This window comes from Microbulbifer maximicatervae (SeqCode) (assembly GCF_052468295.1).
This window is the reverse complement of sequence record NZ_CP174340.1, coordinates 173,014-230,684: the sequence shown is the minus strand read 5'-3', so window position 1 is coordinate 230,684 and position 57,671 is coordinate 173,014. Positions and strand designations below refer to the sequence as shown.

Annotated in this window: 52 protein-coding genes and 1 pseudogene (2 of these 53 only partly in view); 45 read left to right on the top strand and 8 right to left on the bottom strand. The window is 46.2% G+C overall.

Annotation, left to right across the window (positions count from 1 at the left end):
• Positions 1-916, bottom strand: the 5' portion of a protein-coding gene (lptG, locus tag ACJJIQ_RS01280; RefSeq protein ID WP_444926902.1) for an LPS export ABC transporter permease LptG. The gene continues 146 nt to the left of window position 1, outside the view; the window shows 916 of its 1,062 coding nt (coding positions 1-916); it begins with the start codon at positions 914-916; the stop codon falls past the left edge of the window.
• Entirely contained in the window at positions 909-2,042 is a 1,134-nt protein-coding gene (lptF, locus tag ACJJIQ_RS01275) for an LPS export ABC transporter permease LptF (protein ID WP_444906183.1), read from the bottom strand. The genes lptG and lptF overlap by 8 nt, the downstream gene beginning before the upstream one ends.
• A 189-nt stretch (positions 2,043-2,231) precedes the next feature.
• Here lptF and ACJJIQ_RS01270 point away from each other — a divergent pair, with 189 nt between their 5' ends.
• From ACJJIQ_RS01270 to ACJJIQ_RS01235, 8 genes are all read left to right on the top strand, one after another.
• Positions 2,232-3,698: a leucyl aminopeptidase gene (locus tag ACJJIQ_RS01270; RefSeq protein ID WP_444894984.1), complete on the top strand. Its 1,467-nt coding sequence runs from the start codon at positions 2,232-2,234 to the stop codon at positions 3,696-3,698.
• Between the two features lie 129 nt (positions 3,699-3,827).
• Complete coding sequence (locus ACJJIQ_RS01265) at positions 3,828-4,250, top strand: DNA polymerase III subunit chi (RefSeq protein WP_445363455.1); 423 nt, start codon at positions 3,828-3,830, stop codon at positions 4,248-4,250.
• A 24-nt stretch (positions 4,251-4,274) separates the two neighbouring features.
• Complete coding sequence (locus ACJJIQ_RS01260; protein WP_445363454.1) at positions 4,275-5,153, top strand: hypothetical protein; 879 nt, start codon at positions 4,275-4,277, stop codon at positions 5,151-5,153.
• A 173-nt stretch (positions 5,154-5,326) separates the two neighbouring features.
• Positions 5,327-8,101, top strand: a complete 2,775-nt coding sequence (locus ACJJIQ_RS01255) for a valine--tRNA ligase (RefSeq protein ID WP_445363453.1) — start codon at positions 5,327-5,329, stop codon at positions 8,099-8,101.
• A 540-nt stretch (positions 8,102-8,641) separates the two neighbouring features.
• Positions 8,642-9,265, top strand: a complete 624-nt coding sequence (locus ACJJIQ_RS01250; protein ID WP_445363452.1) for a suppressor of fused domain protein — start codon at positions 8,642-8,644, stop codon at positions 9,263-9,265.
• 96 nt (positions 9,266-9,361) lie between these two features.
• On the top strand, positions 9,362-9,766 hold the full coding sequence (locus ACJJIQ_RS01245; protein WP_445363451.1) for an ABZJ_00895 family protein: 405 nt from the start codon (positions 9,362-9,364) through the stop codon (positions 9,764-9,766).
• 484 nt (positions 9,767-10,250) lie between these two features.
• Positions 10,251-10,469, top strand: a complete 219-nt coding sequence (locus ACJJIQ_RS01240; RefSeq protein WP_444912246.1) for a DUF6500 family protein — start codon at positions 10,251-10,253, stop codon at positions 10,467-10,469.
• A 117-nt stretch (positions 10,470-10,586) separates the two neighbouring features.
• Complete coding sequence (locus tag ACJJIQ_RS01235; RefSeq protein ID WP_444912245.1) at positions 10,587-10,841, top strand: hypothetical protein; 255 nt, start codon at positions 10,587-10,589, stop codon at positions 10,839-10,841.
• Positions 10,842-10,983: 142 nt separating this feature from the next.
• On the opposite strand, the gene csrA is transcribed toward ACJJIQ_RS01235, so the two are convergent.
• Positions 10,984-11,172: a carbon storage regulator CsrA gene (csrA, locus tag ACJJIQ_RS01230; protein WP_444912244.1), complete on the bottom strand. Its 189-nt coding sequence runs from the start codon at positions 11,170-11,172 to the stop codon at positions 10,984-10,986.
• A gap of 803 nt (positions 11,173-11,975) precedes the next feature.
• Here csrA and ACJJIQ_RS01225 point away from each other — a divergent pair.
• The 18 genes from ACJJIQ_RS01225 (at position 11,976) to ACJJIQ_RS01135 (ending at position 31,520) form a co-directional block, all read left to right on the top strand.
• A complete protein-coding gene (locus tag ACJJIQ_RS01225; RefSeq protein ID WP_445363450.1) occupies positions 11,976-12,257 on the top strand; it encodes a hypothetical protein in 282 nt (93 codons plus the stop codon).
• A 766-nt stretch (positions 12,258-13,023) separates the two neighbouring features.
• On the top strand, positions 13,024-14,841 hold the full coding sequence (locus ACJJIQ_RS01220) for an ATP-dependent nuclease (protein ID WP_445363449.1): 1,818 nt from the start codon (positions 13,024-13,026) through the stop codon (positions 14,839-14,841).
• A gap of 81 nt (positions 14,842-14,922) precedes the next feature.
• On the top strand, positions 14,923-15,708 hold the full coding sequence (locus ACJJIQ_RS01215) for a DUF3644 domain-containing protein (RefSeq protein ID WP_445363448.1): 786 nt from the start codon (positions 14,923-14,925) through the stop codon (positions 15,706-15,708).
• A gap of 69 nt (positions 15,709-15,777) precedes the next feature.
• A complete protein-coding gene (locus ACJJIQ_RS01210; RefSeq protein ID WP_445363447.1) occupies positions 15,778-15,900 on the top strand; it encodes a hypothetical protein in 123 nt (40 codons plus the stop codon).
• Between the two features lie 618 nt (positions 15,901-16,518).
• Positions 16,519-17,331, top strand: coding sequence for a DUF2971 domain-containing protein (locus tag ACJJIQ_RS01205; protein WP_445363446.1), 813 nt, complete (start codon positions 16,519-16,521; stop codon positions 17,329-17,331).
• Between the two features lie 810 nt (positions 17,332-18,141).
• A complete protein-coding gene (locus ACJJIQ_RS01200) occupies positions 18,142-18,540 on the top strand; it encodes a hypothetical protein (protein WP_353376851.1) in 399 nt (132 codons plus the stop codon).
• 107 nt (positions 18,541-18,647) lie between these two features.
• Positions 18,648-19,094, top strand: coding sequence for an SF0329 family protein (locus ACJJIQ_RS01195; protein ID WP_445363445.1), 447 nt, complete (start codon positions 18,648-18,650; stop codon positions 19,092-19,094).
• A gap of 802 nt (positions 19,095-19,896) precedes the next feature.
• A complete protein-coding gene (locus tag ACJJIQ_RS01190; RefSeq protein WP_445363444.1) occupies positions 19,897-20,523 on the top strand; it encodes a hypothetical protein in 627 nt (208 codons plus the stop codon).
• Positions 20,524-21,269: 746 nt separating this feature from the next.
• Entirely contained in the window at positions 21,270-21,914 is a 645-nt protein-coding gene (locus ACJJIQ_RS01185) for a hypothetical protein (protein ID WP_252084862.1), read from the top strand.
• Positions 21,915-22,570: 656 nt separating this feature from the next.
• Entirely contained in the window at positions 22,571-23,053 is a 483-nt protein-coding gene (locus tag ACJJIQ_RS01180) for a YcxB family protein (RefSeq protein WP_444895001.1), read from the top strand.
• Between the two features lie 107 nt (positions 23,054-23,160).
• Complete coding sequence (locus ACJJIQ_RS01175) at positions 23,161-23,673, top strand: SEL1-like repeat protein (RefSeq protein WP_445363443.1); 513 nt, start codon at positions 23,161-23,163, stop codon at positions 23,671-23,673.
• A gap of 573 nt (positions 23,674-24,246) precedes the next feature.
• Entirely contained in the window at positions 24,247-24,759 is a 513-nt protein-coding gene (locus ACJJIQ_RS01170; RefSeq protein ID WP_445363442.1) for a CbrC family protein, read from the top strand.
• Between the two features lie 97 nt (positions 24,760-24,856).
• Complete coding sequence (locus ACJJIQ_RS01165; RefSeq protein WP_445363441.1) at positions 24,857-25,270, top strand: hypothetical protein; 414 nt, start codon at positions 24,857-24,859, stop codon at positions 25,268-25,270.
• Positions 25,271-25,822: 552 nt separating this feature from the next.
• Positions 25,823-26,548 carry an SMI1/KNR4 family protein gene (locus ACJJIQ_RS01160; RefSeq protein ID WP_445363440.1) on the top strand — a complete coding sequence of 242 codons (726 nt, stop codon included), beginning with the start codon at positions 25,823-25,825 and terminating at the stop codon, positions 26,546-26,548.
• A 181-nt stretch (positions 26,549-26,729) separates the two neighbouring features.
• A complete protein-coding gene (locus tag ACJJIQ_RS01155; protein WP_445363439.1) occupies positions 26,730-27,128 on the top strand; it encodes a hypothetical protein in 399 nt (132 codons plus the stop codon).
• A gap of 804 nt (positions 27,129-27,932) precedes the next feature.
• Positions 27,933-28,868 (top strand): hypothetical protein, encoded by a 936-nt coding sequence (locus tag ACJJIQ_RS01150; RefSeq protein WP_445363438.1) that lies wholly within the window; start codon positions 27,933-27,935, stop codon positions 28,866-28,868.
• A 787-nt stretch (positions 28,869-29,655) separates the two neighbouring features.
• On the top strand, positions 29,656-30,282 hold the full coding sequence (locus ACJJIQ_RS01145; protein ID WP_445363437.1) for a class I SAM-dependent methyltransferase: 627 nt from the start codon (positions 29,656-29,658) through the stop codon (positions 30,280-30,282).
• A gap of 1,004 nt (positions 30,283-31,286) precedes the next feature.
• Entirely contained in the window at positions 31,287-31,520 is a 234-nt protein-coding gene (locus ACJJIQ_RS01135; RefSeq protein WP_413664607.1) for a DUF5062 family protein, read from the top strand.
• A 44-nt stretch (positions 31,521-31,564) separates the two neighbouring features.
• Here the strand turns inward: ACJJIQ_RS01135 and ACJJIQ_RS01130 are convergent, their stop codons facing one another.
• Positions 31,565-32,314, bottom strand: coding sequence for an SDR family oxidoreductase (locus tag ACJJIQ_RS01130; RefSeq protein WP_445363436.1), 750 nt, complete (start codon positions 32,312-32,314; stop codon positions 31,565-31,567).
• 91 nt (positions 32,315-32,405) lie between these two features.
• Between ACJJIQ_RS01130 and gcvA the strand changes: the two genes are divergently transcribed.
• Positions 32,406-33,335, top strand: coding sequence for a transcriptional regulator GcvA (gene gcvA, locus ACJJIQ_RS01125; RefSeq protein WP_445363435.1), 930 nt, complete (start codon positions 32,406-32,408; stop codon positions 33,333-33,335).
• Between the two features lie 774 nt (positions 33,336-34,109).
• On the opposite strand, the gene ACJJIQ_RS01120 is transcribed toward gcvA, so the two are convergent.
• Entirely contained in the window at positions 34,110-35,519 is a 1,410-nt protein-coding gene (locus tag ACJJIQ_RS01120) for a YdgA family protein (RefSeq protein ID WP_445363434.1), read from the bottom strand.
• Positions 35,520-35,936: 417 nt separating this feature from the next.
• On the opposite strand from ACJJIQ_RS01120, the gene ACJJIQ_RS01115 reads away from it, so the two are divergent.
• Positions 35,937-36,200: a hypothetical protein gene (locus tag ACJJIQ_RS01115; protein WP_445363433.1), complete on the top strand. Its 264-nt coding sequence runs from the start codon at positions 35,937-35,939 to the stop codon at positions 36,198-36,200.
• A gap of 405 nt (positions 36,201-36,605) precedes the next feature.
• Here the strand turns inward: ACJJIQ_RS01115 and ACJJIQ_RS01110 are convergent, their stop codons facing one another.
• A complete protein-coding gene (locus ACJJIQ_RS01110; RefSeq protein ID WP_445363432.1) occupies positions 36,606-37,025 on the bottom strand; it encodes a DoxX family protein in 420 nt (139 codons plus the stop codon).
• Between the two features lie 113 nt (positions 37,026-37,138).
• On the opposite strand from ACJJIQ_RS01110, the gene ACJJIQ_RS01105 reads away from it, so the two are divergent.
• Positions 37,139-38,008, top strand: a complete 870-nt coding sequence (locus ACJJIQ_RS01105; RefSeq protein ID WP_445363431.1) for a LysR family transcriptional regulator — start codon at positions 37,139-37,141, stop codon at positions 38,006-38,008.
• A gap of 311 nt (positions 38,009-38,319) precedes the next feature.
• On the opposite strand, the gene ACJJIQ_RS01100 is transcribed toward ACJJIQ_RS01105, so the two are convergent.
• Positions 38,320-39,261, bottom strand: coding sequence for an IS1595 family transposase (locus ACJJIQ_RS01100; protein ID WP_445362153.1), 942 nt, complete (start codon positions 39,259-39,261; stop codon positions 38,320-38,322).
• A 521-nt stretch (positions 39,262-39,782) separates the two neighbouring features.
• Between ACJJIQ_RS01100 and ACJJIQ_RS01095 the strand changes: the two genes are divergently transcribed.
• Together ACJJIQ_RS01095 and ACJJIQ_RS01090 are read left to right on the top strand one after the other, a co-directional pair.
• On the top strand, positions 39,783-39,977 hold the full coding sequence (locus ACJJIQ_RS01095; RefSeq protein WP_445363430.1) for a hypothetical protein: 195 nt from the start codon (positions 39,783-39,785) through the stop codon (positions 39,975-39,977).
• The gene (locus ACJJIQ_RS01090) at positions 39,974-40,447 is read left to right on the top strand and encodes a hypothetical protein (RefSeq protein WP_445363429.1); all 474 of its coding nucleotides are present in this window, start codon (positions 39,974-39,976) and stop codon (positions 40,445-40,447) included. The genes ACJJIQ_RS01095 and ACJJIQ_RS01090 overlap by 4 nt, the downstream gene beginning before the upstream one ends.
• 310 nt (positions 40,448-40,757) lie before the next feature.
• Here the strand turns inward: ACJJIQ_RS01090 and ACJJIQ_RS01085 are convergent.
• Positions 40,758-41,726 (bottom strand): annotated as a pseudogene (locus ACJJIQ_RS01085) (IS30 family transposase).
• 109 nt (positions 41,727-41,835) lie between these two features.
• Here ACJJIQ_RS01085 and ACJJIQ_RS01080 point away from each other — a divergent pair.
• The 14 genes from ACJJIQ_RS01080 to ACJJIQ_RS01015 all read left to right on the top strand — a co-directional run.
• Positions 41,836-42,105, top strand: a complete 270-nt coding sequence (locus ACJJIQ_RS01080) for a hypothetical protein (protein ID WP_445363428.1) — start codon at positions 41,836-41,838, stop codon at positions 42,103-42,105.
• Positions 42,106-43,006: 901 nt separating this feature from the next.
• Positions 43,007-43,420 (top strand): NADH-quinone oxidoreductase subunit A, encoded by a 414-nt coding sequence (ndhC, locus tag ACJJIQ_RS01075; protein WP_444906223.1) that lies wholly within the window; start codon positions 43,007-43,009, stop codon positions 43,418-43,420.
• A gap of 18 nt (positions 43,421-43,438) precedes the next feature.
• Entirely contained in the window at positions 43,439-44,086 is a 648-nt protein-coding gene (locus tag ACJJIQ_RS01070; RefSeq protein ID WP_282934025.1) for an NADH-quinone oxidoreductase subunit B, read from the top strand.
• A 36-nt stretch (positions 44,087-44,122) separates the two neighbouring features.
• Complete coding sequence (gene nuoC / locus ACJJIQ_RS01065; RefSeq protein WP_445363427.1) at positions 44,123-45,928, top strand: NADH-quinone oxidoreductase subunit C/D; 1,806 nt, start codon at positions 44,123-44,125, stop codon at positions 45,926-45,928.
• A gap of 145 nt (positions 45,929-46,073) precedes the next feature.
• Positions 46,074-46,640 (top strand): NADH-quinone oxidoreductase subunit NuoE, encoded by a 567-nt coding sequence (gene nuoE / locus ACJJIQ_RS01060; protein WP_444935065.1) that lies wholly within the window; start codon positions 46,074-46,076, stop codon positions 46,638-46,640.
• On the top strand, positions 46,618-47,892 hold the full coding sequence (gene nuoF, locus ACJJIQ_RS01055; protein ID WP_444939847.1) for an NADH-quinone oxidoreductase subunit NuoF: 1,275 nt from the start codon (positions 46,618-46,620) through the stop codon (positions 47,890-47,892). Before nuoE ends, nuoF begins: the two co-directional genes overlap by 23 nt.
• Positions 47,893-47,947: 55 nt before the next feature.
• Positions 47,948-50,791 carry an NADH-quinone oxidoreductase subunit NuoG gene (gene nuoG, locus ACJJIQ_RS01050; RefSeq protein ID WP_445363426.1) on the top strand — a complete coding sequence of 948 codons (2,844 nt, stop codon included), beginning with the start codon at positions 47,948-47,950 and terminating at the stop codon, positions 50,789-50,791.
• A 2-nt stretch (positions 50,792-50,793) separates the two neighbouring features.
• A complete protein-coding gene (gene nuoH / locus ACJJIQ_RS01045; RefSeq protein ID WP_282934030.1) occupies positions 50,794-51,750 on the top strand; it encodes an NADH-quinone oxidoreductase subunit NuoH in 957 nt (318 codons plus the stop codon).
• A gap of 31 nt (positions 51,751-51,781) precedes the next feature.
• Positions 51,782-52,300: an NADH-quinone oxidoreductase subunit NuoI gene (nuoI, locus tag ACJJIQ_RS01040; RefSeq protein WP_445363425.1), complete on the top strand. Its 519-nt coding sequence runs from the start codon at positions 51,782-51,784 to the stop codon at positions 52,298-52,300.
• A 37-nt stretch (positions 52,301-52,337) separates the two neighbouring features.
• The gene (gene nuoJ / locus ACJJIQ_RS01035; protein WP_413664586.1) at positions 52,338-52,847 is read left to right on the top strand and encodes an NADH-quinone oxidoreductase subunit J; all 510 of its coding nucleotides are present in this window, start codon (positions 52,338-52,340) and stop codon (positions 52,845-52,847) included.
• A 4-nt stretch (positions 52,848-52,851) separates the two neighbouring features.
• Positions 52,852-53,169 (top strand): NADH-quinone oxidoreductase subunit NuoK, encoded by a 318-nt coding sequence (nuoK, locus tag ACJJIQ_RS01030; protein WP_444892930.1) that lies wholly within the window; start codon positions 52,852-52,854, stop codon positions 53,167-53,169.
• Position 53,170: 1 nt separating this feature from the next.
• Positions 53,171-55,009, top strand: coding sequence for an NADH-quinone oxidoreductase subunit L (gene nuoL / locus ACJJIQ_RS01025; protein ID WP_444956884.1), 1,839 nt, complete (start codon positions 53,171-53,173; stop codon positions 55,007-55,009).
• A complete protein-coding gene (nuoM, locus tag ACJJIQ_RS01020) occupies positions 55,006-56,604 on the top strand; it encodes an NADH-quinone oxidoreductase subunit M (RefSeq protein ID WP_445363424.1) in 1,599 nt (532 codons plus the stop codon). Before nuoL ends, nuoM begins: the two co-directional genes overlap by 4 nt.
• Positions 56,601-57,671, top strand: the 5' portion of a protein-coding gene (locus ACJJIQ_RS01015) for an NADH-quinone oxidoreductase subunit N (RefSeq protein WP_445363423.1). The gene runs 474 nt beyond the window's last position; only the first 1,071 of its 1,545 coding nucleotides appear in the window; its start codon is at positions 56,601-56,603; its stop codon lies off the right edge, out of view. Before nuoM ends, ACJJIQ_RS01015 begins: the two co-directional genes overlap by 4 nt.

Sequence of the window (57,671 nt, the reverse complement as noted above, 5' to 3'; positions counted from 1 at the left end):
ATCCGGTAAACACACGCAGCCCGGTGGTTACTTCCCGCAGAGGGCCAAAAATAAAGGAAATCGCCACCATCACCAGACTGGCGATAGTGAGAGGCTGCAATACCTTTTTCCAGAACTGCAACCAGTAGCGACTGGAGTCCTCACCCTTGCGATCGAGGAAATTGCCGTAAGCCCACAAGCTGCGGGGTGACAGATCCGCTGGCAAAGGCACCACCAAGGCGAATAACTCTGGCGAAATCTCCGCCTTCCACTCGGTCGTAGGCAGCGCCTCACTCTCGGTATGCTCATCGGTGAAGATGGTCGTGCGGCTATTCTCCAACTCCCAGCGCTTGCCATCAAAATGGCCGCGCTCAGCAAACTCCACCTGCTCCAGCTCTCGATCGGCACCGAAGTGATAGCGGGTAACACCGTAAAGTTCGCCATCTGGCAGTGCCGCGTTGAAGTGAACAAACTCGCCGCTGTCTTTCAGCCACAGGCCACTTTCCAGACCGCTCGCCTCCAGCTCACCCAATGCCCGGGCTTTGTCACTCTCGGCAATTACATTGGTCTTGGGAATAACAAATTCCGCCAGGCCCAAGCCCAGTAAAATCAGCAGCATAATGGGCTTCATCACCGCCCAGGTAATCCGACCGATTGAGACTCCGGCAGACCGCATAACGGTCAGCTCACTGGTCCCTGCCAATGAACCCAATCCCACCAGACATCCCACCAGGGCGGAAAAGCCCAGCTGTTCATAAATACGCGCCGGCAATGTCCAACCCACATACTTCAGGGCATCGATAAAGCCGTAATCCTTCTTCAGCTCCCCCAACTGGTCCACTAATGCAAAGACCACAGTGAGGCCAAGAATAATCATCAGCGCGCCACCCACAGCAACAATAACGGTGCGGGCGATATATAAATCGAGCTTACTCACCTGGCGACTCCTTCACATCCTCGGGCAAACGCTTGGGCGGCGCCTTGCGCCAATTTCTTCCCGCTAACAGCAGCAAGCCGAGCAGTAAGAACGGCGGATGAACCAGCCAGATCATTGCCGGATTGGAAATCTTGCCGTCCTCAATCGCCCCCCTGACACCCTGCAGGATTACCAGGTAGGTGATATACAGCAGAATGGCCGGGATCATCTTCGCAAAACGCCCCTGGCGAGGGTTGGTACGGGATAATGGCACTGCGAGTACTGCAACCACCAATACCAATATCGGAAGGCTGAAGCGCCAGTAGAGGTAGGCCCGCTGCTGCGGATCATCTCCTTTAAGGAGATCCAGGGTTGAAGCCGATTCCATCTGGTCCTGCAAGCGGCTGCGCTCGCGAGGCACCTCCAGAATCACGGCGTAACTGTCAAATTTCATCTGGCGGTATTCCCGCTCACCGGGAACACCCTCATAGCGATAACCGTCGCGCAGCACCAAATAGCGCAGGCCCGTCTCAGGATCTATCTCCTGTACACCTTCACGAGCCCGGGTTACAACCTGCAGATCCGCCTCAGTTTCCTCTTCCGCACCACCCAACTCAGCCAGGAATACCCCCAACATGGTGGACTTATCTTCGCTCAGCGCATCGGCGTAATAAACCGCGCGGCCGCCCTGGGAGGACACAAATCTTTTTGGTACCAGGTGATCAAATTCGTTGCGCGCCTTTTCTGCATTTAACAGGCTGGTGGAGCGCTCCATACCCGCCGGAGAGAAATACAGGCTCATGGACGCCACCACCAGCGCCAGCATCAGTGCTGGAATCATGGTATAGCCCAGCAAACGCCAATCGCTAAAGCCACAGGCGTGCAGAACCGTCATTTCACTTTCTATATAAAGGCGGCCATAGGAGAGGAGAATCCCCACAAACAGGCCCAGCGGTAATACCAGTTCCAGGAATCCCGGCAAACGGAATCCCATCAGGGAGAACAGGATATTCGCCGAAATATCACCGGCGGCAGCTTCCGCCAGGTATTTCACGAATCGGCCGCTCATCACAATTAACAGCAAAATTGCGCTAACCGCTAGCGTGGCAAACAGCAGCTCGCGGCAGAGATAGCGAAAAATAATCACAGGGCGAACAAATTCCTTGGTGACAGCGGTGTGATGGTGTCTGAATCAAAAACGAGCAAGTTTCCCTCTAGGTACAGCAATCCACAGGCAGGCGGGTTAAACTTGTGCGACGCATTATCACTAAAAATTCTTGCTATGTCTCGGCCTAGAGACATGCAATCTATTGTCAGATTTTAAGGAAAGCGAAAAATGCAGTTCTCCGCCAAGGTTGCAGATATCAGTAAACAACGCAGTGCCTGCTCTATTATTTCAGCAGATGCCAAAAATAACCTCAGCGAAAGTGGAAAAAGCCTGGATAAATTGACCGGGGGAATGATTGCAAAAATCCTCAAGCGCGGGGACTTGGGGGCCAAATCCGGCAGCACCCAGCTGATCAATCTTATCGACGTTCCCAGCGAGCGCGTTCTGGTCGTGCGCACCGGTAAAGGCACCATCAGCCAAGCGGAATTCCGCAAGCTGGCAGCCAGCAGTGCCAATGGGGTAAAAAACTTTAAAGAGGCCGCGAGCTACCTCTGCGAAGTAGAAGTTGAAGGTGCCGATAATCGCTGGAAAGCACAGCAAATCGCCATGGCCGCCGGTCTGGCAAGTTATCGCTACACCCTGTCCCGCACCGATGCAAAGCCCCTACCCCTAGCGAAATTCACCATCCACGCCCCAGAGAAAAAGCAGCTGAAAGCTATTCAAGGCGGCATGGAAGTGGGTGCCGCTCAAGCTCTGGGCAGTAATGTCGCCCGTGATTTGGGAGATCTCCCAGGCAATATCTGCACCCCCAACTACCTGGTTGCCCAGGCGAAGGCGCTGGCTAAAAAACACGCAAAGCTCACCACCAGCGTGCTGGACGAAAAGAAAATGAAAGCCCTGGGCATGGGTGCATTCCTCAGCGTATCCAAGGGCAGCGACGAGCCCCCCGCGCTGATTGCCATGAACTACAAAGGTGGCAAAGCCAGCGAAAAACCAGTGGTATTGGTCGGTAAAGGCATCACCTTCGATAGCGGCGGCATCAGCATCAAGCCGGGCCAGGCTATGGACGAAATGAAATACGACATGGGCGGTGCCGCCAGTGTCTTCGGCGTAATGAACGCCCTGGTTGAACTGCAGCCTTCTATCAACGTAGTAGGCCTGGTTGCCGCTGCTGAAAATATGCCTAGCGGCCGCGCCAGCAAGCCCGGTGATGTTGTGACTTCCATGTCCGGCAAAACCATCGAAATCCTCAACACCGATGCCGAAGGCCGCCTGGTTCTGTGCGATACGATCACCTACGCAGCCAAGTTCAAGCCCAGCGCAGTGATTGATATCGCCACCCTCACCGGTGCCTGTGTTATTGCCCTGGGCCATCACGCCACCGGTCTCTACGCCAATAACGAAGAACTGGCCAAGAGCCTTCTCCAGGCTGGCGAAACTACTGGCGACCGCGCATGGCAAATGCCGCTGTGGGACGAGTACCAGTCCTCCCTGGATTCCAATTTTGCCGATATCCAAAATATCGGTGGGCGCGAAGCCGGTTCAGTAACCGCTGCCTGCTTCCTGGCGCGTTTTGCCAAAGACTACAAGTGGGCACATATGGATATTGCCGGTAGTGCCTGGAAGTCCGGCGCACAGAAAGGTGCAACCGGCCGTCCGGTTCCCCTACTGGTTGAATATCTACTGGGCAAATAAGTAGCCAAAGCGCACAATAGCCGCCGGCACCATCGGTGCCCGGCGCGCCGGGCGGTCCATTGATTAATGGGCCGCTTTTGTTTTTGGCAGCGTATCAATATGGCCGGGATTATTTGACCAGTATCTGTAATGACTCGCATTGATTTCTATATTCTCTCTTCCGACAAACCGGAACACGCCGATATTTTTGCCTGCCGCCTGGCTGAGAAAGCCTTCCGCGCGGGTATGCGTGTATTAATCGCGGTGGACGACCCGCAACGGGCGGAGCAGATGGATCAACTGCTGTGGACATTTCGCGAGGACAGTTTCCTGCCCCACGCCCCACAAACTGAAAACCAGCAGGCGCAAATAGAAATTAACAGCGGAGAAGACCCCGCAGATCACCACGGCTTACTGATCAATCTCTGCTCCAAAGTACCCAAGTGGTTTAGCCGCTTTGAACGCTTAGCCGAAGTTGTGATCCAACAACCGGAACCATTAAAACGGTCCCGATTGCGATTTGGTCACTTCCGCGATCGCGGATATCCGTTACAATCCCATAAGATCAATTAGAGCCTCTAACTACGTCCGAGAGTCATGTCCGGCAAAAAAAACAAACACAAGCACCGCGGACAGCAGCGCAAGCAGCCCAGTGAATTTCTGGATGAACTTAATTCACTGCACAACTTGCTTGTCACCGACGAGAACAATGAAGAAATCCCCGTGCTCAGCCAGGTGGCCAAGCAGGGTAATCCTGTAACCCCTGAGCCCCCCACACTTCCCACTATTGCCGACATACCAAAACCCAGTGGGACACCGGCTACCAGTGAGTTCGAAGATATCGACACCTCACTGGAAGATATCGACTTGCCGATTTTATTTTCACCGGTTGAAGAAGAGATGCTGGCCCAGCAATCCCTGTCGCTGGCAGAGTCTGACCTGGCTCTATTGCGCCCGCTTCAAGAGCTGGCTGTAGAGGATGAGGAACCGCAAGCTTCCGCAGAAACCGGGCAAATCGAAGAAGAGCCCGTTGAAGATAAACCGCTTGAAACACCGTTAGAGCAGAATTCCCGGGAAACCAAAACTGAAGATTTCCCAGAGGCCGAACCGGAGAGACAGCCCAAACCCCGAACGGAAAATCCGTTCCTGCCAAATCATATTCGCTCCCGCCTCACCGGTGGACGGCCCCTGCCAGTTGAAGAAAATACCCAAGTAACCGAAGCAACAGTGCCCCCGGAAACAGAAGCCCCAGCAACAGTGGCCCCGGCCCCGGAAGTAAAGGAAGAAGCTGAACTTCCAAGCACTGAGGCCCAAGCCGCCGAAGAAGATCCGGCCGCAGACCCTGAGCCCTCCGCCAAAGAGCGCCAGCGCCAGGAATTGATCGAGCAACTCGTCGCCCAGCAGCTACCCAAACTGGAGCGCCGCCTGCGCGCCCAAATAGAACACGTGGTCGACGAGCTCGGCGTTTGGGATTAAGAGACGGCCTAAGGGAGCCTCTGAATAACTCCCTAAGCTCAAATACCGCCTTTTGCCCACCAGACCCCGGCGGTATAATTGCCGCCTTTTCCGCGCAGCCCGAGCAAGCACCAGACTATCCTGAGCCAAAACGCTGTGCACGCAGTCAGTTAAACACAAGGTTTCCCGCCCGCATGGACAAAACATACCAGCCCAACGCCATCGAACAGCAGTGGTACAAAACCTGGGAGGAGAACGGCTACTTCAAGCCTTCCGGGGATACTGAGGCCAAGCCCTACAGCATTATGATCCCGCCGCCGAACGTCACCGGCAGCCTGCATATGGGCCACGGTTTCCAGGAGTCCATCATGGACGCCCTGATTCGCTACCACCGCATGCAGGGAGACAACACCCTCTGGCAAGTGGGCACCGACCATGCCGGTATCGCCACCCAGATGGTGGTAGAGCGCCTGCTGGGCGCCGAAGGCGTATCCCGCCACGACCTGGGCCGCGACAAGTTTATTGAGAAGGTCTGGGAGTGGAAGGAAGAGTCCGGCGGCACCATTACCCGCCAGCTGCGCCGCCTGGGTGCCAGCCCCGACTGGTCCCGCGAACGCTTCACCATGGACGACGGCTTCTACAAAGCGGTGCAGGAAGTCTTTATCAAACTGTATGAAGACGGCCTGATTTATCGCGGCAAGCGCCTGGTGAACTGGGACCCGAAATTCCACACCGCGATCTCAGACCTGGAAGTATTAAACGAAGAGAAGCAGGGCCACTTGTGGCACTTCCGCTACCCGCTCTCCGACGGCTCCGGCCACTTGGTAGTTGCCACTACCCGCCCGGAAACCATGCTCGGCGATACCGCCGTAGCTGTACACCCGGAAGACGAGCGCTACCAGCACCTGATCGGCAAGACCATCAAGTTGCCCCTGGCGGATCGCGAAATCCCGATTATTGCCGACGAATACGTCGACCGTGAATTCGGCACCGGCTGTGTAAAAATCACCCCGGCCCACGACTTCAACGACTACGAAATGGGCCAGCGCCACAACCTCGAGATGATCAACATCCTCGATGCCGACGCCCACCTGAACGACGCAGTGCCGGAAAAATACCGAGGCATGGAGCGCTTTGCCGCGCGCACCCAGATTGTCGATGACCTGGACGCCCTCGGCCTGCTGGAAAAAGTAGAGCCCCACACCCTCAAGGTCCCTCACGGAGACCGCTCCGGTGCCGTGATCGAGCCCTGGCTCACCGATCAGTGGTACGTAAAAACCCAGCCCCTGGCCGATGAAGCCATCGCCGCCGTTGAAGATGGCCGCGTTGAGTTCGTACCGAAGAACTACGAAAACATGTATTTCTCCTGGATGCGCGATATCCAGGACTGGTGTATTTCCCGCCAGCTGTGGTGGGGCCACCGCATCCCCGCCTGGTACGACAACGAAGGCAATGTCTACGTTGGCCGCAGCGAAGAGGAAGTGCGCGAGAAGCACAACCTGGGCGCCGATATCAGCCTGCGCCAGGACGACGACGTACTCGATACCTGGTTCTCCTCCGGCCTGTGGACCTTCGGCACCCTGGGCTGGCCGGAAGATACCGAAGAACTGAAAGCCTTCCACCCCAGCTCCGTACTGGTCACCGGCTTCGATATAATTTTCTTCTGGGTCGCGCGCATGATGATGCTGACCCTCTACTTCAAGAAAGAAGTACCGTTTAACACCGTGTACGTGCACGGCCTGGTGCGCGACAACCACGGCCAGAAGATGTCCAAGTCCAAGGGCAACGTGATCGATCCTATCGACCTGATCGACGGTATCGACCTAGAGACCCTGGTAGAGAAACGCACCACCGGCTTGATGCAGCCGCACCTGCGCGAGAAGATCGAAAAGCAAACCCGCAAGGACTTCCCCGAAGGTTTCTCTGCATTTGGTACCGATGCCCTGCGCTACACCTACTACTCACTGGCTTCCACCGGCCGCGACATCAAGTTTGATGTGGGCCGTATCGAAGGCTTCCGCAATTTCTGTAACAAGATCTGGAATGCCTCCCGCTATGTACTGCAAAACTGCGAAGAGCACGATTGTGGACAAGACGGCAGCACGGATTTTGAACTGACTATCGCCGACCGCTGGATTATTTCCCAGCTGCAGCGCACCGAAATCACCGTACGCGAAGCCATGGACACCTACCGCTTCGACCTCGCCTCCCAGGCCCTGTACGACTTTATCTGGAGCGAGTACTGCAGCTGGTACCTGGAACTGTCCAAACCGGTACTGTGGGACGACAACGCGTCCGACGCAGTGAAGAAAGGCACCCGCCGCACCCTGATCCGCGTACTGGAAACCATTTTGCGTCTGGCCCACCCGCTGATGCCGTTTATCACTGAAGAAATCTGGCAGCGTGTAAAAACCCTCGCCGGTTCCAACGGTGACACCATTATGCTGCAGCAATACCCTGAGGCCGATAACAGCAAGATCGACGAGGAAGCGGAAGCGGCTGTTGCCTGGTTGAAGCAGGTTATTGAAGGCGTGCGTAATATTCGCGGTGAAATGAACATTTCCCCGGCGAAGAAAATCCCACTGATCCTGCGCGGCGGTTCCAACCGTGACAAAGAACTGCTGGAGCAAGCCCGCAGCCTGCTGATCAAACTGGCCAGCCTCGAAGAAATCACCTGGCTGGAAAGTGGAGAAGCTGCACCCGCCTCCGCCACGGCCCTGGTAGGCGATATGGAGTTGCTGGTACCCATGGCCGGCCTAATCGACGTTAAAGCCGAGAGTGCCCGTCTACAAAAAGAGATTGATAAACTTTCCAAGGAACTCGCACGAGTTGAAGGCAAACTCAACAATCCCAAGTTTGTAGACAAAGCCCCCGAAGCCGTTGTTGCCAAGGAGAAGGACAAGCTCGCGGAAATGAAAGGTGCTCACGAGCGTCTGCAACAGCAGCTTGAAGAAATCAGCAACCTGTAAGGGTTCTGGTAATCCGCTCCGATAAAAAACGGATCTGACTTAAAAAAGGGGGCTCTGCCCCCTTTTCTTTTTTTTGATATAAATCAAGCAACCCCTTCTTGAACTAGTGCCTTTTGATTTTCTATCAACTTCAGAATCCGAGTATTTGCCCAATGTACCTGCATCGCTTGTGGATTTGCCAGATCTAATATCAGCTTTACCTAAGTGGTATACGACCTAAAGCGCACGAAAACGCTTCAAGCACCACCCTATTTTTCAACCCTCCTAAGTACCTGATTAGAAATCAACATGATTTTCAATTGGTTTGGCTGTTATTTTTTACAAAGATCATGAATGATTGAAAGCTCTAGGAAACTAGAGAAAGTCTATTCAGTGGGCAAAGTGATCATTTTTGTATTTGGGACAAGAGTTCAAGCTTATGTGTGATTTATTGATTCCTCAAGGTTTTACGCATTTTTTCGCTAGATTGATTCCAGGATCATAATCATGATAATAGTGGTCAGATTGATTACTATATAAATATTATGTGAAGGAAAAAGTATGAGCTTCCTTGAAGACTCCTGGAAAGAACGAGAAGAAACAATATACAGGGGAATATTTGGTGATCTAGGACCCGGAATTTATACTTTATCAAACGAAACCTTTGATCGCATGAATGCTAAGGCTGTTGATCCTCGTTGGTTAACGCATGGAGTTTTCAAGAGTCAGCCATCCGAAACAAGGAATACCTGGGCTTATGTTACATCTGGTATGTCCAACCCTTGGGAGACTGAGGAGCCAGAAGAGTTTTCTGGATTGGGCGTAGAGTTTATCATGGAAACAGACGAAGAGGCGGATTGGGCAATTGGAGTTTTACAAACCTTAATGGCTTATAATTTACTTCTCATTTCTGGTCAGATGGGCAATTTTCCGCCCCTTTATTATGGGCACCGTGTTCCCCTTGCACTTTCTACTTCCATAAAAACGATGATGTTTACTCACCCTGTGAATTTCCCAGAAAACTTTGCCATTAAATCTGGAGCAGTCAATCTTATTCAGGTTGTAGGTATCACACCATCAGAATTAGAGGCTGCAAAAGAAACATCATCTGATGAGATAAGACAAAAAATAATTAGTAAGGCAGGTGGTTTGGTCACAAATAAGGAACGAGAAAGTGTGGCATAAATCATATAACGAGCTCAGCCATAAACGCCCATCCAGCTAGACTCGTCGCCGCGCTCCTCGCTTATGCTGAGGGCATTAACTACACAAGGAGAAGTAATGAGCATTCGAGGAGTATTAACCCGGTTCACTTTAACTTATATAACACTGATTTTCATCGTAGGGTTTACACTTAACTACTTTGGCATTGACAGTAATAGCGGCGTAAATATCGGAATATTATTAGGCACGATATTTTGGGTATGTTCTTCTTTTGCTAATAAGAATCGTCGCTATTTCAATAAAGGTGAAAAAACCAGGGTAGTGATTGGTCTCATCACAATTAACATACTTATTCAAGCTATTTTCGGAGCTATCGCACTTTCCGAATCTGGTCATGAAGTAAGCGGTTCAGTTCTTTTGTTCTCAGTTGCGATTATCGGAGCTATTCATGCAGTCGCTATCTATTTCTTCGTAGGGTTTGCGAAAAAAACACTAATTAAGCAAGGCATCATAGAGAGTTAAGAAGGCCAGCCCGAGGGATGCCAAAACCTCCGTTTTGGTTTTGGCGCCCCCTGCTGGCAGAACTATGGTTAAAATGGGAATCGAGAAAATTGGAAACTTTGATCCCAATTATACTTTTTGTCTTATTTATCTATGCAATTTTATTATTGATTATTGGGTTCGTTAAATATGGACTATTTCTGATTCAAGAAAGAAGCACTGGGCAAATAGAAAAAATAGTAAAAACATATAGATTTACTTTCACCACAAAACTTAGCAATCATTTAAACTTCATCAACACCTTTATGTTGGCTATACTTATATCGTTTATAGTAGCTGGGCTTATATATGTGCTTAAACTTTTCAACTAAGCACTAGCAAACCATATTAAACGTGTCGTGGTTCATCGGTAAAGCCGATAGGATCTTTGTTCCGCTGCTTACAACTACACTATAGAGCCACAAATGTAGACGGCATGGTGCTGTAAAATTAAGGAAAAAGTTTTTTGAGAGCAGATCTTAGGAAAAAGATTATTGACGTTTGTGACCAAAAAATAGAAAAGAAAGGTAGTAATGTAGGAGTATCTTTCTATGCATTTTTCAAAAACAAGAATGATCAGCCAGAAATTCTAATGGAGGCCGCGAAGTGGTGGATAGAAACGCACCAACTTGATCATTTTGAAAAGGCCGAAAAAATCAAATCAATGATCAAGGCTGGTGTTTAACATGGTAACTTCCGGTCAAATTATCCAGCATCATAATAATATGCTCAAAGACGCACTACGGGCTGGACTCTGGTGCTTTCACACCTCCACGCTCTACCGTAGGCGCTATAAGTCCATATGAGTAAAGAAAAATTAAAGCATAGTTGTAAGCAAAATCAGTACGAAGATGCTGAAATTCTCTATCAAAAAATTAATCAAGTGGAATGGGGTTGGGTTCTTTCGCAGTGGCAATCTGCGACTGAATTTGATATTGAGGATGGTTATAAAGGGAAAGTTGGCTCACAGATGTGCTCTCATCACCTCCTTATAAGATACTGCCCATTTTGTGGTGAAGATCTTAAAAATAGAAGAGAAGTGCATAGTAGCTTATAACAAGCTAATAAACTTCGCGCGTGAAAGACACACGCCGAATAGCTTACGATACGCTCCAGCTGCCAGTTATTAGAACGTTAACCCTATCGCCTAGCGGATTGAACACGCCAACGCGCGCCCTTGCTTAGGGCGCTCCGTAATCTCAACCAACTTCATCCCCCAGCACCCTCTCCTGTTGGACACGTCTATAGATTTCCTCACGGTGAACAGGTAGAGATTTTGGGGCACGTATGCCTATCTTTACCTGATTGCCCTTAACTTCCAATACCGTAATTGAAACGCTCGCTCCAATCCGTAAGTTTTCACCCGTCCGGCGCTTTAAGATCAACATAATTGCTTCCTATGAATACTCAAACCATGCGTAGACCTCCCTTAATGGAAGGATTTGAAAGTAACTTTTAAGGAAGTATCAGGTGGAGCGCGAGAACGGTAGGCATAGAGGTAGAAAAGGCAGACGCAACGCTTCCAGAGCCAGGGGACATGCCCCAAACTACTGAATGGACTCCACTTTATTGAAGACGAGCGGGTTTCTAGCGTATGATCCATATAGCCATTTTGATAGTCTAGTTATCAATTTGGTTAGCTGGCCCCGGGTGTTCCACCACCTTGGGTCAGCGCCTTTTACTTACTCTTACGTCACGCTACCGTTCTCCTTTGAGGGAATGGTTCTTTTAGAAAATTCTTGGGTTTCTTGAAGCTCTTTGGGCATCGCCCTTTAGAAGGCTGCTCAATGACGACCCAAATACCGATAAATATCCACCGATTTTACGCAGCTTTGACACTAAAACAAACTCCAATAAAATCCAATAAGATTATTTTTGTGCCTATATTTTTAGTTGCTCATGCTTTGGAAATTTCGGCTGTGCATAAGAATGGCTGTGAAAATTAATATCCCCATCCGCTCCCACACTGGAATTCAGAAAAAATAGATCATCAATAGTGCTGAAATGTCTTCCACATATCTACAGAAAAGATCTATCGATAGACCAAAGTAGCTTGCAGACTGTTAGGGTATTACTGCGGGGTTTAGGAACCTCTAAACAACCCAGTGATGCTTCTACTTACAGAGCGGTCACAATCAGAACGCAGCTTCGCAGGAATGCCTAGACCTTAGAAGAGGTCGCAACACCGTGTATGAATCACTCTGAAAGCCCTGCGGGCCGAGCCTTGAAGGCCACAGCTGCTGTGTTGCAGCGCTTACAAAGTGCTACAGCCATTCGCGGCGAACCGCATCTAACATCCTTAGCCTTCAAGATCCGCAGAGATATTACAGAGTTATTCAGAAGCACCCTAGATACCTTCCCCCCCCCAACTAGCACCAACCTGCAAAAGTTGGTGAATGCTTGCTTAGGGATTTACGATCATATTGACCATGATATTGGGGAACAAGAAGATACACAAAAAAATAATATTTAAATCAGTGGGTTACAGTCTAGTGCTAAAATTGGGATAATAGTCAAATGATCGTTTTTCCCGTTTGCACGAACCTATCAGGACACTTGAAGTCCACGGGTTTAAATAGAAATTTAAACTTTGGCGTAGAAATTGATTCTGAGATAATAATCATGATAATAGTAGCCAGAATAATCACTATATAAATGTTAAATCCTATCAGATTCAAGAATATTCAAATGAGGTTAATTACTTTTTACTTTGCAGTATCCTTGTGTCAGCGTGTGCAACGAAGAGCACTCCGCCCCATTCATTTGAGAAGAAATTAGAGCAGAGGAAAGAGTAGCAAGTAAAAAAATATGGCCCCCGTGTCGGTGATGGAAAAATTACGAATTTAGAAGTCCTCCGTATCATAGGGAATGAATCAATCTACGAAGTCTTATTTGATTATGAAATTAAAGGGTTCGTAGAGAAACCTGGATTCTATAGCTGTAATATCGCTAAAAACATATCTAGCGAAGGAGTAGTTTTCAAGCGTGAAAGGGTCGAGTGTTATATTAACTCAGCATCCGGGAGCATTCAGATTTATTGGAAACCATCAAAGGAATTAGTTACAAGAAAGGGAAGAAGTGATTACTCTAAATCCCCCTTACACGATGTATGTATCAATATTACACAAATCAAAGGTAGATGGTGTTGGTTTGCTTTTAACTAAGTCGCCCTCTAAACAGGTATACTGATTTAACAAGTCGCCGCACAGGGCTCGGCGTTATACATAAAAGGGATAAAAATGAAGCTTAGAAAAGCAGCCTACGAAAATTATAGAGGCATACAAAATCGCGTTGAGGTTGATTACGGGAACACAAGCATTTTTGTAGGCCGTAACGATGCTGGAAAATCAACTTTGCTAAGGGGGCTGGACCTTTTTCTTAATAATACTGAAGCACTTCCAGATATTGCTAACGCATTTTCCGATTCAGATATTTGTAGCATTGAACTAGCGTTTGATGAGGCGTTACCATCGATTACAATAGATGAAGCAATACCCACGACTTTCGAAGCAGAATTACTGCTCGATGAGAATGGCCAGCTCCGCATTAAGAAGGAATGGGACACAAAAAAGTCCCAAATTAAACCTGTTACCTATATTCGAAGAAAATCATTTGGTGACGAAGATTTCCTTCTGGAAACAGAGAGACAACTGATTACTCGATGTCAGGCTAATGGGATAGAAACACAAAAAGCTAACGGTGATGAGTTCAACAACCCAGAGAAGAGAGAAAAGCTTCGTGAGCGATTTGTAGCAAGTGGAAAAGAAACAACTTTTGTCTGGGAAAAACTCCCGACGTCGGGAAGTAATAGGGCAAAACAGATTCATGATCAGGTTAAAGCCGTCCTCCCTAGCTTCGAGTACTTTCGAGCTGATACAGCTTTGTCTGAAGCTGACGCATCAATACAGAAACACTTTAGAGGTATTGCCTCTAAAGCAATGATCGAGGCAGGAATTGGCGATGTTGAAAAAAAGGTTAGAGCAGTACTTGATGGTGTGTTAGAGGAAATCTCCACCAAAATGAATCAAGTTTTACCAGATTCAGATCAAGTAGGATCGTCAGTGATTTTTGACTGGTCGAAGGGGGTGAGCACAGGGTTTAAAAGTGTTAACGATCAGGCCGCTCTACCTCTAACTTTTCGAGGAGACGGGTTTAGAAGAATTACTATGATGTCCTATTTTGAATATCTTGCTGAAGAAAGGGCCGAAATAGACCAGAAAATGATTTTTGGTTTTGAAGAACCAGAAACTTTTCTTCATCCAAAAGCCCAAGAACAGCTTCACGATAAAATCCTGGGTTTAGAACAATCTGGATATCAAGTGGTTGTTACGACTCATTCCCCTACAGTAGTTGGAGCGTCAGATACGAGCACAATTTCGCACATCATTAGTGAACCTGGTAATTATAATGTTGAGCAAAATACCAATAATATTCAGGCAATTGCTGACGATCTTGGAATTACACCTGACAACCAATTTATTAAGCTGTTTGAGCGCGCGAAGGTTCTTGTTCTTGTAGAAGGGCCAGATGATGTAGGTGCTTTCAACTATATGGCGCAGTTATATAAAGATGAAGGTCGAATCCCAGCAACCTTTGAGGATCAAGATATAGTTCTTGTTCCTATTGGCGGATGTGACTCCGTTATGCACTGGGTAAATCTGAATATCCTCCGTGATCTTGATAAACCTTATTATGCTATTCAAGATTCTGATAGAGGCGATCAAAACGAATCGTCGCCAACAAGAGATAAGTTGCTCGAATTGGGGTTTTCTGAGCCTGACGACTTCTGGGTGTTACGGAAAAGAGCTCTTGAGAACTATATAAACAAGCGAACTTTAGAGAGATTAATTCCCGGCATCGAAATTGAGTATGATGACTTCACAAAAATGAAACCACTATGCGGACAACATTCCTCAGCAGTATCCTTAGGTGGAAAGAAAGTGGTTGATAAACATTTTCAAAATCAGTCCTTTACCGAAATAGAGGAATCTTTTAGAGATGAGGATGGAAATGATGAGTTTATTAATATATATGAACAAGTTTGTCGCAAGCTTTAAGCAACGCAAAACAAGGCAAGGCAAAATCGCCCACGCGCTAACACACGCCTTTGCTTGCGGCGTTAAATCTCAAGGTGATACATGGAACGCATTACGCTAAAAGAAAACTGTGAGAGTTTTATAAAAGAAGCTGTAAGTATGTATTGTCGGCAACCTTCCACTGTACATAGGAAGGCTGTATCACTAATGCTATTAGTTCAAGCAGTGGAACTCTTGCTGAAGCAAAAGCTAGCTAATCATTCGTCTTTGCTATTGTATGAAAACGTCGATACGCCAAAGCGCACAGTATCAATGAAGTCTTGCTTACAGAGACTTGCTCACTTAGGCCAACCTCCTGCACAAGGAAAGGATCAAAAGGCTTTAGAACGTGCCGTAGAGCTTCGAAATAGAATAGTGCACCATGAATTTGAGACCAATGAAATGGCACTTAAAGCAGATTTTGTTCGGTTGTGTGGACTTTTACACGAGCTACGACTTCAGGTTTATAGAGAACCGTTGTTTGAATTGATATCCCGTTCTGAAATGGAGGTTTTACGTAATGAGCAAAACCTTCTTATTGAAGTAAAAAATAGATGTAAAGAAGAAATTGATAGCCTGAAAAAAAACTCAGGATATGGAGAACCCCATTGGTGTGGCTGGTGTGCAAACGATTCAGTAAAATTAAGCGATGACTGTGCTGAAGACTATGAGGCAGATGGTAAATGCTTGATCTGTGGGGAGTCTGAGACATATACAGTATGTGAGCGTTGTGAGAAATGGTTGCCTCAAGCGGAGCTTGAAGAATACGGAACTAACAACAAGATGTGTTTAGAGTGCCTGGAATATGTGACCGACGACTATTGGTATGAATCGTCAGTTGGCAAGTGACAGGATTTAAATCGGGTAGCCGGTAGTTTCTAGCTACCGGCCCCCACACCACCCATCCAGGAATCCTCAATGAGCAGCTCCCTACCCGTAATGGATCTCTACCCAACGACAATGTCGAGCAGCTCTTCATTTGAGTTGAGTGTCATGGCAGTGCACTACCTCAACTTTAACCGACTGGAAACATATCGGTAGGCTAGCCCTGCCTTTTAACTCATGGAGTTTGGATTCAGGCCTTCACCATGTCCAAGGTATTAATCTTGGCATTTAGCTACTGTGCCGTTGGCTGACTTCTGTTTAATCACCTTGGTTTTCTGACCGAAGCGCTGCTATGCCCCACCACTTTTGTCTACCCCACGATGGTAGCTACTTATGAGTCAGCGGCCACGCTGACAGCTTCACAGCAGCAAGCTAAACAGATCTCCCCAGATAAGAACGTGAACTTTCACTACAGAACTGCATCACTGACTCTACCCATTAGAGCACCCGGCTTCGGTGCCCCTGGCCACCTCACCTCCAGGCTAAGCCTTATAAGGAGTTTCTGCTCGTCAGCTCGTAGTGTTGCTAACGGCTTCCTCCCCACAAGACCTCTCGGTATTGCAGTTGCCATTCGCTAGTAGTTAGCATTTAATGGAATCCATTAAATGGTGATCTTCCTATAGGGAACTTTCACCCCATTAATCCACACCCATGCTGGGTGTACCAAGTTACTGCATCCAACCACCTTCACTCCGCATGCTTTGTGCTGTACGCTACGCTAGCACAAAGAAGATCCATTTTGGCAACAGATGAACAAAGCGTTGAGTGAGCGAGATGAGTGAAAAAATTCCAGAGCGAATATATAAATTTGAAGATTTTAATATTCAATCTATTAAAAATCTGAAATCTCATACGATCTATTTTGGTTCACCCAAGAATTTTAATGACCCTTATGATTGCGCAATCCGTGCAGAAATAGTGGAACCTACGGAAGAGCAAGTTACAATATTGAAAAATTATTATTTACAACATAAAGAAACTTCTGAGCAGGCAAAAGCTGAACTAACAAGAATGAATAGCGCAAGTTTTAAGGCGCTTATTGAACGCAGTGCTAGATCTGTATCTAACATGCACGCGGAAAAATTTATCAATGAGAATGGGGTTTCATGTTTTTCAGAGACAAATGACGACTTGTTGATGTGGTCTCACTATGGAGGAAAACATAAAGGCTTTTGTCTAGAGTTTTCTACTGGAAGTAAGCCTTTCAACAAGCTTCGTAAGGTAAAATATAAAGAATCTATGCCAAAAATTGATCCCATATCAATATTAATTAATAGCGACTATGATCAGTTTTTAGATCTTTATTGTACAAAATCGAAGAGCTGGGAATATGAGAAAGAGTGGAGGGCATTGCATCATGTCGCTGGCACCGCTTTTACTTATCCATCGGAATCATTGCGTGGAATATACTTTGGACCTGATATAGACAATGTATCCTTAGAAATATTATGCCTCATTATACAAGGGCAAAATCCAGATGTTTTATTTTATAAGGGCAAAAGAAATGATGAGAAATTTAAAATTGAATTTCAGCAATTTACATATACTAGTCATATCGAAGCGAAGCGCCAAGGGCTTATCACCTAAATCGGGTAGCCGATAGTATCTAACTACCGGCCCCCATACCACCCATCGTGCGGATCCGCAATGGCCGGTTCCCTATCCGTAATAAATATCTATCCAACGATAGTGTCGAGCAGCTCTTCACTTAAGTTAAGTGTCATGGCATTGCGCTACCTCAACTTTATCCAACTGGAAACATATCGGCAGGCTAGCCCTATCTTTTAACTCGTGGATTTTGGGTTCAGGCCTTCATCCTGTCCAAGGTATTAATCTTGGCATTTGGTTACTATGCCGCCGGCTGACTTCTGTTGAATCACCTCAGCCATTACTGACCGAAGCGCTGCTGTGTTTCAGGACTTTCATCTATCCCCGCGATGGTCGCTAGCGGGCTGGGCCTAATTATGCGTCAAGGGCCACGCTGACAGCTTCACAGCAGCAAGCTAAACAGATCTCCCCAGATAAGAACGTGAACCTTCACTACCTAACTACACCATTTACTCTACTCGTTAGACCACATGGCTTCGGTGTCCTTTACCACCTCGCCTCCAGGCTAAGCCTAATAGGATATTTCTGTCCGTCAGCTCATATTTGCTAGCGGCCTCCTCCCCAAAAGATCTCTCGGTATGGCAGTTGCCATTCGATAGTAGTTAGCATTTAATGGAAGCCATTAAGCGGTGATCTTCCTACAGGAAACTTTCACCCCATTAGCCCACGCCCATACTGGGCGTACTAAGGCGAAGCACGATAGCCAGCAAAGCTGGCTGGACCTACATTCCGCAGCTTCGCTGCTTCATTTCGGTCCATGCTGGCAGCGTTATAACTCATGAGGGCTCTGTGACCTACATAAAGTACTTGTTTGTAATCTTGTTTCCTTGGTTAGCTTTTTTCGTAGGAGACATGATTTATGGTTCTTCGCATGTGATGTTTCATCATCCCTGCGAACAATCAGAATATGGGTGCTGGCCTATGGATTCTACAAGTTTTGCTATAAAAGGGGCGTTGTTTGGTATCTTTATAGGCTTGGCAAATTTGTCGTCCTCTCAGCTTAAAATATCATTGGTGTCGGCATTAGTGTTGTTGGCTTTGATTACTGTCAGGCTGGGTGCTGTTCAAATGGAGGGTATTCTGTCTGTAGTATTGGGTGGGTATTATTGGTTTAGTTTATTTGTCCCATTATTATTTAGCGCAGTGTTTTTTTACCTAGGCTCAAAGTATGTGTCAGGTAAGTTATAGCAATACCAGGTACGATCGCCAGCAAAGCTGGCTGGACCTACATTCCGAAGCTTCGCTGCTCCATTTCGGTTCATGTTGGCGACGTTAGTACTATTGAGATATAAGTAATGGGAAGACCTTGGAGTAAACTGCAGAAGGAATTTTATTTGCTGCGAGCAGATGGACTTGATCTGCAATTGCATTGCCGAGCCTATAGAATGGATTCACAAATGGGATCTACCGATATTCCTAGATATTGGATTACATTAGGCAAGGAGATAATCTGGGACTACCCAAGAGATTTTATTGGGAAGAATCATCCTAAACGAGTAAATACTAAATGGTATCCTTATGGCAGTGATGTTCCAGATATTTCCAATCTAATACGAGAGTATATTGACACTCCAAAAGATGAGCTGATGTCAAAGAGTTTTCAAAATGACCATTGGGGGTTGATTAACATATTTCGAGCTTCAGATAAGCGTATAGGTTTAAGACGCCTACCTGAGCTAAAGAGGAAAACAAAAAATAGGGCAGCATTGAAAGTAATTGAGGCGCGGCTAGAAAAGCACTGAATCTGGTAGCTTCTAACTACCGGACCCCAGACCACCCATTATGCGGACCCTCAATGAGCAGCTCCCTATCCGTAATGAATATCTACCCAACGATAGTGTCGAAAAGCTCTTCATTTGAGTTGAGTATCATAGCAGTGCACTACCTCAACTTTAACCGACTGGAAACATATCGGCAGGCTAGCCTTGCCTTTTAACTCATGGAGTTTGGGTTCAGGACTTCACCATGTCCAAGGTATTAATCTTGGCATTTGGTTACTATGCCGCCGGCTGACTTCTGTTGAATCACCTCAGCCATTACTGACCGAGGCGCTGCTGTGCCCCACCACTTTGTCTATCCTCGGTATGGTGGCTAGCGAGTTGGGCCTACTTATGAGTTAGAGCCCACACTGACAGCTTCACAGCAGCAAGCTAAACGGATCTCCCCAGATAAGAGCGTGATCTTTCACTACACAACTGCATCATTGACTCTACCCGCTAGATCACCCGTCTTCGGTGTCCTTGGCCACCTCGCCTCCACGCTAAGCCTTATAGGATGTTTCTTTTCGTCAACTCGTAATCTTACTAGCGGCTTCCTCACCACAAGTCCTCACGGTGTTGCAGTTGCCATTCGCTAGTAGTTAGCATTTAATGGCGCCCATTAAATGGTGATCCTCCTACAGGGGACTTTCACCCCATTAGTTCACACCCATACTGGGCGTACCAAGGGCCAGCACAATCGCCAGATGCGAAAAGCTCATTCGGCTGGACTCGCTTCACTGCGTTCTGCTCGCCTGTGTAGTCGGCGTTATAAGCCTAGGACATCATGAACACTAGATATTTAGATGAAGGGTTTCCTCTTTTACATTGGGCAACAGAAATTGAAGCTGTGTGCCCTAAGTGTAATGAGGTTGGAGTTGTCAGCGGAAATCCATACTGGAAAGATTGGCGTGCTACATTCTTGTGTCACGGTTGTTCTCATTCATTACAAACAGATCGTGATGGTTGGCACGGACCTGTTCTAGGAATGGGGCGTCGTCCCTGTGGTACATGCGGTCATCAGTGGGTACGAGTAGAGAAAGTATTTGATGATGCGAGCAAAATAAATGGCGAATCTACGAAATCTAAATGCCCCCAATGCAAATCAGAAAATAAAGTATCTTTAAAGTTCACTCGTACCGAACCGACTGATCATGCTATTGATCCTTTTTTTGGCCTAGAGCTAGCTTTAAAAGAAGATACTCGTCATGGCACTGTTTGGGCTTATGGGGCAACTCATTTGAAACAGCTCAAACTATATACCTCTGCTCAATTAAGAGAAGGGGATGGTACAAAGTGGTCTTATTTCACCAGACTTCCAAAGTGGTTGAAGACTTCGAAAAATAGGGAGATGGTTTTAAAGGCCATTTCTAAATTAGAGAAACGCCTTATAACAAACAAAGACAGCGGATAAACCGCTGCTTTGGGCGTTCGTAATGAGTCTCTACCCAGTGATAGTGTCAAGCAGCTCTTCACTTAAGTTGAGTGTCATGGCTTTGCGCTTCCTCAACTTTATCCAACTAGAAGCATATCGGTAGACTAGCCCTGTCTTTGAACTCATCGAGTTTGGGTTCAGGCCTTCACCCTATCCAAGGTATTAATCTAGGCATTTGGCTACTATGCCGTCGGCTGACTTCTATTTAATCACCCTGATCATTACTGACCGAAGCACTGCTGTGTCCCACCACTTTTGTCTATCCCCGCACTGGTGGCTAGCGGGCTGGGCCTACTTATGAGTCAGCGGCCTCGCTGACAGCTTCACAGCGGCAAGCTAAACAGATCTCCCCAGATAAGAACGTGAACTTTCACTACACAACTGCATCATTTACTCTACCTGTTAGACCACATGGCTTCGCTGTTCCTGGCCACCTCACCTCCAAGCTCAGCCTAAAGGGTGTTTCTGTTCGTCAGCTCGTAGATTTGCTAGCGGCTTCCTCCCCATAAGACCTCACGATATTGCAGTTGCCATTCGCTAATAGTTAGCATTTAATGGCGCCCATCATATGGTGATTTTCCTAGAGGGGAATTTCACCCATTAGTCCGCGTCCATGCTGGGCGTACCAAGTACAAGCAGGTTGCTGCGGGATTTTGGCCCTTCGCAAGACGGCCTACGCTACGCTCCAGCCATCCCTTTTGTGGTCGTTATAACCAAGGATAGATATGGAAAATAATAAGATATTTCTAACAATCAACAGAGTTAACTCAATACTCTTTCTACTCTTATTGATTGCTTCATTAATTGGGGCTTTTTTTATCTTTCAAGAGATAACGAAAAACACAAGGAGAAATGCGATAGAAATCGCAACTCCTGACAAAGAAACTAAAGAAATAATCGAGCTTTCAGATGTAGAAACAATTCGAGACAAAGGAATCCAGTATATACGTGTCTATTCAAAGCGTGACGGTGTTTTAAAGTCTGGGGGATATAGCCGAACCCTTCGAAACCTGCTTTTCTTAAGTCAAATCGGAGAGGAACCTACATGGTTACTTCCGGATAATAGCTCTCAAATTATTAATCATCGCATTCTTAGAACATATGATGACCAAACAAATGAATCGACATCCGACTACATATATGTGGAGATTAGCCCTAAATCTGAAGGGGTAAGCGCTTGTGTCAGCGCCACCGATGGAACAACCCTTGAGTGCCTTGATACTGGATTAAACAAAATCATCCAGTACGAGTATTTCTCAGATAAACAGACGTTGGGCTTGCTTGTTCAAGTGTCAGATGAACTTCGCTACAAAGTTTTTGACCTTGTCTCGAAGAAGCTAGAGTCTGACAAATTTGTGATAAAGCTATAAATCGGGTAGCCGGTAGTTTCTAGCTATCGGCCCCCACACCACCCATCGTGCGGGTTCGCAATGGGCGGTTCCCTATCCGTAATGAATCTCTACCCAACGATAGTGTCGAGCAGCGCTTCATTTGAGCTGAGTGTCATGGCAGTGTGCTACTTCTGAGTCACCGATCACTCTGACAGCTCCACAGCAGCAGGCTAAACAGATTTCCCCAGATAAGAACGTGAACTTTTACTACATAACGGTATTATTGACTCTACCCGCTTCGGTGTCCTTGGCCACCTCGCCTCCAGGCCAAGCCATATAAGATGCTTCTGTTCGCCAGCTCGTAGTTTTGTTAGCGACTTCCTCCCCACAAGACCCCACGGTATTGCAGTTGCCATTCGCTGGTAGTTAGCATTTAATGGCGCCCATTAAACGGTGATCTTCCTACAGGGGACTTTCACCCCATTAGTTCACGTCCATGCTGGGTGTGCCAAATTTAGGCAAGCGGACAAATTACTACGCCTTCGACTCCGTAATTTGCCGTTGCTAAAGGCGTTATGTGAGGCTAAGTCCAGGCCTTATTGAGAAATGTGGCGTATTTGACATTAGCTTAAAGGATCATCCTGACACTCACTGTAGTGCCACGACAAATTTACCAGACACAATAGGTTGTTTTTATGAAGCCTTTTAGTACTCAATTTACCTTATCCAGAGATTACCTTGCCGAATGCTATGATCAATCTCTACCCTATGGAAATAATGTCAAGCCCAATTATCTTCTTCCTACATTACTATTATCTTCTGGTGCGGGATTACTGTTATTTACTGAGCAACCTAAGATCGCAAGTTGCACGTTAATTGCATTAGGTGTGCTGGAACTGATTCACATTCGATATCGACGAGCTTGGTGGTTAGCACGGCAGATGCTTGGGAAAAGTGCCGGTAGTGAAGTGAAATTAACCATAGATAAGGATGGAATCCAGACCCAGAATCCTTATACGATAACAGCTCTGTTGTGGGCAGATATCGAGCGTATTATTGAAACCGATTTAGGTCTTATTTTGGTGGCTAAATCTGGGGGGCAGCAGTACTTGTCTAAATCGTTATTACCAGCTGAGTTAATTAATGAGATAGTTACCAAGATTAAGGGTAAACATTGATTTCAATAAAAATTAGAATCTTGCCTAGCGCACCAAGGCGAATCAGCTCTTCCCGACCCTACGGGCCTCCAACAGATAGCTTTCTTTGTGTAATTTTTGGAAAAATCATGCGAAATTCAATATTATTAATTTTAGTTCTATTCTCGGCACCTGTATTATCAAAGGAAGATTGCGGACTAGAATCTATCGGCTTAGAGGAGTCTTCAAATGTTGCCGAAAAATTGTATTACACAGGTACATGCCATTATCGAAATAAAGACTATGAACTATCTGCTAGGTCTTGGGAAAAGCTATCTAATCTGAAAAATGTTGATGCAGAATTTCAGGGTTTACAAGTCGATGTGCTAAATAATCTAGGGTACTTAAAGTTCTTTGGTTTCGGAATTAAACAAAATCAAAAGCTAGCGGTTTCATACTGGGTAAAAGCTGTATCTCTTGGCCATTATGAATCTGAGTATCATCTATGCCATGCTTATGCGGATAAAGAGCAATTAACCTATAACCTTGCCAAGGCAAAGAAGCATTGTGAAAAGGCGCTGCTGATATACAAGGGGATGGAAAATCCCGACAAGGATATAATGTCAGCACTTAAAAAATATAATTCTCAAGTAAATGGGTAGAAATGCATAAATCGGGTAGCCGGTAGTTTCTAGCTACCGACCCTACACTACCCATCGTTCGGGTTCGCAATGGGCGGTTCCCTATCCGTGATGAATCTCTACCCAACGATAGTGTCGAGTAGCCCTTCACTTGAGTAGAGTATAATGGCAGTACGCTACTTTAGAGTCAGCGGCCACATTGACAGCTTCACAGCGATCTCCCCAGATAAGAACGTGAACTTTCACTACACAACTGCATCATTGACTCTACTCGCTAAATCACCCAGCTTCAGTGTCCTTGGCCACCTCGCCTCCAGGCTAAGCCTTATAGAATGTTTCTGTTCGTCAGCTCGTAGTTTGCTAGCAGCTTCCTCCCCACAAGGCCTCGCGGTGTTGCAGTTGCCATTCGCTAGTAGTTAGCATTTAATGGAATCCATTAAATAGTATGCTTCCTACAAGGGACTTTCACATCATTAGTCCACGCCCATGTTGAGCGTACCAAGTACAAGTAGGTTGCTACGGGCCTTCGGCCCTTCGCGGAACAGCCTACGCTGCGCCCCATCCACCCCTGATGTAGTCGTTATGAGTATGAGCATGGAATTCAGATACTTTAGAGATCCAGAGGGGTTTGCACTTCTAGTAGACAGTCCGCAACCATGTTCTATCTGTAGCAAAGTAGGAGTTTGGTTTGACACTGGTGGCTACACCGGCATCAATGAAATTGACTGTATTTGCGAAGATTGTCTCAAGTCTGGAAAGTTAATCGACTTAGAAATAGAAGCAAACCAATACTACGACGATGACTCGGAAGAGTCGGCCACTCTAATGTATAAGACTCCAGCGTTACCCACTTGGCAGGAAACTACCTGGCCTTTAGTAAATGGCGAGTTTCCTGTTTTCGAGAGAATTGCATCAAAGCAAGATTTCGAAAGTAAGGACGATTTTTTAAAGTCATTTTCAGGGGAAGGTCAGGAAGTGTCAGAGATCGAATGGCTGTGGGAAAGACTACCAGAAAAGAAATTGAACAGTTATAAAGATGCCGGTGATGTCTTGGTTTACCTGTTTACATTGGAAGGTAATAAATACTGGGTGTGGGATGCAAACTAAAACTCATAACAAAAACAGCCTAGGCGACGCCAAAAGACGGGCCGCTTGCTATTGACGTTAGGTATTGATAGGTATGCTCATAAAAAGAATTTATATAATGTCACTAGAGCATCCAGGGCCCGGATTTAACGGGACCTTGGGGCAAGTAGGTCAAAAAGCTAATCTTCTGGATCTAGAAATGTTTGTGAGAGGCTATGAGTCATGCTTACTAGATGCTTATGGAGAGAAAAGAGCTGAAGATGAGTGGCTAGATTTTATTGAATACTTGCGGCATGAAGGGTTATTTCCTACGGAAGGGTGGGCAGCGAAAATCAGTCAGCAAAACCAATATAGTGAAGACTGTTTTGAGTACTTTCGTGAACTTCTCCATAAGTACCTTGTACTGCGAATGCCCGATTGGTTTATTGAGTTCAACTGCTCAGCTCAGCCTAGCCCATGGCATAATGTCAATGGTCCTCGCAGTCAAGATATACGACTAAAAAAGCATATAGAGGCCGTGAAAAATGCCTAAATTGGGTAGTCGGTAATTTCTAGCTACCGGCCCCCCACACCACCCATCGTGCGGGTCCGCAATTGGCGGTTCCCTATCCGTAATGAATCTCTACCCAGTGATAGAGTCGAGCAGCTCTTCATTTGAGTAGAGTATCACTGCGGTACGCTACTTCCGAGTCAGCGGCTACGCCGACAACTTCACAGAAGCGAGCTAAACTGATCTCCGCAGATAAGAACGTGAACTTGTACTACACAACTGCATCATTGACCCTACCCGCTTGATCACCCGACTTCGGTGTCCTTGGTCACCTCGCCTCCAGGCCATTCCATAGGAAGTCTCTGTTCGTCAGCTCGTAGCTTTACTAGCTGCCTCCTCTCCACAAGACCTCCCGATGTTCCAGTTGCCATTCGCTAGTAGTTAGCATTTAATGGAACCCATTAACCGGTAATCCATCTACAGTGAACTTTCACATCATTACTCCACGCTCATGTTGGGCGTACCAAGTTTAAGCACGGGGCGCAGCTGAAGCTCCATACTAAAAGTTCTAGGGCACTTCAAAGAAATCTAAATATGTTCAAGAATATAGATGTAATACCTCAATTTCCTTCGTTAACTCCAGATGATATTTTAGACATTAGTAATCGCCTTAAAGATAGATTTGGATACAAAAAATTTCCAAGTGAATATGGCAATTTTCTACAAGAAACAAACGGCTGTTTATTTTCGCCTAATGATGAAGACTTGGAAATTGGAATCCAGCTTAAAACTGATTTGCCATTCATACAAAAGGCAAATGTGGCGGGTATTTTTGGCGTTTGGTATGACCGTTTTGATGGTAATAAACCTTCAAATTTATACTGGCCAGAACTGTTTGCCTCTAATGAAAACTCTAAAGAAAATTTTGATGTTCTTCCTAACAATATGATGTCTTTTGCATACGAGGACGAATCATGTGGTAGTCTCTTTGCAATATCCACTGACCAAAGAGATTTTGGTCAGGTCTATTACTATTATGACAATTACATGTATTCGATAGTTGGACGTAAATTTATGCTAGAGAAGTTTGGCTACTGCTACTACGACCAGAAACTATTAAATACTTTAGAAAGATATGGCTTTGATCGAGCCCAAGTAAAAAAAACAAATGAATTGGCTCAATTTGAACCATTTCAAATCATAAACAATTTAGAAGGTTTGCCTGAAGATTGCGAGTTCGAACTGTCGAGAAATGAATTTATTCCAGTGGCAAGTTCCTTTAATGACTTTATGGCCAAACTAACAGAGGTTGAGTTGTGAAAGCCCTAAATCGGGTAGCCGGTATTTTCTAGCTACCGTTCCTTACACCACCCATCTTGCTGGTCCTCAATGGGTGGCTCCCTATCCGTAGTGAGGCTCTACCCTACGATAGGGTCATGGCAACGGACTATAGTTATCTGTCTATCCATTTGCGGAGCGTCTTTTACAGGAACTTGAATTAATGATCGCCGAACTTAGATTGAGTGTTCTACTTCGAGGAGAAAAATTTTCTCCAAAAGAGGCAGAGAATGTCACAGGACTTAGACTTCAAGATAAATTAGAGCTTGGAGAGATTTCCCCGAGGGGCCCCTATCGAGGTAAGCCTGTTCCCTATGGTACTGCTCAGCTCGAAGTTCCCGCTGAAATACCATATGACAACAGGTTAATGTGGATAATTCGGACCCTCGAAGTAAACCTTAAAAAGCTATATGGATGTGGTGCTGAAGAGACAAGAATTTATGCAGGTTACTTCTATAAAGATCAATGCAATTTTTGTTTTAACAGGGAAGAGTTGTCCGCAATAGCGAAACTTGATATAGACTTTGCTATATCGTGTTACGACATTTCAGAAGAGGAATAAATATACCAAACCAGATAGCCAGTAGTTTCTAGCTACCGGCCCCATACCACCGATCAGGCAAGTCCGCAATGAATAGGTCCCTATCCATAAGGAATCTCTACCCAGAAATAGTGTCGAGCAGCTCTTCATTTGAGTAGAGTGTCATGGAAACGCGCTATCTCAACATTATCCGACCGGAAATATATCGGTAGCCTAGCATTTCCTTTTAACTTGTGGATTTAGGTTCAGGGCTTCACCCTGTCCAAAGTATTAATCTTGGCATTAGGCTACTATGCCGTCGGCTGACTTCTATTTAACCACCTTCGTCATTACTGACCGAAGCGCTACTATGCCCCACCACTTTTTCCTACCCCCGTCTTGGAGGCTAGCGAGTTGGGCCTACTTGTGAGTCAGTGGCCACGCTGACAGCATCACCGCAGAAAGCTAAACAGATCTCCCAGATAAGAACATGAACTTTCACTACACAACGGCCTCATTAACTTTACCCATTATATCACCCGACTTCGGTGTCCTTGGCTATCTCACCTACAGACTAAGCCTAATAGGATATTTTTATTCGTCAGCTCATAGCTTTACTAGCCGCTTCCTCCCCACAAGACCTCAGGTGTCGCGGTTGCCATTCGTTAGTAGTTAGCGTTTAATGTAATCCATTAAATGGTGATCTACCACAGGGGACTTTCACCTAATTGGTCCACGTCCATGCTCGGCGTACTAAGGCCATCGCCCACGACCTTCAAACCGATGCGCAGTTTTTCGGCCGATTATGACGGCATTAGATGTACGAGCATACTGAGAGGAATAAAATTGAAAATAATAGTAATTGGATTTTTTCTTTCTGTTATGGCTAATGTGAGCCACTCTGCTGAGTTAATGCAAATTCCAGCAAATCCAGATAAAGGGTTCAATTACCCGTACCTGATAAAACTACCAGAAGTGGTGTCAAATCAGGATAAAACCTTTTTGATTGTCGAAACCAATAACACAGGAAAGGTTTCTGATGATTATGATATCCATCTTGAAGCTGCCAAAAAAGCAATTATAGGTAATACAGTTGGACCGTGGTTGTCTAAGAAGTTGTCCTACCCCATATTGATGCCGGTATTTCCTCGGCCTGAGTCGGCATGGCAAGTTTATACCCACGCACTTGATAGAGATTCTATGCTCGCGAAGTCCGTACCTTTCGAGAGATTAGATCTGCAACTTAAAGCAATGATTGAAAATGCAAACGATATACTGCATAAACGCTCGTTAAAGCTCCAGGATGGAGTCATACTGACTGGTTTTTCGGCATCTGGAACATTTGCAAATCGCTTTTCGCTGTTACATCCCGAGATTATTGAAATAGTTGTTGCTGGAGGGCTTAACGGTACATTGATGTTGCCTACAGCCTCACTTGATAGTCATAGCCTGAAGTACCCCTTAGGCATAAATGATTTCAATCAAATAGCAGGTAGAAATTTTAATCTAGATGAATGGTTGACTATTAAACAATTTCTATTCATGGGTGAAAATGACACTAATGATGCTGTCGCATATGATGATGCATACTCAGAAGAAGAACGTTTGGTAATCTATAAAACTACGGGTAAATCGATTCACCCAGAACGCTGGAGCAATTCCCAAGAAGCCTACAAAAAGTATGGAGCAAATGTGACTTTTCGTACTTTTAAAGGCGTTGGCCATGGCACCAATGGGGCTGTACATAGCGAGTTCCTAGCATTTGTGCAAGGCAACATCTAAATCGGGTAGCCGGTAGTATCTAGCTATCGGCCGCCAACACCTATCGTACGGGTTCGCCATGGATGGTTACCTACCGGTAATAAACCTCTACCCAACGATAGTATCAAGTAGCTCTTCATTTGAGCTGAGTGTCGTGGCAGTGCGCTACCTCAACTTTGGCCGACTGGAAACATATCGATGGGCTAGCCCTGTCTTTTAGCTCGTGGATTTAGGTTCAGACCTTCACCGTGTCCAAGGTATTAATTTTGGCATTTGGCTACTATGCCGTCTGATGACTCCTGTTTAATCACCTTGACCATTACTGACTAAGGCGTTGCTGTGTTCCACCACTTTTTTCTATCCTCACGATAGTGGCTAGCGGAGTGGGCCTATTTATGAGTCAACGGCCACGCTGACAGCTTCACAGCAGCAAACTAAACAGATCCCCCCAGATAAGAACGTGAACTTTCACTACACTACTGCATCATTGACTCTACCCATTAGATCACCCGACTTCGGTGTTCTTGGCTACCTCACCTACAGACTAAGCCTAATAGGATATTTCTATTCGTCAGCTCGTATTTTCCTAGCGGCTTCGTCTCCACAAGACCTCGCGGTATTATAGTTGCCATTCGCTAGTAGTTAGCATTTAATGGATCCCATTCAGCAATGATATTCCTACAGGGGATTGGTCCACGCCCATACTGTGCATACCAAGGCCAAGTAGCATCCCCCCTTCGGGAGCTGGACCTCGCTACGCTCGGCCGCTGTTGGCGGCGTTAGATTTTCTGCTTATCGGAGATAGGGAATGTCAACGAGAGAAATCTCCAAATATTATGACTCAACAGAACACAGTGATACTCGAGAAGATTTAATTTTTGCTCTTAGCGAAGTAAAAGGAAGAAAGGTTGCTATTGATTGTGGCTGTGGAGCAGGATCAGATATCGCTTATTTGCGCGGTAAAGATTTCACAGTTCATGCCTTTGATATCGAAAATGAATCTATATCTAGATGTCGTAAACGATTCAAAGATGATGAGCAGGTTATTCTATCAAAGGATAGTTTTAATACTTTTGACTATCCTGAGTCCTCGCTGGTAGTTGCTGATGCCAGTCTTTTCTTTTGTCCTGAAAAAGATTTTGAGTCAGTTTGGTTGAAAATAACTGACTCTTTGACAGAGGGTGGAATCTTTTGTGGTTCATTCCTAGGGCCGAAAGACACAATGGCTGGGCCTGAGTATGATAAGGAAGCATTTTGGAGTGATACTCTAGTTATGAATGAATCGAAGATAAGAAAATACCTCAGTAACTTTGAGCTATTAAAGTGGACTGAACATGACCTTTCAGGAGAAACTACAGATGGTACACCGCATCATTGGCATATATTCTCCATCGTGGCGAAAAAAAATCTAAATCGGGTAGCCGGTAGTTTCTAGCCCCCATTCCACCCATCGTGCGGCTCCGCAATTGGCGGTTCTCTATCCGTAATGAACCTCCGTTTTACTAGCGGCTTCCTCTCCACAAGATCTCTCAGTGCTGCAGTTGCCATTCGCTAGTAGTTAGCATTTAATGGAATCCATTGAACGGTAATCTCTCTACAGTGGGCTATAACTCCATTAGTCCATACCCATGCTAGGTGTACCAATTTGCTGCTAGACTTAGCATTGTGTGCTTCGTCATCACGCCAGGTGTTAAACACACGCAAGATTAGGAGTCCTCTCCGTTTTATCGCGGCTGCTGAACCCGATAATTGATAGAGGAAAGAATAATGGATGATTTAAGAAGCAGGGCTGCGAGAAGATCCAAGACCAAAGCTAAGCCCCATAAGAATAGTGCTAGAATTGGAAAGCCGAGGATTTCGGAGAAAAACTGGAAGTTGATGTATACATGCTCTGAAAAGCTTCGTAGAGCTAAGCAATTAGGGATCGAGTACCCCAAGCGAACTATGCTTCAAATCCTAAATACTGAGCTTCCTGAGAAAGATTAAGATATGCGAAATCTCTTATTCATATGTAGCCGGAATCAGTGGCGTAGTCCTACAGCTGAAGCCATTTGGAGAAAACACCCTGATTTCAACGCTAAATCTGCGGGTACCAGCCCGCGAGCTAAAAAAACAGTCAGCTCAGCGGATGTTCGCTGGGCTGACGTGATATTCGTCATGGAACAAAAGCATAAAAATAGGCTAATAGCAGAATTCTCTAGAATCCTGGATCATAAGCCAGTTCATGTCTTAGATATCCCAGATGAATACAAGTACATGGACTCAGAGTTAGTTCAAGAATTAGAATCGGTTGTTGGGGCATACTTGGAGAGTTAGTGCCGAGGTTCAGTCCTTAACAAATTTAGGTAAGCTGAAAAATTACTAGACCTGCGGTTCCGCAGTTTCCCTCTGCTAAAAACGGTAGGTGCGTAATATCGACAACCTCGTTGAGACATAATAATGAAGAAACTCAAAAACGAAAAAGAGTTAGTGAAAAAGGCTATAGCACTCGGTACTGCATATGGCACCAAGCGAGGAGTTGTCGAGTTCGAAGCTACCGATTCAGCTCACGAGAAACTCGAATATATTTACCGTCTTTTAGTTCACGATAAAGTAATTCAACCGCTTCCAGAAGACAAGATATCACAGAAGGCAATCATGCATAGGTTGGCAATTTGGGCTTCAAAGTACTGAGCGCTCTAATAGGATTTTCAACTAAATCAAGTAGTCGCTAGTGTCTAGCGAACCGCCCGATTCATACCGCCATCAGACAAGATACTTTGCCCATTGATGTATCGGGCTTCATGTGAAGCAAGAAAGACACAGGTCTGCCCGATTTCTTCGAACGTGGCAGTGCGCTGTGCGGGTATGGATCTGCGGGCAAACTCCGACAGGTTTACGTTTTCACAGAAGCCCGGCATTAAATTATTCATGCGAATATTGTATCTTGCATAACGATCACCATAGAGCTTGGCAAAACTGTGTAAAGCGCCACGCAGCATGCTCATCGGATAAGGCGCTCTCGGCTCAACCGTATTCATTGAAGAAATATTGACGAATGCCCCTCCCCCCTGCTCGATATAAATCGGCGTGACGATACGGGCAAGCTTGACGACATTGAGCACGTACATATCGAGGCTCTCATGCCAGAGATCATCACTTAGCTCGAGCAGGGGGCCGTTGAAATCAGGATCGAACCCTACTGTTTTAATTTCTTCCGGCACCCCGCCACCATGGCCCATATTGCTAACGACGGCGTCGATACGGCCATAGGTTTGCATCGTGTCGTCGACCATTGCTTGCAGATCTGCGGTTTCGAGAACCGAACCCTGCCGCCCTATGCCACCTAATTCCTTGGCCAGTTCAACACTGCGGTTGGAAGGGGACATCAACGAGACCTTGTAACCCGCCTTAGCCATTTCGCGGGCGCAGCCGGCACCAATTCCCTGACCAGTTCCGGTCATAATAGCAACTTTTGTTTCGGACATTACGCTATCCTCTTAGTGCAAATAATTCATGGGTAAAGATCAATATACGATCTTTAAAAGTGGCCTCAAAAGGATATAATTACATGTACTTATGAGTTTAATTCATACCAAAACACGATCTTTACCATCTTTGGCCGGCTTGCGTGGGTTTGAGGCTGCGGCAAGGCATATGAGTTTTACCGATGCTGCGAAGGAGTTGAGCGTTACGCAAACGGCGATCAGTCACCAAGTGAGAAATTTGGAGTCGAGACTGGGTGTAAAACTGTTCCATCGTGCGGGAAAGTCGATTTCATTGACCGATGCTGGGAAAAAGCTGTTATCCGAAGCCAGTGAATGTTTTGATCGACTCGAAAATACGCTCCACCTCATCAAAGCCGAGAGTCAATCTCCGGTGGTAACCGTGAGCGTAACCCCCAGTTTTGCCAGCAAATGGTTAATACAGCGGTTAGGTAACTTCTGGAGAGCCTACCCTGATATACAGTTGAATGTTCACCATACCCTGGCTCTTGCCAATTTCACTAACGATGGTGTCGATATTTCCATTCGAGCTGGTGATGGAAACTGGCAAGGCTCAGTGACCAGGCTTTCGTTGCCGCTCGATTTAAGCCCGATTTGCCACCCTTCGCTGCTTAACGGCAAAAATCCTTTGAAAGTGCCTTCCGACCTCAAGCATCAAACCTTACTGCATGAAGATAATTTCGACGATTGGGCATCCTGGCTCAAAGCAGCCGGGGTCGACGATGTCAATCCGCGATCAGGTAGCGTCATGAATGATAGTAACTCTCTCGCAATTGCAGTCGAAAACTGCCAAGGCGTTGCGTTGGGCCGAATATCGCTAATCGAGGATGACTTAAAATCTGGAAGAATCGTAAAACCATTCGATGTAAGTATTGATTCCAACTTCTCTTATTATCTTGTCTGCCCATACGAAAAACTTGATAGTCCTGGAGTACAGGCTTTTCGTAATTTTATACTCAGCGAGGTAAATCAATCTGTTCAACGCAAGTCCGGAGAGAGATAAGGTATCGCTTAACAACAATCAATTAGCTGGACACGGCAAAGCTTTACCGATAACCCCAAGCGTTAATAGTCTTATGGAAATAATCCATCTACAAGTAAAATATTTTCAGGAAATATTGATCCAGCGGTCTCGTAGCTAATTGATGCAAGGAGTTCTGAAAATAATAATGTTTAAAATCCGCAAAAGCAAAAAGTCATGGTCACGTAACTTGATTAGGCACCAGACTCAGCACTACATGTTTTGCTAGGTGCCAACAATGCTAAATACACACATTATATACACAAGTGTAAAATGCCGAACGGAGAACACATGAATAAAGTAAGGGATACATGTGATATTGAAGGTAGAAAATTTAGCAAATCAGAAATCAAAAAACTGAAAATAGAGCTCTAACAATACCCCACCCTAAAGATATCAACAAAGCGATCTTTCGCAATCTAAATATATTGATAATTACTTACCAAAAAAATACTAAAATTAAAAATAGAGCACCCCAAGCTTTAATACTTATTATTACTTAGCTTTGATTTAATAACTACATCATCAGTATTTAGAGAGTCACATATGAGCTCATGATAACCACGGGGCAGCAATGTTTAGATGAGATATTATTGCGATTATACCGTCTACAACACTAACTTATGTCCAACTTTATTGGCAACACAGTTAAAACAGGAAAACAAATAAATCACCAGCCTTGGAAGGGTAACAAGAGAAGGGGAAGTATGAAGTGGCTTAAGATAAGCCACTTCTATTACAAAAGGCTAATATCTACTAAAGCGGTAGCGGCATAGGTTTTTCATTCACCTTAAGCTCGCTGTCTTTCAGGCTGACATTTGAGATGTAGCCGTCATTGGTAGACACTAACAAACCTTGCTGTTCAAGAGACGCTAATATGGTCGGCACATGTTGAGCAGCGATTTGCTCCAGTTGCTCTTCACTCATACCTTGAGTTTGAGGGTTATTTTTCCATTTAGCTTTCATCACTTGTACGGCAATAAATTCAATCACAGCTTTATCGCCACTTAGCTCTCCGTCAACTAAGGTATGTGACAGCCAAAAAGCCGGATCTAGCGGTTGCTCGGGTAACGCACTGATGCCAACTAAGCTAGTATGAAGGTTACTGTTAAAGCTGCCTTGTGGGAAAGTTCCACGTAAGCTGGTAATGTTCAGTTGAGGCTCGCCAACCACTAAAGATAGCAAGTTTTCACTCATAAACTCCATTGTCTTAGCAGTTGCTTCTTCCGTAGGTAGTTTATTGAGTGAGACGGCAAACTCCTGATAAGACTTCATAAATTCCTGACTGATATTGGTGACCTCAAGCTCAAGAGCCAGATCTTCACCGTGGAATTCAGCTATATCGACCTTTTTAGTTCCATAGGCAACTTGCATATTCCCCAGCTGATTTTCTGGGTTGAGTTCAGTACTGGCTTTTATATATAGATCAGCAATGTCAACATTTTCTTCCTGCTCTTTATCATTTAACTTGATGGCGCCAAGGTTAATTGTTGTATCAGAATCATAAAAAGCACTCTCAAAAATTGCCTCAAGGGAGGAAGGTATGGTCATATCTACAGTCCACCTTTCAACCTTAACGTCCCTTAGCTCGGAAGTAACGGTAAGGCTATCGGCGCTCCCCAGGTAAGTTAGTTGCTCATCCTGATATTGCCCACTACCCTGAAAACCACTAAAAGTTAACTGAGTTTTTTGATCCTCAACATCAGTAGTAAATGGTGTAATGCTATCGTTATAGTAATAACTACCTAAGGCATTCATATTGCCATGGACCTGATAAAAAGGAGCCTCCTCAGCCCAAACCAAATGTTCACGCAATTGATCACCGGCGACTTCTAGCGTCCAGCCAAGCCATCCGAAACCGGCATGTTCACCGAAGCGAAAGGGGCCGTGGGAAGCACTGAAATCCACTTCTACAGAAAAAGATTCAAGTTCAGAGGTAACTGGTATATCCGCGAAAGCATTGACATCCATGCTCACCAAAAAGGTGGCCTGGGTTGAAAACCAGGATGAATCCATGTTTTTTACTTCAACCGTGTATGCCGAATTTTTATTCGCAGTAGCGAGTATTTCATCAATGGATGACTCGAGCTGAGCACCTACTATTTTAGGCCCAACAATACCGGTAAGCACTGCTGCCGGAAGCAATACACTTAATACTTTTTTCATTAAGATAAATCCAAACTACAAATATGATGATGGGAAATAAGTCTATTATTGCTATTATTATCTCATACTTACAGTTAGCTGTAAGTGAATATGTAAAATATTTATTCTTTTCGCTCTAAACTACAAAACGGGCGTCCCACAACAACAATATGTAAAGCGGACTCTATGAAACCCGCCACATTAACTATCTTGACTGACGCCCGTGATGGCAAAGGGGGAGGTTTCCCTCACCGACAATGCAAACGCCTTGCTCAACTGTAATTGGCACAAATTCTTATGCTCTTTAAAGGATCGTGTAAATGTAACCGTTGACGATTTGAGGTTCAGTTTACTGGGCCACTCGAAGGTTTAAATCCACGCGTATGCGATTGTAATTATTGTCAAGCTAACCCATCACGCATTATTAGTGATCCAAATATGTTAGTAATTTTCATTAGAGATGGAATTTCAACTAGACAAAATGGGGATCAGCTCGCTAATTTCTATCATTGTAAAAGTTGTAATCAACTGTTAGCCGTAGGCTGCGATATAAATAGTCAGCTTCGCGGAGCGGTAAATCTCAACATATTGAACGACATGAATGAAATTGGCAAACCTGTTCAAGTGAAGCCAAGACTATTAAGTGCCGAAGAAAAACTAGAACGCTGGGGCAAGTTGTGGGGCTACCTCAGTGGGCTTTAAAGGCATAATAAGATACAGCAATAGGTCCTGTTGATCACAGAGGCCGCCAAAATATCGCCTCAACCGAAGTGATCTTGAACTTTCAGGATATTAACACTAATACCGCCTAACCCAACTTTGTTCGCCCGGGTAAATAACCATAGCGCGTAATAGAGGGTTTACCACCCTTGGTTTTCAATGAGTGGTGTAGGTCAAGCAATTCAATTTGCTCAACCTGAATCGCTTGCGCCTTCTTTAGCGTTATCCTTAATCAAGTCAAATGAAATCGTTTTCCACAGTGACACGACACTACCATCATTCATGGAAAAGCATTCCTCTTGATTGTTAATTGGGCCAGATCAATCAGTGCACCGCATCACAGTCTTTCTATCTCAAACACCAGAAAAGTCACATCTAATTAGCTTCTTAAATTTCTCTTTGAGATTGATAGACATTGTTGAGGTCTTCTCCTATAGAAAGGTTAAGGCGAGTCAGTTTTGCATTCAGAGTTACCACAACCGCTAAAACGACCAATAGGACAGTAGCTGGTAAAGCAGTGCTGAGCGCTTGCCCAGCCAACAGGTGCGATCCCGCAGCTCCGATCAAAGCGATGGAGAAACCTGCATATCCCCACTGTTTAAGTGTTTCAAACTTTGGTTGAAGGATTACAATCGCGCCGATCAAATAGGCGGTACCTAAGATTTTCAACAAATATAGGGGGTAGCCTAGTTCATTCGCTGCCTGAACGAGGTCCTCTTGCCCAGATAGTTTGGACATGCCTGATGCCGCCATAAGCACTGCGAACAAAGAAGAGACCACATAAAAGATGACTGCTTGTTTTCTCATGAAGGGAATCCTGTTTCATTGAATAACATGCACAGATTAGGTGTTCCCTTATTGCAGTTATATAGACAAAAAGGCAAACTGGTATTGCATGAATGCAACGTCAGGTTTGTGATATGGATTGGAACGATTTGAAGGTCATTATCGCGCTTGCAGAGAAAGGAACCTTAAAGGCGGCTTCTAGGCAGTTGAATGTTAATTCAACCACTGTGTGGAGGCGGATCCAGCAGCTTGAAAGCGAGCTTTCAACGCAGCTATTTATTGTTAGTCGTCGCGGCTACCAACTGACTGAGGCGGGACGAACTGTTTTGGATAGTGCCAAGCGAATGGAGTCATTGGCCGATGGCATCCTCATTCAAAGCTCTCTGCAACATGACAAAGTTCAAGGTTTAATTCGTGTTACCGCACCCTCAACAATGGCAACGACCACTTTGCCCGAGTGGGTTAGTGAATTCCGGAGGCCATTCCCCGACGTTGAGTTTGAGATCCTTGAAAGTGAGCAGGCTCTGGATATCGAGCATCGCGATGCGGACATTGCCATTAGGGCAAGTCATACAGCACCGGAAAACCTTATTGCACGTAAAATGAGAGATGTAAACTTAAGCATCTATGCCTCTGAAGACTTTTTGAAGGCTAGAGGGTATAACGCTCCTTTCAAGTTGTCCGAAATTGAACACCTAACAGCTATTGACTACGTGCACTTAGATAACCCAGCAGTGCTCTGGTATCAGAAACGAATTAAACACAACGCTAAATCCATATATTGCAATTCTATCACTACAGCATTGAACGCTGCGCTTAATGATCAAGGAATAGCTTTGCTACCAACTGATGATTCGTATGATCTTGTCGAACTCTATCGATTGGATGCTAAGTACAACTCATCCTTGTGGATTCTGGCTAATAAGGATCTGAGAAACACAGCACGTATCAAGGCTTTTTGGGGCTTCTTAATAACTAAAATGGAAAGTTATAAAGTTCAATGATTTAAATATTTCTATACAGCCCAAGAAATCCGAATTGGCCCGTCTAAATTTATGAATATCCTAATCGCGGAGTCGCTAAACCCTTTGCCAATATGCACTACAATACCTAATGGAGAAATGCGATGATCTATGGAAAATGGTAAAGATAGACTTCTAGACAAATTAATCACATCAGGCATTGGACAGACCAATGATCACAATTATCAGTCTGTAGTTAAATAGGACTACCAAATGTTTATGGTACCTTTTATGGATTATGTTTAGTTAGTAGCCCTTGATAACGGCTACCTAAAAATCGACCTAATTACCACTTATGCTAAGCCAATTTTTAGCAACCTTTCTGGCATCGGTGGTGTCCGAAGAGAGACGTAAATCAATCTTGGAATGAGTGCCGACAAATCAAACCTCCGATTAAAGCGATATTGAAATTCTGCCAAATAGCGCTGTGCATATTTCGGCCTAATAGCATGGTAAGTGCTACGTAGCGCACTCTTTAAATTACCAAGTACTGTATTTACCCAATAGAACTCAGGCTCTTCAACAGAAGCTCGGCCACCACCACAAACAATTTTGTCATGTACACAACCGGCCTCCTTAATGGCATTGAAGCATGGAAGACCATCTGAGATGACTGTGCTGCCACTGCAAAGGTACTTTTTACTCCAGGTTGAAATTTCACTGCTTTTGAAGCCCTTGATAATTGAGAGCTTAATACGGGTTGGGCGTCCCTCCTTGGTTGTTTCAACGGCCGCCACAAAGGGAGTTTTACCCTTGGCTCCGCGCCCGGGCTTGCATCCAGTACGCTCACCACCGAGATAGGCATCATCTAGTTCAATAAAACCGGACAGTTTGTATCGTTGGTCTCGCTCCATCATCACTTGCATGAGTTTCTGCTTCATACGCCATGCTGCGTTGTAAGAGATACCTAGATGTCGAGATAGCTCCATAGAGGAAATGCCCTTCTTATCCTGAGTAATCAGGAAAATACCGAGAAACCAGGTGGTGAGGGGGAGCTTCGTGGAGTCAAAAATTGTACGAGAGGTAATCGATGTCTGACGCCGACAATGGTTACATTGCTTAAGCTTGCGATAAGCGAGGTCGCAATGCTTGTCATGCCCGCAGTGAGGACAACTAAAGCCATTGGGCCAACGCCACTGCGACAGTGCATCGAAGCACTGTTCCTCGCTGCCGTACATTTTGAGGAATTGGGTCAAACTAATACCCTTCTGAAACTGTACCTTGTTGCGAGCCATGGCGTATTCCCTTGCAGATCAACGAGATAGCTGTATTTATATACAGTTACGCATAACTTAGCAAGAGTGGTAATTAGGAAAATCGATATAACATAATCACTCGTAAACATAATTAACAAAAATACTGTAGATTGGACGCACCAATGCGCGTCACCGCTTACAGCATTCCAGACACTCAGCCAGTTTCTTAATGATTTTCGCCCCATTTTAATTTGTCAGTATATTTACCTACTTGGTTGCCTTTAACGTCCAGCACGGTGATTGACACACTTATTCCATTCCTTTAGTTCTCTCTAGTCTTATGCTTTCAGATCAACATATCTACTTCTTCTCATACTCGAGCCATATCCAGCTCTCCTGGCTGAGGGATTTGAAGGTATCTCTTGCGGAAATAGATGCGGAACCCGAGGACGTTAGACGCAAAAGAAAAAAAGGTAGGCGTAACGCTTCCAGAGCTTGAAGAGTCGCTCCAAGCCGCTGAATGTTCTTCACTTTATTGAAGAAGAGCGGGTTTCTAGCGTATGATCCATGGTGATGAGTTAATTTCAGCAAGTAAAGCAGGCCTTAAAGATGTTGATTTTATCAAAGGTAATTTAGTGATCCCTAGTACTGGGGAAGTATTAGCACAAGATGTAACACCAAATGAAGCATTTAGTAAATTAGAATCATGGCATCAAACTAAAATGCAGATGAAACATGGGAAATGTGAAACATGAGATTATTTTCAGAATTGGGTGGTTTTATTATTTTTTCTCCTGAGCAGTTAGAGGAATTTTGTCAGCAAAGAGATATAAAGAACGATATTATGTCTTTTTTAACGAGTGATGAGTCTGCAGATATTATAACCGTTAAGGGAATAGCAACTCCAATTTTAAATCTTGAGCCAGATGATTATAAGATTGAAGTTGTAATTGATTGTGAAACAAACTTTATTAATCAGAAAGCATCAAAGGGATGGGTTTTTAGCTCAAATGGAAAGCTCTGTATTTGTGGTGCTGGGTACTTTTTTGATTACAATTATAATCAACTTGTGAATGAAGGGAAGATTTTTGAACGACAAATAAATGAAGGTTGGCACTCAATGTCAGTAACTTTACCAGAAAGTGATCTACTTAGAATCCATTTAAACAGTGAGAAAATATTACCAAAATGTTTTGGTGATTATCATTTTGATTTTTATAATTAATAACAGTAAGTATATCTAAGCCAGCCGACAATAAATTTTCAACATGAAAGTCATTGTGGGTTTGACTAACCTTTTATTTATTTTGTTTTTTCAATTTTATGGATGGATGTTGAACTCGATTTTTTCATTCCCTTCAATTCAGTTATCAGAAAATCTCAATAAAAACCCATTATCGCTATGATGCATAGGAAGTGCTTTAAGGACGTTAACAATGGATAGATATGGAGAAATAAATGGTTTAAATAATCCATATAAAGATCTGAAGAAAAAGAAGCAATATGCTTGGTTTCAACTATTAAGTGCAATCCTTTTATACCGCAAGTAGATCATCTTGCAGCCCCACAAATAACTCATTCGGTGACCTTCCACCCCGACTCGCTCTTGGTCTACTATTCAGGCGATCCATTACAAATTGAACCTGCTCGTCTGTTACTTTATTAAAGTCGGTATCCTTTGGAAAATACTGCCGGATGAGGCCGTTAGTATTTTCATTAATCCCTCTCTCCCAAGATGAATAAGGGTGAGCAAAATAAATATTAGCTTATAAGCCTTCTGCAATTGTTTCATGACCAGCAAATTCAAGACCATTATCGAAGGTAATTGTTTTGATTTTATCTTTGAAGCTCACCATGTGACTAACCGCTGCTTCAGCCAATAAGCCTGATCGTTTACCTGTTAATCTGATAATAACAGTAAATAACGTCTTGCGTTCGACCATGGTCAGCAAAGCTCCACCACGCCCCTTGCCTATAACGGTATCACCTTCCCAATCACCTATCCGATTCATTCGATCAACAACCGCTGGTCGTTCATCTATGCTCACTCTGTTTTTGATCTTTCCGCGTCGATCATACTTACCGTAGCGCTTACGATAGGGCTTTGATACAATCCTAAGATGCTTATATAAGTCTCCGCCATTTGCCTGATCTAAATAAATAAGTTGGTAGATCGTCTCATGATGTAACGATACACCTGTATGTCTCTTTAAATAGCTTGCAGTCTGCTGAGGACTTAATTCTTTCCGGGTTAGGATGATTATTTGTTGCCACACTCCATCAGTCACTTTCTGTGCCTTATACGCTTGCCGGCGTCTAAGCTCCGAAAGCTTATGTGCTTGCTCTGGGCGATATCCTCGCAAGCCTGTATTGCGTCGCAGCTCTCGGCTGATCGGCGCGGGGTCCCTCTCTAACAGTTTTGCTATTGCTTTTTGAGAGTGTCCGGCTTTTTTTAAACTGTAAATCTGGTATCGTTCGTTTTCGCTCAGTTGGTAGTAGCTCATCTGTGCCTTTCTCTTGGTCGGGAGAGGTGCCGACTCTACCAGCTGAGCCCTCCCTTACCAATTGCACTTATTATCCGAAACCAAGAGATATTTAACCGAGCTAGAATCGGTGAATGACTTTGAATCGATAGAACTTAAAGCAGAGCATATTGGCATTTTAATTCAGGTAAAGTCAGCGATAGGACAGCTTGAACTATGCGAAAAGTATGGTATCAGCGCAGGTTCACTAGTAAGTAGTTTACCCAAAACTGAAAATCCAAATTTTTGCTACTTAGTGGTACATGAAAACGAGTCGTCGAACCCTGATAACTGGGAGGAAGTTATCTTCGAAGGACAGAAAATTCAGTTTAGTGGTGGTGACCTTGTAATTCGCAAGTAATCAACACACAGTAAATCATTGTCGCCAATCAACAAACTGCTTGTATATTACAATTCTTATAGAAGTTAAGCACTATAGACCCACGCCGAAAGCATGCCTAAAAAGAGACTAAAAGGTACTCAGACGCAAGTAATGACTACTATGACAATAAGAGCAATTTGCTTATTAATTTTGGTTTTAGGAATCACAATCCTCTTTGGCATTATAAAAATCCACAACCCCGATGTAAGCTTTGAAAGCTCAGATGGCCATTGGGGAGACTCTGAAGTTCAATTTAAGGGGCGGGATTATTCCGTAATAGAAGAAGGGTTCCGTAGGTACAAACTTCAATGTAACGCAAGCGATGTGTACCTTGTTAGAAATACTGAGAAGAATTGGATAAATGTACTTGCTTGGCCAAACTACCTCACTCATAACAAGTGGAAGGTCCCATACAGAACCGCAAGTGGAGTGCACTATGATGGAATTATTAGGTGCCAAACAAATCAATAACATCACATTCTAATTCCAGTACAGCGTATCCCTAAAATACCGATCTGCTTTTAATCAGAGGAATAGTTTAATAGCAATAGGACCCTCCTTCATCTTCTGAAAACTGGCGCACATTTTCATTTATTCAGCTGTCGCAAGACATTACATAACCCTACCGAATAAAAAGTATACACATAAGAATTAAACGTTCCTTCGCACCACTGGCGCTATCTCCCGCAACGATTTATAAATCAGACAAGCGAATAGGATTACCGACAACTAAAAAATTTCTCAGAAAAGCAATAATCGTTTTTCAAATTATCTCTTCTTGCGTGAGAGCACCCTCAAAATCAGAATTCTTGATTTGCCCTTTTACTGCAAGACCAGTGATTGATACGGGCTTCGCCCGCAGAAACATGGGAGAGCGAAGTTGAATTACCCGGATCAGTTCACTCCTCAGATTTGGCCATTGATTGTTTATTGTCTGGCCGTATTTGCCCTAATTACCTTAATGCTCAGCCTTTCCTATTTTCTCGGTCAAAAACGCAGAGATCCGGCTACCGATGAGCCCTATGAGTCGGGTATTGTTTCCCAGGGCAATGCGCGTCTGCGCCTCTCTGTCGCCTATTACCTTGTTGCCATCCTGTTTATCGTCTTCGACCTGGAGGCGATTTACCTGTTTAGCTGGTCCATCGCATTTTATGAAACTGGCCTGCTCGGGTTTATCGAGGCCACCGTATTTATCGTGATACTGCTGGTGGGGCTTATTTATCTGTGGCGCCTGGGTGCACTTGACTGGGGCGGATACCAGAAGAGTTTGGAGAAACGCCAAAAACCCCAATAACAACAATGAGAATTCATAATGCGCTGGAAGCTGAGCAAAGCCGACGACCTGATTGCTACCGAACACGGCAATCCTTCTGAAGAAATAAGCACTCAAGATTTAGAAAAAAATATTCTCCTTACCAAACTCGAAGAACTGGTTTCCTGGGGCCGTTCAAATTCCCTATGGCCATTTAACTTCGGGTTGTCCTGTTGTTATGTAGAAATGGCCACCGCCTTCACCAGCCGCCACGACATCTCCCGCTTTGGCGCTGAGGTCATCCGTGCAACCCCGCGACAAGCGGATTTGATTGTAATTTCAGGGACAGTTTTCCTGAAAATGGCACCAGTGGTACAGCGACTCTACGAGCAAATGATCGAGCCCCGTTGGGTCATCTCCATGGGTTCCTGCGCAAATTCCGGCGGTATGTACGATATCTACAGTGTGGTTCAGGGGGTCGATAAGTTTCTCCCGGTCGATGTTTATGTGCCCGGCTGTCCACCACGCCCAGAGGCCCTACTGCAGGGATTGACCTTGCTGCAAAAGTCGGTGGCTGCGGAGAGACGAGCCTTCAGCTGGGTTGTGGATGATCAAGGAACTCACAAGGTTCCAAAGCCCAGTCAGCGTGATCTCCATAGGGAGGAACGTATGAAAGCTGACATGCTACGTGCGCCCGACAGTGTTTAGGCTTCATGGAATAAGAAAAAAACAACGGAATAGCCAATGACTGGCGTAATTGCGAAAACTGTCCACACAGCAACTCCCTACAGGAAAGCAGCAGAGGCATTTATTCGGGATCTCGACACCGGATACAAGCTTCACTCGTTCTGGTGGCAGCCACACTGTGATGATATGCCCACACTGTGGATCGAGAAACATGCCTTGATCCCTCTTTTGCTCTTTCTCAAGCGGGATATCGCCCAGCCATTTGAAATGCTGTATGACCTGAGTGCTATCGACGAACGGCTGCGGGTCAACCGTGGGGAGGGAACCGAAAAACAGCCTTCCAGCGATTTCACCCTGGTATATCAACTACTTTCATTTACCCGCAATTTATTTATTCGTATCAAGGTGGCTCTTCCCGAGAGTGATCTGAGCGCACCGACTATTACTGCCGTTTGGGAGAATGCCAACTGGTATGAACGGGAAGTGTGGGATCTATTCGGTATCGACTTTCCCGGTCATCCCCATTTACAGAGAATCATGATGCCCCTGACCTGGAAGGGGCATCCACTGCGCAAGGATCATCACGCCCGAGCTACCGAAGTCGACCCATTTAGTCTGTCAGAAGAGAAGGAACGCAAAGAACAAGACGCCCTGCTGTTCCGGCCGGAAGACTGGGGCATGGCCAGGAGTAATGAAGACTCAGAGTTTATGTTCCTCAACCTGGGCCCGAATCACCCCAGTGTACACGGGGTATTCCGTGTAGCCCTTCAGCTGGATGGTGAACAGATTATCGATGCAGTGCCAGATATCGGTTACCACCATCGCGGTGCGGAGAAGATGGCCGAGCGCCAGGCTTGGCATACCTATGTGCCCTACACTGACCGTATCGATTACCTCGGCGGTGTCATGAACAACCTGCCCTATGTGATGGCACTGGAGCAACTCGCCGGCATTAAGGTCCCTGAACGCGCACAGATGATACGGGTGATGATGTGCGAGTTCTTCCGCATATCCAGTCATCTGGTATTTTTTGGCACCTTTGCCCAGGACGTGGGGCAGATGTCTCCCGTGTTCTATATGTTTATCGATAGGGAAAAACTGTTTGGAATAGTTGAGGCCATTACCGGCGGCAGGATGCACCCGGCATGGTTCCGTATCGGCGGTGTAGCGCAGGACTTACCCCAGGGTTGGGACAAGATGGTGCGGGATTTTCTCGACTATATGCCCGCACGATTAGCCGATTACGACGGCATGGTCATTAAAAATAAACTCCTGCAACGCCGCACCCGCGGCATTGGTGTCTACGATACGGCGGAGGCGTTTGAGTGGGGGGTTACCGGGCCAGGCCTTCGCGCCACGGGCCTGGATTGGGATCTGCGCAAGAAACGCCCTTACAGCGGCTATGATCAGTTCGAGTTCGAGATTCCCAGCTACGATGGTGGGGACTGTTTCGACCGCTGCCGGGTCCGGGTGGACGAGATATGGCAGAGCCTGCGGATTATCCGCCAGTGCCTGGAAAATATGCCTGCAGGCCCTTATAAGTCGGACCACCCTTTGACTACCCCTCCACGAAAAGGCCGCACCATGGAGGATATCGAGACTTTAATTCAGCACTTTGTGAATAACAGCTGGGGACCGGTAATGCCAGCCGGCGAAGTGTGTTATCCCATTGAGGCCACTAAAGGAATCAACAGCTACCAAATCATTAGTGATGGGGGGACCACCTCATACAGGACCCGAATTCGCACCCCTTCATTCCCACACCTGCAAATGATTCCGTTAATGTCCAACGGACTGTTGATTGCTGACCTTATTGCCATTATTGCCAGCATCGACTTCGTCATGGCGGATGTGGACAGATAACAATAAAAAACTACGGCACGCACAGGGCCGTATAGCAGCGGAGTAGAAAAGTGCACGGAAATACACCCAGCGTTTCAGCCATCGCACACACAGATGGCAGCAGCGCCTCAACGAAACCTCCGCAAGTTCTATCTCGGGGGCGACTATGTCCAGCTTACTAGAACCGGAATTGATTGAAGTAATGGAGCAAGGCAATAGCAATTCAGCAGACAACCTGGCGACCTTAACAGTACAAGAAAAAGAGGAAATTGATCAGGAAGCCACCCACTACCACGAAAAAACTTCAGTGGGGCTCGAGGCGTTGCGGATTGTACAGAAACATCGCGGCTGGATTTCCGATGAGAGCCTCCAGGCAATTTCCAATTATCTGGATATTCCCGTTGCAGAACTTGAGAGTGTCGCCACCTACTTCCAGTTGATTTTCCGCCAACCAGTAGGCAAGGAAGTGATCTACCTGTGCAAAAGCTCCAGCTGCTGGATTATGGGTTGCGATAATTTGCAGAAAAAAATATCTGAGCGCTTAAATATCCAGCCTGGAGAGACCTCCGAAGATGGGATTTTTACCCTGCTGGAAACACCCTGCCTGGGAGATTGTGACAAAGCCCCAGTCCTTATGCTTGGCGAGGAAATGCACCGCCATTTGGATGAGAAAGGTATTGATGAATTAATCGATAAGAAGAAAAAATACCATGCTGACAAATCCACTGACTAAAAATATTTCCAGTGAAAATATTGCCGCCACTATAGAGCAATATGTGGAAAACGACGGCTACCAGGGCTGGCGCAAAGCCATCACCATGGTACCGGACGATATTATCAACGAAGTAAAAGATGCAGGCCTGCGTGGACGCGGTGGAGCGGGGTTTAACACTGGGCTGAAGTGGAGTTTTGTACCTAGGGGTGAAGATTCGCCCAAACAAAAGTACGTTGTCTGTAACGCCGATGAAATGGAACCCGGCGCCTTCAAAGACCGATTGCTAATGGAGCGAGACCCTCACCTCCTTCTAGAGGGAATGGCTATAGCCGCCTATGCCATTGGCGCCTCTCACGCCTATATTTTTATTCGTGGTGAATACCACCTGGCTGCAAAGCGGCTCGAACAGGCAATCGATGAAGCCAAGCAGCAGGGCATGATTGGAGAAAATATTTTCGACAGTGGCTTTAATCTGGAGATCTGTCTGCACCGCAGCGCCGGTAACTATATCTGTGGTGAAGAAACCGCACTGCTAAACGCCCTTGAAGGCAAGCGGGCCATTCCCCGTGCCAAGCCCCCCTTTCCACAGGTCAGCGGGCTTTGGGGCAAACCCACCGTCGTTAACAATGTAGAGACCTTGTGCAACCTTCCGCATTTAATTAGCCACGGCGTGGAGTGGTACAAAAACCTTAGCCGGGGTGACGATGCGGGAAGCAAAATATTTGGTGTTAGCGGCAAGGTTAATAATCCAGGGGCTTGGGAACTCCCAATGGGGACGCCCATTCGCGAAATTATTGAACAACATGCCGGTGGCATGAAAGATGGCCTGCAACTGAAGGGCATTCTTCCCGGTGGAGGATCGACCGACTTCCTCGGCCCGGACCACCTCGATCTTCCCATGGATTACGACGTTATCGGCAAGGCCGGCAGCCGTATGGGGACCGGCACGATTACCGTGCTCGACGATAAAACCTGCCCTGTAGGCCTGGTACTGAACCTGACCCAGTTCTTCGCGCGGGAATCCTGTGGCTGGTGCACCCCCTGCCGGGACGGCTTGCCCTGGGCGGTCAAAATTCTGGAGAGAATAGAGTCTGGCCAGGGGACTAAAGAAGACTTGGAACTCCTCAGGGAACAGTGCGAGCGTATTGGCCCCGGCAATACCTTTTGCGCCCTGGCTCCCGGCGCTGCAGAGCCTATACAAAGTGCGTTAAAACTCTTTGAACAGGATTTTATCGACCATATTGAAGGCGGTTGTTGCCCCTACCAATAAATTAGCGCGACAACCCTGCCCCTGAAAGCATTAATAAAAAGAAAATGGATTTCAAATGCCAACCATCACAATAGACGGTAATAAATACCAGGTTGATGGAGATCAAAACCTGCTCACTGCCTGCCTGTCCCTGGGTTTGAATGTCCCCTATTTTTGCTGGCACCCCGCCATGGGTTCTGTTGGCGCCTGCCGCCAATGTGCGGTTATCGAGCATAAGGACAGCGAAGATCAACGGGGCCGGTTGATTATGAGCTGTATGACGCCGATAAAAGACGGCGGTATTTACAGTGTCAGTTTGGAAGCCGCGAAAGATTTTCGCGGTTCTGTGATAGAAGACTTGATGACCAACCACCCTCACGATTGCCCGGTTTGTGAGGAGGGCGGCGAGTGCCACTTACAGGATATGACTGAAATGTCCGGTCATACCATGCGCCGCTATCAGGGTACCAAGCGCACCCACCGAAACCAGTATCTCGGCCCCTTTATCAATCACGAAATGAATCGCTGTATTACCTGCTATCGATGTGTCAGGTTCTATCACGACTATGCCGGCGGCGAGGATTTGCAAGCACTGGGTCGCAATCACCAGGTCTTTTTTGGCCGCAATACCGAGGGCATGCTGGAAAATGGTTTTAGTGGGAACCTTGTCGAAGTGTGCCCCACCGGAGTATTTACCGATAAGACCTTCAGCCAGCACTTTGTCCGAAAATGGGATTTGCAAACAGCTGCCTCAGTCTGTGAACACTGTGCCGTGGGTTGCAACACCGCGCCTGGAGCGAGGGAATCCGGCAACAACCAAGACCCGATGTTGCGCCGTGTGGTCAACTTATATCACCACGATATCAACGGCTATTTTCTCTGTGATCGGGGGCGCTTTGGATACGAATATGTCAACAGTAAGAGCCGGATAACCCAGGTACTTTCTGCGCGCAAAGATGCCGTGATCAGCTCTACAGCAGAAACTGATGAACGTCTGCACAAAGAGGTTTCTCCCAAGGACGCGGTGTTCTCACTTTCAGAAAAACTCGCATCAGCTCAGAGAGGTGAGCACCGCTTAATCGGCATTGGCTCACCCAGGGCATCGCTGGAAAATAACTTCGCCCTATTAAAGTTTGTAGGACGGGATAACTTCTTCTCTGGCCTCAACCAGCGGGATATGCAGCTACTACACCTTGTCGATAGAATTCAGAGCGATGCCAATATCCACAGCCCGACTATCCCTGAGATAGAAAATTCAGATGTTATATTGATACTCGGGGAAGATATCTACAACACAGCCCCCAGGGTTGCCCTGGCAGTTCGCCAAGCAGCACGGAGCCGCCAAAAAGAACAGGCTGAATCATTAAGAATACCCTTGTGGCAGGATGCTTCTGTTCGACAATTAGAGGGTGAACCCAGCCCAATTATTTTTATCGGCACCGAACTCAATCAGATCTCAGATATTACCTGTAAAGCGATCTATACCCTGCCGGAACAGGCCGCCCAAATCGGCCAGGCAATTGCCAATAATATTCTGGAGGTTAAAAGCAACAAAACTTCACTGAGTGCAGAGAATCTGGAGGAAGCTGAAAGAATCTCAGCAATATTAACTGCGGCTAAGAACCCAGTGATCATCTCTGGAACCAGCAGCAAAAATATCCACCTTACCCACAGCGCAGCCAAAATCGCCAGTGCACTGGCAGAAAAAAATGGCAAACCTACTTCTCTATACTTGTGTTGTGAAGAGGCTAATAGCTTGGGAGTTATTCAACTGTTTGAGCCCGAAACCGGTTCCCTTGAGCATCTGATCACTGAACTCAAGAATGACAAAACCGATATCGATAAAACCCTAGTGATTCTGGAGAATGACCTCTCCTTAAGAATCGCAAGTGAAGAGTTAAACAGTCTGTTTGCCAGCGTCGACCATATCATTCTGCTGGACACCCTGCTCAATGAAACCGCCAAACATGCCGACTTAATCTTTCCTGTATCCGCAACGGCCGAATCCCAAGGGACATTTGTTAACAATACTGGTTTGGCACAGCGATTTTATGCGGTCTATGAAGGCACTGGGTATATCCAGGAGAGCTGGCGCTGGCTGGTAGATGCCGCTGGTTTTTGCACAGAACACTCCGAGAGTATCGACACTATTATCAATTGGAATCACTGCCCGGATATCACCGATTCCCTAGCGGAAAGTGTTTCTTCACTCAAGGTCATCAAAGATTTAGGGCCGGATGAAAACTTCCGGATTGACGGGCTCAAGGTTGCTCGACAGACCGCTCGCTACAGTGGGCGCACGGCTATTCACGCAGAGCAACATGTCTCAGAGGAGCCCCCACACCAAGACCCCGATGCTCCTATGAGCTTTAGCATGGAAGGTGTGCACAATCCAAACCGATCACCGCTGCAAGCCAATATCTGGTCTCCCGGATGGAACTCCAACCAATCGATTTTCAAGTTTCAGCAGGAAGTGGGTGGCGAACGCCGTGGTGGTGCCTCGGGTAAATATATCCAGCGGCGAGAGCAAGCACTATCGGAATGGTCCTTGCCCACAGCCTCCGATGGCGATACAGATAGCGATAACCACAGTCTAGCGACACTGCCGATTTACCGAATGTTTGGTTCGGAAGAGCTCAGTAACCGCGCAATGGCCATCGCTACAGTGATCGATAAGCCATTCTTTACTTTAAATCGCGGTGATGCCGAAAGTGCCAACCTCAACCAGGGAGACACAGTGGCATTAGACACCAATAGCGGTGTTTTCCGCGGCAGTGTGGTTATCTCCGATAGCCAACCTTCCGGCAGCCTGGGTGTGCCCTATGGTCTTCCTGGGCTTGAAACTCTTGCCCCCGTATTACCGGGTGGCGCCAATCTGTTGCCAGTGGAAGAAAGCTCCGCAATCGGGCAAGAGGACTAATTATGAGTACAAATATCTGGATCATATTGCTCAATATTTTCGGCGTATTGATAGTTACCGTGCTGCTAGCAGCCATTTTAACTTGGGGCGAGCGCCGCCTATTGGGATTTTGGCAAGATCGCCCGGGCCCTAACCGGGTAGGGAAATTTGGCACCCTGCAAGTTATTGCAGATATGATCAAGCTGTTCTTCAAGGAAGACTTCACTCCGAAATTTGCAGATATTCCCGTATTTGTACTGGCACCCACTGTAGTTATGGCAACCATGTTGATTGCCTTTGCCGTAGTGCCCATATCGCCCAATATTGGGGTCACCGACCTGAATATCGGTTTACTGTTTGTGCTGGCTATGAGTTCTATTGCGGTCTATAGCGTAATTCTTGGGGGATATGCATCAAATAATAAATATGCTCTGCTCGGTGGGCTAAGGGCTGCCGCTCAAACCGTGTCCTATGAAGTATTTATGGGTTTGAGCCTGATGGGTGTTGTTATGCTTTCTGGCAGTTTCAATCTGCGCGAGATTGTTAATGCCCAGGCAGATGGTTGGTTTATCATCCCTCAATTCCTGGGATTTATTGTTTTCTTTATTGCCGGTATTGCCGAGAGCCGCAGAACTCCATTTGATCTTCCGGAAGCTGAGCACGAACTGACTGCGGGATTCCATACCGAATACTCCGGTATGAAGTTCGGCATGTTCTTTGTGGGTGAATATCTGGCAGTGATTCTAATTTCAGCGCTAATCACCACACTGTTTCTCGGTGGATGGCACGGCCCCCTACTGCCCCCATTTATCTGGTTTTGCCTGAAGACTGCCATTCTGGTTGGTGTGTTTATTCTTTTAAGGGCGGCGATTCCACGCCCCCGCTACGACCAATTAATGAAATTCGGCTGGAAGGTCATGCTACCTCTGGCCCTGATCAATCTACTGGCTACCGCAGCGGTACTTTTGTGGACTGCCTAGAATATTAAAATAAGCGTGCGAGGCCAAAGAAATGATTTCAAGCCAGATTCGCAGCATGTGGTTGGTATTTAAACACCTGTTCCGGAAGAACGTTACCGTACAATACCCTGACCAAAAGCCCTACCTGGCACCCAGATATCGCGGCAGGATCGTGCTCACCCGAGATCCCAACGGTGACGAGCGCTGCGTTGCCTGTAATCTCTGCGCCGTTGCCTGCCCTCCTGATTGTATTTCACTGCAAAAAACAGAAGATCCAGACGGCCGCTGGCGCCCCGAATATTTTCGCATCAATTTTTCCCGCTGCATTATGTGTGGGCTTTGTGAAGATGCCTGCCCAACCTATGCCATTCAGCTAACACCTGACTTTGAGATGTGTGAGTACGACCGGCAAAACATGGTGTACGAAAAGGAAGATCTTCTAATCAGTGGCCCCGGTAAGTATCACGACTACAGCTTTTATCAAATTACAGGAAAGGCCATCTCAGGAAAGGACAAGGGCGAAGCTCAAAATGAGGCCGAGCCCATTAATGTAAAAAGCCTAAATCTCTGATTTCAATAAGGCTAATAACTAAAAAGAGGTTTTCCCAGTGAATTACATTTTCTACTTAACCGCTGCGGTTGCCATTGTCTCAACCGCCATGGTTATCTTTCACAAGAACGCGGTCCACGCGCTACTTTATCTTGTCACTTCACTTTTATCGGTTGCCGTTATTTTCTACCAGTTTGGCGCTCCCCTGGCAGCAGCTTTGGAAGTTATTATTTATGCCGGCGCCATCATGGTATTGATTATTTTTGTCATCATGATGCTCAACCAGGGAGACGCTTCAGTTGCACAGGAGCAAGCCTGGTTACAACCCCACACCTGGATTGGCCCAGCCCTTCTATCAGCCATTTTGTTAATCCAGTTACTTCTGCTGGTTAGTAGCGGGCAAATTCCTTCAGAGCAAACCTATCACTATATCGGGCCCAAACAGGTCGGTATCGCACTTTTTAGTCATTACGTTCTCGCTGTCGAACTGGCTTCAATGCTGCTTTTGGCAGGGCTTGTTGGAGCTTTTCACCTCGCCCGACACAGAAGAACAGTTAAACCGGAGTGAAGCTATGCCTATCGAATCTGCACCTGGTTTGGAGGCTGGCGTGTTGTTGGCCTCCATTCTGTTTTGCTTGGGGTTAGCCGGATTACTAATCCGAAGAAATATTATTTTTATGCTGATGTGTATTGAAATCTGCACCAACGCCGCAGCATTAATGTTTGTTGTCGCCGGCGCACACTGGGGCAATGCTGATGGGCAGGTGATGTTTGTTTTTGTTGTCACCCTGGCCGCTGCCGAAGTAGCCATTGCACTGGCGCTTGTCTTGCAATTCTATTATCGCAAACACACGGTCGATATTGACCAGCTCAATGGATTGAGGGGTTAATATGAACGGATCACTAGCCTGGATACCATTGCTTCCCTTTCTTGGTTTCCTGACCCTCATCAGCATTCCACTCTTTACACAAAAGGAGCCCTCACAAAAGTTAGTGAGCCTGATTGGGGTGGGCAGTGTGGGAATCGCAGCGATTCTGGTTTTTAACCTCGCACTCTCCACCTTTCTGGGCAACCCGGAATCGGTCGTTACGCTGTCAGTTTGGCAGTGGATGCGAGTATCTGACCTCCAACTCGGCTTCACCTTTCATGTGGACTGGCTAACCCTGGTAATGCTGATGATCATTACCGGAGTGGGCTTCCTTATTCACTTATACTCAGCCGGATATATGCGTGAAGATCCGGATTTCCGCCGCTACTTTTCCTACCTGAATCTATTTGTCTCTGCCATGTTAATTCTTGTAATGGCGGACAACCTGGTACTTCTCTATCTGGGATGGGAAGGCGTTGGTCTTTGTTCCTACTTGCTCATTGGCTTTTGGTATAAGGACCCTGCAAACGGCGCGGCCGCGCAGAAAGCATTTATCGTCACCCGCGTCGGCGATACCGCCATGGCGATCGGCTTGTTCCTGCTGTTCTTTGAGTTCTCAACACTAAATATACCGGAGCTCATCACAGCGGCAGGGAATCCCGGGGTCAATACTCAAATTGTCACTATCGCTATGCTGCTGTTACTGGGTGGCGCTGTGGGTAAGTCAGCACAGATTCCACTCCAGACCTGGCTTCCCGATGCGATGGCAGGCCCCACTCCCGTCAGCGCCCTTATCCACGCTGCCACCATGGTGACGGCCGGGGTCTACTTGATCGCCCGCATGCACCCGCTTTATCAGCTGTCTGGAACCGCCATGACAGCTGTAGCCATTGTCGGCGCTCTGACTCTATTAATCTCCGGATTCAGTGCTATCGCACAAAGTGATATCAAACGGGTCCTGGCCTATTCAACCATCTCCCAGATTGGATATATGTTCCTGGCCCTGGGTGTGGGTGCCTGGTCAGGAGCCATCTTCCATTTGATGACCCACGCCTTCTTCAAGGCTCTGCTCTTCCTCTCCGCAGGGTCAGTAATCCTGAGCGTACATCACGAGCAGAATATCTTTGCCATGGGCGGCCTCTATCGCAAAATCCCCTTTACCTTTATCTGCTTTACCATCGGTTGCGCCTGCCTGGCAGCGCTCCCATTTACGTCCGGCTTCTACAGCAAAGATCATATTTTGCTCAGTGCTTATGAATATCATCAAGGAGTAAACCTGCTTTGGCTTGCCGGTCTATTAGGTGCGCTGGTCACAGGGATTTATAGCTTCCGGGTTCTGTTTCTTGCATTTCTGGGCAGTGAGGGCAGCGCCTCCTCACACTGTAAAGACGCCAATAACACGGTGATGATACTTCCCTTGGGCCTCCTCGCTGTACTTGCCCTATTTGGTGGAATTCTCGCTCCACCTCTCCAGGGAGTCTTTGGCACCCCAACCGACGAACACCACTCCTGGGTCATTGAAGCCATTGCCATTGCCATGCCGCTGATCGGCCTGTTTATCGCCTGGAAAATGTTCCTGTTCGAGAAGAAGGTTGGGGAGCAGCGCTCTCCACTAATGCAGTTTTGGTTTAAGGGATGGGGTTTTGACTGGGTCTATGACCGGGTCTTTGTAAGACCTTTTAAATTTATCACCGCCCTTAACCACAAAGATATTATCGACAGCATCTACAAGGGTACCGCTTCGCTGAGTGCACATCTAAATAACGCCCTCAGCTCTTCACAAAACGGCCAAATACGTTGGTACCTGGCCACCTTTGTAGCCGGATCAATTTTATTCCTAGCCCTGTTGGTGGCTCTATGACATTACTGGCAATAATTATAATTTTACTTGTTGGGGGAATATTAGCCTGGCTGGCAGAGAGACATCTCTATGAGGGTGGACGCTTAATCAGCCTGGTTTCCCTGGTAATCGCATCCCTACTCTTGATCAGCTATTTCCCCCAGGCAGAGTCCACAGCTGTTACAGGTGACAGCCAGTGGTGGGATAGCCTTTTGGTATCCTGGATACCCAGGTTTGGGATCAGCTTCCATCTGGCGATTGATGGACTCAGCTTTCTTATGCTGCTACTGACAATGGGGATGGGGATCTTTGGGTTAGTAATGACCTGGAATGATGTCACCTTCCGGCGCGGCTTTTTTTATTTTAACTACCTGTGGACACTGGCCGGTATTGTCGGTGTGTTTACCGCTATCGACCTGTTTTTATTCTTTTTCTTCTGGGAAGTCATGCTGATTCCCATGCTGCTGTTGATTGCAGTTTGGGGCTATGAGGGCAGAGTCTACGCTGCGATAAAGTTCTTTATTTTCACCCAGGCAAGCAGCTTGTTAATGCTGATTGCCATCGTTGCCTTGGCATTTATCCACTACCGGAATAGCGGACAACTGACCTTTAACTATACGGATTTATTGGGTGCTCAACTGTCTGCAACAGCAGCTTATTGGTTAATGCTCGGATTTTTTATTGCCTTTATCGTCAAGTTGCCAGCGCTGCCCTTCCATACCTGGTTACCTGACGCCCATACCCAGGCCCCTACTGCCGGCAGTATTCTGCTGGCAGCGATTCTGTTGAAAACAGGAGCCTATGGTTTATTGCGTTTTACACTGCCCTTATTCCCGGAGAGTTCACAAGCTTTTGCACCGGTTGCAATGACCATTGGAGCCATCAGTGTGGTCTACGGCGCATCGCTGGCATTCGCTCAGAAGGATATGAAAAGGCTTGTGGCCTATTCCAGTGTGAGCCATATGGGATTTGTTCTATTGGGGCTCTACGCGTTGAATACTATCGCCCTGCAGGGCGCAGTGATGCAAATGATCGCCCACGGCTTGAGTACCGCTGCTCTCTTCGCATTAGTAGGCGCACTACAGCATCGTCTCCATACTCGGGATATGAGCCAGCTCGGCGGTGTCTGGCCTCTTCTGCCAAAGCTATCCGCCGTTGCACTCTTCTTTGCCATTGCCTCGCTGGGACTGCCTGGGCTGGGTAATTTTGTTGCCGAATTCCTGGTGCTTGTTGGTAGCTTTAAAGCTAATCACTGGTTAACGGTTATTGCAGCAATTGGGCTTATTGGAGCAGCACTCTATGCACTATTGATGATGCAGCGTGTCTTCTTTGGCAAGTTTAATGACAAATTGAAACCAGCTACAGAGGGGAAAACTGTCAGTGATCTAAGCCTCAGGGAGATCTCTGCGCTTCTTTCACTGGCGGTGCTTCTCGTGATCTTCGGGCTCCGCCCCCAGCCTATCTTTGATATCGCCGAGCCTACGATTGCCAAATCAATGCAAAAATTTCAGGCCCCCGAAAATGAAGAAGTCGTCATAGAAAAGACAGGGCCGGAAACTTCAACAAGCTTATCCTCTCCTACTGCTAAAAGCGCTAATACAGGTACATCTCTATGAGTGCCCAAGAACTATTTTCTATCCTACCGCTTTTACTGATTAGTGCCGGTATTGTAATTTTGCTGCTCCAAGTATCCTTCTGGAGAAATCATGCGGGCGCTCTGGTTACAACTCTTATCACTTTGGTAGCCGCTATCATTGCCTGTTTCTGGGTTGGAGCCACCCTATCGGGCAATAACGGGTCCATTCAAGTGACTGCCCTACTCTCGATTGACTACAACTCATTGTTCTTCTGTCTGCTGATATTAGTTACCGCCATAGCCGTCAGCGTTATGGGATACAACTACTTAAAACTTCGGTGTGACCTGAATAGAAATCCGGATAGCTATCCAGAAGAGTTTTATATACTACTTTTACTTGCCATTTTGGGAGCAAGCACCCTGGTATTTGCCAGCCACTTTGCCACTTTCTTCCTCGGTATAGAATTAATTAGCCTCGCACTGTATCCACTGTTGGGATTTGCGGTTACTGGCAATTTATCCTCAAGCAAAGATCAAGTAAATTCCCTGGAATCTGCCTTTAAATACTTAATCCTTTCAGCACTTTCTACCGCTCTCGGGCTATTCGGTATCGCATTAATTTATGCGGCGTCTGGGGCACTGGACTTTAGCAGTATCGCTACACGGATACAGGATCTTTCACAGACTTCTGCTCTTTTTGCAACCGGCGCCACTCTGCTGGTCATTTCTGTTGCTTTCAAGTTATCACTGGTTCCATTTCATATCTGGACACCCGATGTATTCCAGGGCGCACCTACGCCTACGACGGCGTTGATCGCCACAGTGGGAAAAACAGCCGTAATTGCCTTTCTGTTGCGATTCTTTAATACCTTAAATCTCTACCAGAGCCCTATTCTTATTGACTTACTGACAATCGCCGCCATAGCTAGCATGCTGATAGGAAATTTATTGGCCCTGATGCAAAACAATATCAAAAGGCTGCTGGCCTACTCCTCAATCGGCCATATAGGCTATTTAATTGTGGCGTTTATCATCGGCAATAGCGCGTTTGGTACAGAGGCGGTTATTTATTACATGGTCGCCTATGTCATTACTACACTAGGAGCC

Coding starts and splice junctions, on each gene's coding strand:
- nuoI (WP_445363425.1), top strand. CDS start 51,782: ATGATTTCAAGCCAGATTCGCAGCATGTGGTTGGTATTTAAACACCTG.
- ACJJIQ_RS01070 (WP_282934025.1), top strand. CDS start 43,439: ATGCGCTGGAAGCTGAGCAAAGCCGACGACCTGATTGCTACCGAACAC.
- nuoH (WP_282934030.1), top strand. CDS start 50,794: ATGAGTACAAATATCTGGATCATATTGCTCAATATTTTCGGCGTATTG.
- ACJJIQ_RS01245 (WP_445363451.1), top strand. CDS start 9,362: ATGAGCATTCGAGGAGTATTAACCCGGTTCACTTTAACTTATATAACA.
- ACJJIQ_RS01215 (WP_445363448.1), top strand. CDS start 14,923: ATGGAACGCATTACGCTAAAAGAAAACTGTGAGAGTTTTATAAAAGAA.
- ACJJIQ_RS01185 (WP_252084862.1), top strand. CDS start 21,270: ATGGAAAATAATAAGATATTTCTAACAATCAACAGAGTTAACTCAATA.
- ACJJIQ_RS01115 (WP_445363433.1), top strand. CDS start 35,937: ATGTTAGTAATTTTCATTAGAGATGGAATTTCAACTAGACAAAATGGG.
- ACJJIQ_RS01175 (WP_445363443.1), top strand. CDS start 23,161: ATGCGAAATTCAATATTATTAATTTTAGTTCTATTCTCGGCACCTGTA.
- ACJJIQ_RS01110 (WP_445363432.1), bottom strand. CDS start 37,025: ATGAGAAAACAAGCAGTCATCTTTTATGTGGTCTCTTCTTTGTTCGCA.
- nuoE (WP_444935065.1), top strand. CDS start 46,074: ATGTCCAGCTTACTAGAACCGGAATTGATTGAAGTAATGGAGCAAGGC.
- ACJJIQ_RS01270 (WP_444894984.1), top strand. CDS start 2,232: ATGCAGTTCTCCGCCAAGGTTGCAGATATCAGTAAACAACGCAGTGCC.
- ACJJIQ_RS01190 (WP_445363444.1), top strand. CDS start 19,897: ATGAACACTAGATATTTAGATGAAGGGTTTCCTCTTTTACATTGGGCA.
- nuoG (WP_445363426.1), top strand. CDS start 47,948: ATGCCAACCATCACAATAGACGGTAATAAATACCAGGTTGATGGAGAT.
- ACJJIQ_RS01100 (WP_445362153.1), bottom strand. CDS start 39,261: ATGGCTCGCAACAAGGTACAGTTTCAGAAGGGTATTAGTTTGACCCAA.
- ACJJIQ_RS01225 (WP_445363450.1), top strand. CDS start 11,976: ATGAATCACTCTGAAAGCCCTGCGGGCCGAGCCTTGAAGGCCACAGCT.
- nuoL (WP_444956884.1), top strand. CDS start 53,171: ATGAACGGATCACTAGCCTGGATACCATTGCTTCCCTTTCTTGGTTTC.
- nuoF (WP_444939847.1), top strand. CDS start 46,618: ATGCTGACAAATCCACTGACTAAAAATATTTCCAGTGAAAATATTGCC.
- ACJJIQ_RS01165 (WP_445363441.1), top strand. CDS start 24,857: ATGTCACTAGAGCATCCAGGGCCCGGATTTAACGGGACCTTGGGGCAA.
- csrA (WP_444912244.1), bottom strand. CDS start 11,172: ATGTTGATCTTAAAGCGCCGGACGGGTGAAAACTTACGGATTGGAGCG.
- ACJJIQ_RS01145 (WP_445363437.1), top strand. CDS start 29,656: ATGTCAACGAGAGAAATCTCCAAATATTATGACTCAACAGAACACAGT.
- gcvA (WP_445363435.1), top strand. CDS start 32,406: ATGAGTTTAATTCATACCAAAACACGATCTTTACCATCTTTGGCCGGC.
- ACJJIQ_RS01180 (WP_444895001.1), top strand. CDS start 22,571: ATGAAGCCTTTTAGTACTCAATTTACCTTATCCAGAGATTACCTTGCC.
- ACJJIQ_RS01135 (WP_413664607.1), top strand. CDS start 31,287: ATGAAGAAACTCAAAAACGAAAAAGAGTTAGTGAAAAAGGCTATAGCA.
- ACJJIQ_RS01255 (WP_445363453.1), top strand. CDS start 5,327: ATGGACAAAACATACCAGCCCAACGCCATCGAACAGCAGTGGTACAAA.
- ACJJIQ_RS01170 (WP_445363442.1), top strand. CDS start 24,247: ATGGAATTCAGATACTTTAGAGATCCAGAGGGGTTTGCACTTCTAGTA.
- ACJJIQ_RS01130 (WP_445363436.1), bottom strand. CDS start 32,314: ATGTCCGAAACAAAAGTTGCTATTATGACCGGAACTGGTCAGGGAATT.
- ACJJIQ_RS01250 (WP_445363452.1), top strand. CDS start 8,642: ATGAGCTTCCTTGAAGACTCCTGGAAAGAACGAGAAGAAACAATATAC.
- ACJJIQ_RS01260 (WP_445363454.1), top strand. CDS start 4,275: ATGTCCGGCAAAAAAAACAAACACAAGCACCGCGGACAGCAGCGCAAG.
- nuoK (WP_444892930.1), top strand. CDS start 52,852: ATGCCTATCGAATCTGCACCTGGTTTGGAGGCTGGCGTGTTGTTGGCC.
- ACJJIQ_RS01205 (WP_445363446.1), top strand. CDS start 16,519: ATGAGTGAAAAAATTCCAGAGCGAATATATAAATTTGAAGATTTTAAT.
- nuoC (WP_445363427.1), top strand. CDS start 44,123: ATGACTGGCGTAATTGCGAAAACTGTCCACACAGCAACTCCCTACAGG.
- ACJJIQ_RS01155 (WP_445363439.1), top strand. CDS start 26,730: ATGATCGCCGAACTTAGATTGAGTGTTCTACTTCGAGGAGAAAAATTT.
- nuoM (WP_445363424.1), top strand. CDS start 55,006: ATGACATTACTGGCAATAATTATAATTTTACTTGTTGGGGGAATATTA.
- ACJJIQ_RS01090 (WP_445363429.1), top strand. CDS start 39,974: ATGAGATTATTTTCAGAATTGGGTGGTTTTATTATTTTTTCTCCTGAG.
- ACJJIQ_RS01120 (WP_445363434.1), bottom strand. CDS start 35,519: ATGAAAAAAGTATTAAGTGTATTGCTTCCGGCAGCAGTGCTTACCGGT.
- ACJJIQ_RS01195 (WP_445363445.1), top strand. CDS start 18,648: ATGGGAAGACCTTGGAGTAAACTGCAGAAGGAATTTTATTTGCTGCGA.
- ACJJIQ_RS01235 (WP_444912245.1), top strand. CDS start 10,587: ATGAGTAAAGAAAAATTAAAGCATAGTTGTAAGCAAAATCAGTACGAA.
- ACJJIQ_RS01160 (WP_445363440.1), top strand. CDS start 25,823: ATGTTCAAGAATATAGATGTAATACCTCAATTTCCTTCGTTAACTCCA.
- ACJJIQ_RS01105 (WP_445363431.1), top strand. CDS start 37,139: ATGGATTGGAACGATTTGAAGGTCATTATCGCGCTTGCAGAGAAAGGA.
- ACJJIQ_RS01210 (WP_445363447.1), top strand. CDS start 15,778: ATGAGCAGCTCCCTACCCGTAATGGATCTCTACCCAACGACAATGTCG.
- ACJJIQ_RS01220 (WP_445363449.1), top strand. CDS start 13,024: ATGAAGCTTAGAAAAGCAGCCTACGAAAATTATAGAGGCATACAAAAT.
- ACJJIQ_RS01265 (WP_445363455.1), top strand. CDS start 3,828: ATGACTCGCATTGATTTCTATATTCTCTCTTCCGACAAACCGGAACAC.
- ACJJIQ_RS01095 (WP_445363430.1), top strand. CDS start 39,783: ATGATCCATGGTGATGAGTTAATTTCAGCAAGTAAAGCAGGCCTTAAA.